This window comes from Pseudomonas sp. BN417, from assembly GCF_029871205.1.
Lineage (GTDB): Bacteria > Pseudomonadota > Gammaproteobacteria > Pseudomonadales > Pseudomonadaceae > Metapseudomonas.
Map to the genome: position 1 here is coordinate 177,138 of NZ_SSOJ01000139.1, position 44,144 is coordinate 221,281.

Genomic DNA, 44,144 nt, shown 5'->3' on the forward strand with positions numbered 1-44,144 from the left:
TTGCGCAGGGGGACGAGCGGCATGGATGCCGCGAGAGGCGTGTGGGGCCATGGATGGCCCCTCGCGCCGGGCCCCCGGAGCAATGTTGGAGCGAGGGAACCCGACGCAGTCGGGCCGGATGCAGGGGCAAGCCCTCTTGGTTACTTCTGGGGCGACTGCCAGAAGTGACTCGCCGGGAGGCGAAACAGGGACTCGCAGCCTACTCGATAAGCAGCTCGGCTCAGGACGTTCTAGCAACACTTAATGCAGACATAGCCAATGAATTCGCTTTTTCCAAAGCATGAAAAAAGGCGCCTTAAGGCGCCTTTTTTTGCGGTAATTGGATTCAAGGGCGGATCTCGATCAACGTGCCGTCCCTCACCAGGCTCCAGATTTCGCGCATGTCCGAGTTCTTCATGGCGATGCAGCCCTCGGTCCAGTCCAGGCTATGGAAGTACCACTCCGGGTATTCCTCATCCAGCGGGGTGCCGTGGATCATGATCATGCCGCCGGGCGGCACGCCCTTTTCCCGGGCCTTGGCGGCGTCGCGGGCATTGGGGTAGGAAATGTGCAGGGCCAGGTTGAATTTGTCGCTGGTCTTGCGCCAGTCGATCCAGTAGAAGCCTTCCGGGGTGCGCTGGTCGCCCTCGCGAATCTTGGGCCCGCTGGGCTGCTTGCCGAGGGAGATGCGATAGGACTTGAGTACGTCGCCACGGTTCATCAGCAGCAGCGTGCGCTCCGATTTCACCACCAGGACCTTGTCGATGGATTTGCCACCCAGCGACGGCGTAGTGCTGGCCTGCGCGAGAGCGGCGAGGCTCATGGAAAGTACGACTAGCAACCAGCGCATCGGCACAACATCCCCACAGTGTTCTAGTAAGCAGATTAGCGGTCAGGCTTTTTTGTAATAGGCCAGCAACGGCGCGATCGGCTCGTTGCGCACCGGGAAGACCTGGCCGGCGCGGTCGGCGAAATAACATTCTAAGGTACGGCCCACTGTCGGAAAAGCCAGCTCGGACCAGGGAATCTCCCGTTCGTGAAAAAGTCGCACTTCCAAGCTCTCGTCGCCGGCGGCGAAGTCCAGGTCCACCAGTTCGGCGCGGAAGAAGGTGTACACCTGACTGATGTGCGGCAGGTCGAACAGGGTATAGAGGCTGAGGTTGCGCACGCGCGCGCAGGCTTCCTCGAGGGTTTCCCGGCTGGCGGCCTGCTCCATGGTCTCGCCGTTTTCCATGAAACCGGCGGGTAGGGTCCAGTAACCCTTGCGCGGGTCGATGGCGCGGCGGCAGAGCAACACCTGCTCGCCCCATATCGGCAGGCAGCCGGCGACGATGCGCGGGTTCTGGTAATGGATGGTGTGGCAGCTTTCGCACACATGGCGCAGCCGGTTGTCGCCATCGGGGATGCGCTGGACGACCGGGCCGCCGCACTGGCTGCAGAATTTCATCAAAGTTCCTCGAGGTCGGGCATCCATCTTGGCGCGGCATGGTGTCGCGCGGCAAGCCACGGGCGGGCCAACCAAGGGTGGTGAATGGTGCGACCTGTCGGTACGGGGGTTGGGTGGCCCAATGGTTCATGCCATGATGCCGGGCAGTCGAGAACAATGAGAAAGTCCATGCTGGATGACCTGCTCCGTCGTGTGCAGAGCTACTCCCCGAAAACCCTGGAGACCGATCGCGACTTCCCCGAAGCTGCGGTGCTGGTGCCGATTACCCGCAGCGACGAGCCTGAGCTGGTCCTGACCCTGCGCGCCAGCGGCCTGTCCACCCACGGCGGCGAAGTGGCTTTCCCCGGCGGCCGTCGCGATCCCGAGGACGCGGACCTGATCCGCACCGCCCTGCGTGAGGCGGAAGAAGAAGTCGGCCTGCCGCCCGGCCTGGTGGAAGTCATAGGCCCGCTCAGCACCCTGGTCTCCCGCCATGGCATCAAGGTCACGCCCTACGTGGGGCTGGTTCCGGATTTCGTCCAGTACAAGGCCAACGACGGCGAGATCGACTCGGTGTTCAGCGTGCCGCTGGAGTTCTTCCGCGACGATCCGCGGCAGATGACCCACCGCATCGACTACCTCGGCCGCAGCTGGTACGTGCCCAGCTACCAGTACGGCGAATTCAAGATCTGGGGCCTGACCGCGATCATGGTCGTCGAGCTGGTCAACCTGGTCTACGACGCCGGGATCGAGATGACCCGCGCGCCCGCCAGCTTCATAAAACTCAAATAAGCCCCGTTCGAGGAGCGCCTGATGAAATACCGCCTTGGAACCGCCCAGGTCGAAGCCCATCCCGACAGCTGGGCCGCCCCCACCGCCACCCTGGTGGGCAAGGTGCGGCTCGATGCCGGTGCCAGCGTCTGGTTCGGCGCCGTCCTGCGCGGCGACAACGAGCTGATCCACATCGGCGAGAACAGCAATGTCCAGGACGGCACCGTGATGCACACCGACATGGGCTACCCGCTGAACATCGGCCGCTCGGTCACCATCGGCCACAACGCCATGCTCCACGGCTGCTCGGTGGGCGACTACAGCCTGATCGGCATCAACGCCGTGGTGCTCAACGGTGCCAAGATTGGCAAGTACTGCATCATCGGGGCCAATGCGCTGATCCCGGAAGGCAAGGAGATCCCCGATGGCTCGTTGGTCATGGGCTCCCCCGGCAAGGTGGTGCGCGAGCTGACCGAGCAGCAGAAGAAGATGCTCGAGGCCAGCGCCGCCCACTATGTGCACAACGCCCAGCGTTACGCCCGCGACCTGGCGGAGCAGGACGACTGATGGATGCCGAACGCCCCGTCCGTTCGCCTTGCGTGCAGGTCTGCGTGCTGGACGACCATGACATCTGCAGCGGCTGCCAGCGCAGCGCTGACGAAATCACCCGCTGGGGTCGCATGGACAACGCCGAGCGCCGCGAGGTGCTGGCCCGCTGCTTCGAGCGCGCCAAGGCCAGCGGCCTGTTCATCGCGTCCCCGACCCAGGTTTCTTGAATCACCGAGGAAACGACATGCCCCGTATTGGAACCCCCTTGTCGCCCAGCGCGACCCGTGTACTGCTGTGCGGCTCCGGTGAGCTCGGCAAGGAGGTGGTGATCGAACTGCAGCGCCTCGGCTGCGAAGTCATTGCCGTCGACCGCTACGCCGATGCCCCGGCCATGCAGGTGGCCCATCGCAGCCATGTGATCAGCATGCTCGACGGCGCCGCCCTGCGCGCCGTGATCGAACAGGAGAAGCCGCATTACATAGTGCCGGAGATCGAGGCCATCGCCACCGCCACCCTGGTGGAACTGGAGGCCGAAGGCTTCACCGTGGTGCCCACCGCCCGCGCCGCGCAGCTGACCATGAACCGCGAAGGCATCCGCCGTCTCGCTGCCGAAGAACTGGGGGTTCCCACCTCGCCCTACCACTTCGCCGACAGCTACGAGGACTACAGCGCCGCCGTGGCCAGCGTCGGCTATCCCTGCGTGGTCAAGCCGATCATGAGTTCCTCCGGCAAGGGGCAGTCGGTGCTGAAGTCCGACGCCGACCTCAAGGCTGCCTGGGACTACGCCCAGGAAGGCGGCCGCGCCGGCAAGGGGCGGGTGATTGTCGAAGGCTTCATCGATTTCGACTACGAGATCACCTTGCTCACGGTGCGCCACATCGGCGGCACCAGCTTCTGCGCCCCCATCGGCCACCGCCAGGTGAAGGGCGACTACCACGAGTCCTGGCAGCCCCAGGCCATGAGCCCGAAAGCCCTGGCCGAATCCGAACGCATTGCCCAGGCGGTGACCGAGGCCCTGGGCGGTCGTGGCCTGTTCGGCGTCGAGCTGTTCATCAAGGGCGACCAGGTGTGGTTCAGCGAAGTCTCGCCGCGTCCCCACGATACCGGCCTGGTCACCCTGATCTCCCAGGACCTGTCCGAGTTCGCCCTGCATGCCCGCGCCATCCTCGGCCTGCCAATCCCGGCGATTCGCCAGCAGGGGCCGTCCGCCTCGGCGGTGATACTGGTGGAAGGCACGTCCAGCCAGGTCAGCTTTGGCAATCTCGGCGCCGCCCTCAGCGAACCGGACACCGCCCTGCGTCTGTTCGGCAAACCGGAAGTGGACGGCCAGCGCCGCATGGGCGTGGCCCTGGCGCGGGACGAGTCCACCGACCTGGCGCGAGCCAAGGCGACCCGTTCAGCCCAGGCGGTCGACGTCCAGCTGTGAGCCGCCTGGCCGGGTTGTGCTGGTGGGTGGCGGCACTGCCGCTGCTGCCGCTGGCGCTGCCCATGGCCGTGCATACCCGCCGTACCGCCCTGCGCCTGGCGCCCGCTGCCGGGCCGGGGCAGGGCCTTGCCGGCGCAGGGTTCGATGGCGAGCCGCTGCGCCTTCTATTGATAGGTGAATCCACTGTCGCCGGGGTCGGCACCTCCTGCCTGGAGTTCGCCTTGGCCGGGCAGCTGGCCAGCGCCCTGGCGGCCCGCCTGGGCCGGCCCGTGGCCTGGCGTGCTTGCGGCGAGAACGGGATTACCGCCGGCGGTGCCCTGGAACGCCTGCTGCCCCTGGTGGCGGAAGAACCTGCCGACCTGGTGCTGCTGGTCTTCGGCGTCAACGACACCACTCACTTCAGTTCCAGCCGCCGCTGGCGGGAGTCCCTCGAAGGCCTGGCCCGGCACTTCGCCGGTCGCGGCGCGCGGGTCGCCCTGGCCGGGGTCCCGCCCTTGCAGCACTTCAGTGCCTTGCCCTGGCTGCTGCGCCAGTTGCTCGGCTGGCGCGCACAGTTGCTGGACCGGCAGCTGCATGACCTGGCCGATCGGGAAGGGTTGGGCTGTTGCGCCACGCGCCTGGAGATGCGCCCGGAGTACCTGGCGCTGGATGGCTATCATCCGTCGTCCCAGGGCTACCGGGTCTGGGGCGAGTCGCTGGCGGACTGGTTCGTCGCCGTGGCCCCGCCGCCCCGGGAGGCGGAGGGCCTGGCGCTCGATCTCAGCGCGTGAGGCTGAGGTCGCTGTCGCGGGTTTCCTTCAGGCAGAGCACCGCCAGCAGGCTGATTGAGCCGGAATGCTGGCAAGTGGCCGGGCAGGCGTTTCTCAGTGGCCACGAGTGCGGCGGGCGCGGTGTCGCGGGTGGCGACCGCGGCCGGGGAGGGCGGGTAAGCCGCTGCCGATTATAGAAAACGGCTGCGGGGCGGGGCCACTAGGCCTTTGGTGTAAGGCCGGCGCGCCAGGCGAGCACGCGCTGCACACGGTTCTCGCCGGACTGGAGGATTTCCAGGCGGTAGGGGCCGACCTTGAGGCACACGCTGCAGTCGGGGATCTGTTCCAGGGCCTCTGTGATCAGGCCGTTGAGGGTCTTCGGCCCGTCGCAGGGCAGGTGCCAGCCGAGTACCCGGTTCAGCTCGCGCAGGTGCAGGGCGCCGTCCAGCTCGTAGCGACCATCGTCGCGGGACTGGATACCGGGGTTGGGCGCGAAGTCTTCCAGGCTGCCGAATTCGCCCACCAACTCCTGGAAGATGTCCTCCAGGCTGACCAATCCCACCACGTCGCCATACTCGTCGACCACTATGCCGAGGCGGCGCTTCTGCTTCTGGAAGTTCACCAGTTGGGTCAGCAGCGGCGTGCTCTCCGGCACGAAGTAGGTGTCCCGGCTCACCGTCATCAAGGTCTCGGCGCTCGGCGGGCCCTCGGTCAGCAGGCGCGGCAACTGGCGCAGGTGGAGGATGCCTTCGATCTGGTTGATGTCTTCGCGGTAGAGCGGCAGGCGGGTGTGGGTGGCGTTCTGCAACTGGGCGAGGAGTTCCTCCGGCGAGGCGTCCAGGTCGATGCCCTGGATCTCGCTGCGGGGAATCATGATGGAGCTGATGGTGACCCGCTGCAGCGCATCGGTCACCGCCACCGGCAGGCGCGATTGCGGCTGGATCTCCACCCCGTGGCGGCGCCGGGTCGCGAGCCAGGCGACCATCGCGCCGGCTACCAGGGAGATCGTGATTCCAAGGAGGAGGCCGGCGAGCAATCCGTGCATGGGCAGCTCAGACGTGAAGGATGAATTCGCGGACCAGCTTGCTGCCGAAATAGGCCAGCATCAGCAGGCAGAAGCCTGCCAGGGTCCAGCGGATGGCCTTGTGCCCGCGCCAGCCGAGCTGGTGGCGGCCCCAGAGCAGCACGCCGAACACGATCCAGGCGATGCAGGAGAGGATGGTCTTGTGCGCCAGGTGCTGGGCGAACAGGTTGTCGACGAACAGCCAGCCCGACAGCAGCGACAACGAGAGCAGGCCCCAGCCAGCCCAGAGGAAGCCGAACAGCAGACTTTCCATGGTCTGCAGGGCGGGGAAATTCTTGATCAGTCCGGACGGGTGCTTGTGCTTGAGCTGGTGGTCCTGCAGGAGCAGCAGCAGGGACTGGAACACCGCCATGGTCAGCAGGCCGTAGGCCAGGATCGACAGCAGTATGTGCGCCAGGATGCCCGGCCCTTCATTGATGGCCTGGACGGTGCCACCCGGTACCAGCGCCGCGGCCAGCACCGTCAGTGCGCCGAGGGGCAGCAGCAGGAGCAGCAGGTTCTCCACCGGTATGCGCGCGCAGGCCAGGATGGTCAGCAGGATCACCGCCGCGGCGATCAGGCTGGCGGCATTGAAGAAGTCCAGAACCAGGCCGGCAGGGGTCAGCAACTGCTGGGACAGACTGAACGCCTGGGCCGCCAGCGCCAGGGCACCGAGCAGCAGCAGCAGGGGTTTGCTCGGCGAGGTGCGCCTGGCCAGGTTGAAGCCCTGGTAGGAGGTGGCGCCGAGGTAGAGAACAGCAGCGATGAGGCTGGGCAGCAGGGGATGCATAAGTCCTTGTAATCGCGGGCCCGAAAGTCGGTGAGTGTGGCACAGACCGCGCCCAGCTTAAAGACGTCGCGCCCGTCTGGGCCGCGCGAGCGCGCCGGTGCCGATCGGCGTAGGGCGGACCGGCAGGGCGAGTCGCAAGTCGAGCAGGGCGAGCAGGATGGCCGCGAAGATGTACCCGGCCGGTGCGTTGGGGCTGCCGGTGAGGCTGACCAGGCCGGCGGCGAAGAACTGCGCGAAGGCGGGCGACATGTCGGAGATCTGGCTGCGCGACCAGGCGCTGGACCAGGCATCGCTGTGTTTCATCGATTGCTTGCGGCGCATGCTGAAGGCCTGCGTGCGTTCGCCGCAGGCCGAGAATCGACACCTGGCGGCCAGGCTCAGCCTGCAGTTCTGATCCGGTCCGACGGGCGGCGGGATTTCCCCCGCACCAGAAAATACCTAGAATGACGCGCTATTCAGCCGCTGCCTCGCGGCCTCCGCAAATCCTCCGATGTCCGCATCGAGCCGAATAGGTCCGCGCATGTTCGAAAACCTAACAGATCGCCTCTCACAGACGCTGCGCCATGTCACCGGCAAGGCCAAGCTGACCGAGGACAATATCAAGGACACCCTGCGCGAGGTGCGCATGGCCCTGCTCGAGGCCGACGTCGCCCTGCCGGTGGTGAAGGACTTCGTCAACAAGATCAAGGAACGCGCGGTCGGTACCGAGGTTTCCAAGAGCCTGACCCCCGGCCAGGCCTTCGTGAAGATCGTCCAGGCCGAGTTGGTGGAGCTGATGGGCGCCGCCAACGAAGACCTGGCGCTGAACGCCGCGCCGCCGGCGGTGATCCTGATGGCCGGCCTGCAGGGCGCGGGCAAGACCACCACTGTCGCCAAGCTGGCTCGCTTCCTCAAGGAGCGCAAGAAGAAGTCGGTGCTGGTGGTCTCGGCGGACGTCTACCGCCCGGCGGCGATCAAGCAGCTGGAAACCCTGGCCACTGACATCGGCGTCACCTTCTTCCCCTCCGACAACAGCCAGAAGCCGGTGGATATCGCCCAGTCGGCGATCCGCGAGGCCAAGCTGAAGTTCATCGACGTCGTCATCGTCGACACCGCCGGTCGCTTGCACATCGATGCCGAGATGATGGGCGAGATCCAGCAGGTTCACGCCGCCATCAAGCCGGTCGAGACCCTGTTCGTGGTCGACGCCATGACCGGCCAGGACGCTGCCAACACCGCCAAGGCCTTCAACGACGCCCTGCCGCTGACCGGCGTGGTGCTGACCAAGGTCGACGGTGATGCCCGTGGCGGCGCCGCGCTCTCGGTGCGTGCCATCACCGGCAAGCCGATCAAGTTCCTCGGCATGGGCGAGAAGACCGAAGCCCTCGACCCCTTCCACCCGGACCGTGTGGCCTCGCGAATCCTCGGCATGGGCGACGTGCTCAGCCTGATCGAGCAGGCCGAGCAGACCATGGACCGCGAGAAGGCCGAGAAGCTCGCGAAGAAGATCAAGAAGGGCAAGGGCTTCGACCTCGAAGACTTCCGTGACCAGCTGCAACAGATGAAGAACATGGGCGGCCTCGGCGGCCTGATGGACAAGCTGCCGATGCTCGGCGGCGTCAACCTCGCGCAGATGGGCAATGCCCAGGGCGCGGCGGAGAAGCAGTTCAAGCAGATGGAGGCGATCATCAACTCCATGACCCCCGGCGAGCGTCGCGACCCGGAAATGATCAGCGGCTCGCGCAAGCGCCGCATCGCGCTGGGCTCCGGCACCCAGGTGCAGGATGTCGGCCGCCTCATCAAGCAGCACAAGCAGATGCAGAAGATGATGAAGAAGGTCACCGCCAAGGGCGGCATGGCCAAGATGATGCGCGGCATGGGCAGCATGTTCCCCGGCGGCATGCCGAAGATGTAAGCAGGCTCCAGGCGGCAATCTGCAAGAGCGCTTGAGGCTTGCAGCTTGCGGCTTGCAGCTGCCACCGACAGGTGGCCCATAAAAGAGATTTGCAATCGGCCGGATAATCCTTAGAATATGCGGCCTTTCGGGCCCATGGCCCATGTGTGTGCACAGCTTGAAAAGCACCGACTATAGGAACGAAGTTCAATGGTAACCATCCGTCTTGCCCGTGGCGGCTCCAAGAAGCGCCCCTTCTACCACCTGACCGTGACCAACAGCCGCAACGCGCGCGACGGTCGCTTCGTAGAGCGCATCGGCTTCTTCAACCCGGTCGCCACCGGTGCGGAAGTCAAGCTCTCCGTGAACCAGGAACGCGTCAGCTACTGGCTGAGCCAAGGCGCCCAGCCGTCTGAGCGCGTTGCTCAGCTGCTGAAGGAAGCTGCCAAGGCTGCTGCCTAAGCATCCTTATGAGCACGACGCCGGCTCCCGCCGATGAACTCATCGTTCTCGGCAAGATTTTCTCGGTGCATGGCGTACGTGGCGAGGTGAAGGTCTACTCCTTCACCGATCCGCTGGATAACGTGCTCGATTACCGCCGTTGGACGCTCAAGCGTGACAACGAGGTAAAGCAGGTCGAAGTCGTCAGCGGACGCGTGCACGGCAAGGTCCTGGTAGTAAGGCTGAAGGGGTTGGACGACCGCGAAGTCGCCCGTACCTACGCAGGTTTTGAAATCTGCGTTCCTGTCAGCGAACTGCCGGAGCTCGACGATGACGAGTTCTACTGGCACCAGTTGGAAGGTCTCAACGTGATCAACCAGGATGGGCAACTGCTCGGCCGCATCGATCATCTGCTGGAGACCGGTGCCAACGACGTGATGGTGGTCAAGCCCTGCGCTGGCAGCCTCGACGATCGTGAACGCCTGCTGCCCTACACGGAGCAGTGCGTGCTGTCGATCGATCTGGACGCCGGCGAGATGCGGGTGGAATGGGACGTTGATTTCTGAGGGCCTGACATGAAGAGCATGCAGGTCGAAGTCATCAGCATCTTTCCCGAGATGTTCGCCGCCATCAGCGAATATGGCATCACCAGCCGTGCGGTGAAGCAGGGGCTGCTCAAGCTCAACTGCTGGAATCCGCGGAGCTTCACCGAGGACCGCCACCAGACGGTGGACGATCGGCCCTTCGGCGGTGGCCCCGGCATGGTGATGAAGATCCAGCCCCTGGAACGGGCCCTGGCGGCAGCCAAGGCAGCGGCAGGGGAACGGGCGAAGGTGATCTACCTCTCGCCGCAAGGGCGCCAGCTGAAGCAGGCGGCCGTGCGCGAGCTGGCGAACGAGGAAGCATTGATCCTCATTGCCGGGCGCTACGAAGGCATCGACGAACGCTTCATCGAGGAGCACGTCGATGAGGAATGGTCGATTGGCGATTACGTCCTGTCCGGCGGTGAGCTGCCGGCCATGGTGCTGATCGATGCGGTGACGCGATTGCTGCCCGGCGCGCTGGGGCACGCGGACTCCGCCGAGGAGGACTCCTTCACGGATGGCCTGCTCGATTGCCCGCACTACACCCGACCGGAGTTGTATGCAGGCAAGCGTGTTCCCGAGGTGCTGCTCAGCGGCAACCACGAACACATCCGGCGATGGCGTTTGCAGCAGGCGCTTGGGCGCACCTGGGAACGTCGGGTCGATCTTCTGGATTGCCGCTCGCTTTCTGGAGAAGAGAAAAAGCTGCTGGAGGAATACATCCGCCAGCGGAACGATAGTTAACGTATCGATGGCACGCCCAGAAGGCCTGTCTTAGGAGCATAGCGATGACCAACAAGATCATTCAGCAGATCGAAGCTGAACAAATGAACAAAGAGATTCCGGCTTTCGCCCCGGGCGACACCGTAATCGTTCAAGTGAAAGTGAAGGAAGGCGACCGTGCTCGTCTGCAGGCCTTCGAAGGTGTGGTCATCGCCAAGCGTAACCGCGGCCTGAACAGCGCTTTCACCGTGCGCAAGATCTCCAACGGCGTAGGCGTTGAGCGTACCTTCCAGACCTACTCCCCGCTGGTCGACAGCCTGAGCGTCAAGCGCCGCGGCGACGTGCGCAAGGCCAAGCTGTACTACCTCCGCGACCTGTCCGGCAAGGCAGCTCGTATCAAGGAGAAGCTGGCCTAATCGGCTCAGCTTTCCGGAAAAACCCGCCCAGGTTCGCCTCGGCGGGTTTTTTCTTGCCAGCGCGGAGGATGATCCGCGCCCGCACGCCCCCGCTGGCGTGCCGAGTTCCTGCCCGATCCGGCAGCGCACAACAACGACAAGAGTCGCCGCAAGAAAGGCAGCCACATAGAGTCGATTCAGGTAGTAGTGGCATGACCCCGAGAGAGCAAGAAATCGCCCGCCGGACCGCGCTGTCCGAAAGCCGGGTGACCAAGGCGGTATTCCCGCCCAGCACCAACCATCACAACACCCTGTTCGGCGGCACCGCCCTGGCCTGGATGGACGAAGTGTCCTTCATCACCGCCACGCGCTTCTGCCGCCTGCCGCTGGTGACGGTGTCCAGCGACCGCATCGACTTCAAGCACCCGATTCCGGCCGGCTCCATAGTCGAGTTGGTGGGGCGCGTGGTGAAGGTTGGCAACACCAGCCTCAAGGTAGAGGTCGAGGTGTTCGTCGAGGAGATGTACAACGCCACCCGCGAGAAGGCCATCAGCGGCCTGTTCAGCTTCGTCGCCATCGATGACGACAAGCGCCCTGTGCAGGTCCTGCCGGAGTTTCCCCAGGCCGCCAGCGCCGCATGACTGGAAAGTGGCGCCCATTGGGCGCCTTTTTCGTTTCCGTCCGTAATTCATCCGTGCGGTCCAGGCGTTTCCCAGCCGCGGGATGCCGGTTCAATCCCTATCCGGCGCTCCCAGCGGGAATAGCGGCCGATAGGGCCGCGCTTCTTCCACCGCGCGGGCGAAGGAAGGGCGCTGCAGCAGGCGTTGCCGATAGGCCCGCAGGTGGCTGAAGGGGGCGCCGATGGGCTGCACCCAGTCGGCATAGAACAGCGCCGGCGCGGCGGCGCAGTCCGCCAGGCTGAAGCTGTCCCCCGCGGCCCAGGTACGGCCGGCGAGCCGTTGGTTCAGCCAGGCATAGCTGCGCTCCAGCAGGGCACGCGCCTCCTCGACACCGAAGGCATCGCGCCGTTCCTCCGGGCGTAGCCTGTCGCCCACTGCCTTCTGCATCGGCGTCATCACGTACAGGTCGAAGCAGCGATCCAGCATCCGCACTTCCAGCGCCGCTTCCGCTGCCTCGGGGATCAGCTTCACCGGCCCTGCATAGTGCTGCTGCAGGTACTCGATAATGATGCTCGACTCCATCACAGGCCGCTCGCCATCCAGCAGCAGCGGCATCTTCTGCAGGGGCCAGAGGCGCTGGAATTCCGCAGCGGTCGCCGGGTTTTCAGGCGACAACAGGCGCAGTTCGAAGGGCAGGTCGTTCTCGTACAGCGCGATCAGGACTTTCTGGCAGTAGGAAGAGAAGGGATGGGCGAAGAGTTGCAGGGACATGGTCGACTCCTGGTGCGGCATGCTGGCTGGCGTGTCCCCCCCATGACAGGCGGAACTGCCAACTGGTCGATTGCGGCGAGGCGATATCGACAGTGTTCAGGGGGCATCGCACTGTGGTGGCGATAGGGACCGGACAAACTGGCTGAATTCCGTGGGTGGCCGCGAAGTGCCATGCACTGCCGTCAGGGAAGCGGTTCGCCTGACAGGATCGCCCTTGCGTCGGCACGGGACGCGAATCAATAGCGCAGGGCGATCTTCAGCGACGCCTGGGACAGGTCGATATTGTTCAGCGTCAGGCTGCCGAAGCTCTGGTCCCGGGGGGCGCCGGCGACGCGGATGTTCTCGAAGCGCAATTCGCCGATGGAGCTGGGCAGGCGCAGATTCACCGAGCCGTCCGGGTTGACCACCGAGGTCATCCGGTCGGTGGCGTAGACCACGTCCTGCATGGCCGTCTCGACGTCAAGGCTGTCCAGCACCGGCATCACCAGCTTCGCCAATTGCTTGAGCGCCCCCGGGCCATCGCCATTTTCCGCCCGAAGGAACAGGCCCTGCAGCACATCATCCAGCCCCTGGGCGCTGACATTGCTCATTTCCAGGTCGGTCAGCGGATGCAGGTTGTGCGGTGTTTCCTGGCGGCTGGTGCTGGCGGGCGGTTGCAGGCGCTGGATGTCGGCGCTGGCCATCTGGAAGGGGCTCATCAGCGCGGCGACGAGAGTAGCCGCCAGACGCAGGTTGCTCTGTTTCTTCAGGGCCTTGGTCAGTTGCTTCTGGGTCAGCAGGCCTTGCGCTACCAGTACTTCACCCAGCCGCATCTTGTTGGTGAGCTGCATCTCGATCGCGGCATCCAGCTGCCGGGGGGTAATCAGGCCCTTGCTGACAAGGATCTGCCCCAGGCGGGAGTTCATTTGGTGGGCCATGGTCGGGTACCGGCGGTGGGTGATGGCAGGATGAAATCATCCGCCGCCAGCCCGATCCTGTCACCCAACCAAGGATAGGTTGGCATCGCCGCCTGTCAGCGTGATGGGGTCAGGAAGCGATCGGTGGTAACACCAGGTTGCGCGTCGGTTTCGATCGGGCGAGCCAGGGGCCGGTCCGTTGCCGATAGGGGGTGAGTCGCTTGCGGGGCGGAGACTTGGCCGCATCCGGGATGAAATGGAGTGGGCGCTGTGGAAGACTAGCGCCTTGTCACTGAAAAGCATTCCCTCATGCCCGCGCTAGACCATCCCCTGATCGACCGTTTCCTCGACGCCCTGTGGCTGGAGAAAGGCCTGTCTGCCCACACCCGCTCGGCTTACCGCAGCGACCTCGCGCATTTCAACGGCTGGCTCCATGAGCGTGGTCTGGAACTGGACAAGGCCGGTCGCGATCTCATTCTCGACCACTTGGCCTGGCGCCTGGGCGAGGGCTACCAGGCCCGCTCCACGGCACGTTTCCTCTCCGGGCTGCGCGGCTTCTACCGCTTCCTGCTGCGCGAGAACCTGATAACCGAAGACCCCACCCTGCAGGTGGACCTGCCACAGCTGGGGCGGCCGCTGCCCAAGTCACTGTCCGAAGCGGATGTCGAAGCCCTGCTGGAAGCCCCCGACCTGGAAGACCCCATCGGCCTGCGCGACCGCGCCATGCTCGAAGTGCTCTACGCCTGCGGCTTGCGAGTCAGCGAACTGGTTGGCCTGACCCTGGAGCAGGTCAACCTGCGCCAGGGCGTGCTCAAGGTGTTCGGCAAGGGCAGCAAGGAGCGCCTGGTACCCCTGGGTGAGGAAGCCATCGCCTGGATCGAGCGTTACCAGCGCGAAGCGCGGCCCTTCCTCCTCGATGGCAAGCCCAGCGATGTGCTCTTCCCCAGCCTGCGCGGCGAGCAGATGACCCGCCAGACCTTCTGGTACCGGATCAAGCACCAGGCCCAGGTGGCTGGCATCGCCAGATCCCTGTCGCCGCACACCCTGCGCCACGCCTTCGCCACCCACCTGCTCAACCATGGCGCCGACCTGCGCGTGGTGCAGATGCTGCTCGGCCACAGCGACCTTTCCACGACCCAGATCTATACCCACATCGCCCAGGCGCGCCTGCAGGAGCTGCACGCACGCCATCATCCCAGAGGGTGAGCCGGAAAAGGCGACGCATGCGTCGCCCCGGCGAACGACCGGCCATGGAGAGCCGGGCCGGGGGCGATTCCTGCGATAAAGCGGCGGCAGGGATGCCGATAAGAAAGCTGACCTTTACACAGCGTCGCCCCGGCGAACGCCCAGCCAGTCACCGACGGCTCCCGTCGGGCATCCGGCCGCTGCGCCCGGAGCCTTCTGTGGTAGGCTTGGCCGATTCCCGTACGTCCGCCGCTCGACAGGAGTACCCATGCGCGTGACCCGTCTTATCGCCGGTCTGGCCCTCGGCCTGGCCAGCACCATCAGCCTCGCCGACGACCCGGACCAGGCCATCCGCAAGACTCTTGCCGCCCTGGAGCTTGGCTTGCCCATCGAATCCATCGGCGAAAGCCCGATGACCGGCGTCTATCAGGTCCAGCTCAAGGGCGGCCGCATGCTGTACACCAGCGCCGACGGCCAGTACCTGATGCAGGGCTATCTCTACCAGGTCAAGGACGGCAAGCCGGTGAACCTCACCGAGCAGGCCGAAAGCCGCTCCATCGCCAAGGAGATCAACGCGATACCCGCCAGCGAGATGGTGGTGTTCTCGCCCAAGGAGCCGGCCAAGGCCCATATCACGGTGTTCACCGACACCGACTGCGGCTACTGCCAGAAGCTGCACAGCGAAGTGCCCGAGCTGAACCGCCGCGGCATCGAAGTGCGCTATGTCGCCTTCCCGCGCCAGGGTATCGGCAGCCACGGCTATAACAGCCTGGTCAGCGTCTGGTGCAGCAAGGACCGCCAGGCCGCCATGAACAAGGCCAAGTCCCGCGAGGAACTGCCGGCCGCCACCTGTGAAAACCCGGTGGCCAAGCAGTTCGAGCTGGGCCAGCTGATCGGCGTCAACGGCACCCCGGCCATCGTGCTCGGCAATGGCCAGATGATCCCGGGTTACCAGCCTGCGCCGCAGCTGGCCAAGCTTGCCCTCGAAGCCAAGTAGTCCGGGCATCCAGCTTGATTGACCAATAAACAGCCGCTTCGTAAAGTGCGGCTCTTTTCCTCGGCCGGGACACTCCCGGCCGTATTCGCAGTGATGATGGGGAGTTCAGCGTGAAGCCGGTAAAAGTAGGCATCTGTGGCCTGGGGACCGTCGGTGGCGGCACCTTCAACGTACTCAAACGCAACGCCGAGGAGATTGCCCGCCGTGCCGGGCGTGGAATCGAAGTTGCCCAGATTGCTGCTCGTCGTCCCAACCCGAAGTGTGAAACCGGCGCCACCCCCATCACCGCCGACATCTTCGACGTGGCCAACAACCCGGAAATCGACATCGTCATCGAACTGATCGGTGGCTACACCCAGGCCCGCGAGCTGGTGCTCAAAGCCATCGAGAACGGCAAGCACGTGGTCACCGCCAACAAGGCGCTGATCGCCGTGCACGGCAACGAGATCTTCGCCAAGGCCCGCGAGAAGGGCGTCATGGTCGCCTTCGAGGCCGCTGTGGCCGGCGGTATCCCGGTGATCAAGGCGATCCGCGAAGGCCTCTCGGCCAACCACATCAACTGGCTGGCCGGCATCATCAACGGCACCGGCAACTTCATCCTCACCGAAATGCGCGAGAAGGGCCGTGCCTTCGAGGACGTGCTGAAGGAAGCCCAGGCCCTGGGCTACGCCGAAGCCGACCCGACCTTCGACGTCGAAGGCATCGACGCCGCCCACAAGCTGACCATCCTCGCGTCCATCGCCTTCGGCATCCCGCTGCAGTTCGACAAGGCCTACACCGAGGGCATCTCGAAACTGACCAGCGCCGACGTCAACTACGCCGAGGCCCTGGGCTACCGCATCAAGCATCTGGGCGTGGCGCGCCGCACCGACCACGGCTTCGAACTGCGTGTGCACCCCACACTGATCCCGGCCGACCGCCTGATCGCCAACGTCAACGGCGTGATGAACGCGGTGATGGTCAACGGCGATGCCGCCGGCAGCACCCTCTACTACGGCGCCGGTGCCGGCATGGAAGCCACCGCTTCCGCCGTGGTTGCCGACGTGGTGGACGTGGTCCGTGCCCTGACCACCGACCCGGAAAACCATGTGCCGCACCTGGCCTTCCAGCCGGATTCCCTGTCCGACCACCCGATCCTGCCGATCGAGGCCTGCGAGAGCGCCTATTACCTGCGCATCCAGGCCAAGGACCATCCGGGCGTGCTGGCCCAGGTCGCGACCATCCTGTCGGAACGCGGCATCAACATCGAATCGATCATGCAGAAAGAAGTCGAAGAGCACGACGGCCTGGTGCCGATGATCCTGGTAACCCACCGGGTCGTCGAAGCGCGCGTCAACGACGCCATCGCCGCGCTGGAAGCTCTGGACGACGTGGTAGGCAGCGTAGTGCGCATCCGCGTCGAGCAACTCAACTAATCGCAGCTGCAAGCTGCAAGCCACAAGCTGCAAGTCCCCGTCGCTTGCAGCTTGAAGCTTGAAGCTTGGAGCTCAAACCGAAGGTTTGTACCTATGCGTTATATCAGTACCCGCGGCCAGGCACCTGCCCTGAATTTCGAAGACGTGCTGCTGGCTGGCCTGGCCAGCGACGGCGGCCTCTACGTACCGGAAAACCTGCCGCGCTTCACCCAGGAAGAAATCGCCTCCTGGGCCGGTCTGCCCTACTTTGAGCTGGCCTTCCGCGTGATGCGCCCCTTCGTCGCCGGCAGCATCGATGACGCCGCCTTCAAGAAGATCCTCGAAGAAACCTACGGCGCCTTCGACCACAACGCCGTGGCGCCGCTGCGTCAGCTGAACGGCAACGAGTGGGTGCTGGAACTGTTCCACGGCCCGACCCTGGCCTTCAAGGACTTCGCCCTGCAGCTGCTCGGCCGCCTGCTCGACCACGTGCTGGTCAAGCGCGGCGAGCGCGTGGTGATCCTGGGCGCCACCTCCGGCGACACCGGTTCGGCTGCCATCGAAGGCTGCCGCCGCTGCGAGAACGTCGACATCTTCATCCTGCACCCGCACAACCGCGTGTCCGAAGTGCAGCGCCGGCAGATGACCACCATCCTCGGCGACAACATCCACAACATCGCGGTCGAGGGCAACTTCGACGACTGCCAGGAGATGGTCAAGGCCAGCTTCGCCGACCAGGGCTTCCTCAAGGGCACCCGGCTGGTGGCGGTCAACTCGATCAACTGGGCGCGGATCATGGCCCAGATCGTCTACTACTTCCATGCAGCCATCCAGCTCGGCGGCCCGGCCCGTTCCGTGGCCTTCTCGGTGCCCACCGGCAACTTCGGCGACATCTTCGCCGGCTACCTGGCGCGCAACATGGGCCTGCCGATCAGCCAGCTGATCGTCGCTACCAACCGCAACGACATCCTGCACCGCTTCATGAGCGGCAACCAGTACGTCAAGGACACCCTGCACCCGACCCTGTCGCCGTCCATGGACATCATGGTGTCGTCCAACTTCGAGCGCCTGCTGTTCGACCTGCATGGCCGCAACGGTGCCGCCATCGCCAGCCTGATGGATACCTTCAAGCAGGGCGGCGGCTTCAGCGTCGAGGCAGACCGCTGGACCGAAGCGCGCAAGCTGTTCGACTCCCTGGCCGTGGATGACGAAGCCACCTGCGAGACCATCGCCGAGGTGTTCAACGAGTGTGGTGAGCTGCTCGACCCGCACACCGCCATCGGCGTCCGCGCCGCCCGCGAATGCCGCCGCAGTCTGGCCACCCCGATGGTCACCCTGGGCACCGCCCACCCGGTGAAATTCCCGGAAGCCGTGGAGAAGGCCGGCGTCGGCCAGGCCCCGGCGCTGCCGCCGCACCTCGCCGACCTGTTCCAACGCGAGGAACGCTGCACCGTGCTGCCGAACGACCTGAAGCAGATCCAGGCCTTCGTCAGCCAGCATGGCAACCGCGGCAAGCCGCTCTAAGCCATAGCGCCAGAAACGAAAAGGCCGGCTCCCGAAAGGTGCCGGCCTTTTTCATTGCTGCATGGGTGGGGCGGAAACCTTGTGGGGGCGAATTCATTCGCTGAGCAGGCCGAAGGCCTGCCATTCGGGTCCTCAGGGGGCAGCTGCGCTGCCCTTAGCGAATGAATTCGCCCCCACAGTTGACTGGCCTACCTCCACGCTCGCTCAGATCGCCCCGTCCGCCTTCAACGCCGCCACCTGCTCGGCGCTGTAGCCCAGGGCCCCGAGCACCTCGGCATTGTGTTCGCCCAACTCCGGGCCTATCCACTCGGTGGAGCCGGGCGTCTCGGAAAGCTTGGGCACTATGCCCGGCATCTTGAAGGGCTTGCCATCCGGCAGCTTGGCCTGGAGGAACATCTCGCGGGCGAGGAATTGCGGGTCGTTGAACATGTCCTCGGCGGAGAAGATGCGGCTGGCCGGCACTTCGGCGCGGTTCAGCACCGCCAGCACGTCTTCCAGGGGCAGCGACGCCACCCAGCGGTCGATCACGCCGTAGAGCTCGTCGCGGCGTGCGTCGCGGCCGTCGTTGCTGGCAAGCGTCGGGTCATTGGCCAGCTCATCTCGGCCAATGGCCTGCATGAAGCGCTTGAAGATGGCATCGCCATTGGCGCCGATCTGCACATGCCGGCCGTCGGCGGCGGTGTGGATGGAAGAGGGCGTGATACCCGGCATGATGTTGCCGCTGCGCTCGCGGATGAAACCGAACACGTCGAACTCCGGGACCATGCTTTCCATCATGGCGAACACCGCCTCGTAGAGCGCCACGTCCACCACCTGGCCCTGGCCGCCGTTGACTTCCCGGTGGCGCAGCGCCATCAACGCGCCGATCACGCCCCAGAGGGCGGCGATGGAGTCGCCGATGGAGATGCCGGTGCGCACCGGCGGGCGATCCTCGAAGCCGGTGATGTAGCGCAGGCCACCCATGGATTCGCCCACGGCGCCGAAGCCCGGCTGGTCCTTGTAGGGGCCGCTCTGGCCGAAGCCGGAAAGCCGCACCATCACCAGTTTCGGGTTCAGGGCGTGGATCACCTCCCAGCCCAGGCCCAGCTTTTCCAACACGCCGGGGCGGAAGTTCTCGATCAGGATGTCCGCCTCGCTCAGCAGCTTCTTGAGGATGTCCCGGCCCTCGGGATGCTTGAGGTTCAGCGTCAGGGACTTCTTGTTGCGCGCCTGCACGAACCACCAGAGCGAGGTGCCTTCGTAAAGCTTGCGCCACTTGCGCAGCGGGTCGCCGCCGTCGGGCGACTCGATCTTGATCACCTCGGCGCCGAATTCGGCGCACAGGCGCGAGGCGAAGGGGCCGGCGATCAGGGTGCCGAGTTCGATCACTTTGAGGCCGGCGAGGGGTTTGGCTGAGGCGTTCATCGGAATTTCCATGGGCCAGGCGATGGCGGCGACTCTACCCCGTGGGGCCGGCAGCGAACAGCCCGGATTGCCGCTGGCGCCCCCCTCCGGGCCGACTTAAAGTTCTTGCAGGACTCTCATTCGCGTGCGCCGACCGCCATGCCAACCCGACCTGCAATGCCCTGCCACTTGTCGCCCGGTCCGCACCGGGAGGAGGGCACATGCAACTGAATATCCCCACCCTGGTGCTTGTGGATATCTACATCCTCGCCCTGGTGGGCATCCTCATGCTCCACGCCTGGCGACGTGGCCGCCGCGAGCCGACCCTCGGCTACCTGTCCGCCATGCTGCTGCTCGGCGCGCTGGCCACCGTGCTCGGCAGCCTGCGTGGCATCGGCATGGACTTCGTGCCCCTGGTCATCGGCAACGTGGCACTGCAGCTCTGCGGGGCGATGAACTGGACCGCCATGCGCGTGTTCGCCGGGCGCCAGCCGCATCTGCCGGGCATCTGCGCCGGCGCGGCGATCTGGGTGCTGCTCTGCCTCAATCCGGCGTTCTATGAGTCACTGACGGTGCGGGTGGTGCTCAGCTCGATGATGACCGTCACCTACGCCGGGCTCAGTGCCTTCGAACTCTGGCGCAGCCGCAAGTGCCTGGAAGTGGCCTATATGCCGGCCCTGGTGCTGACGCTCTTCCACACGGCCTTCTACTGCGTGCGCATAGTGGTCGACCGTGGCATGCCCTTCGACCAGGCGGTCGCTGGCGCCGGGCAGGGCACCAGCTTCTTCTCCCTGTTGGTGTTCGAGACCCTGCTCTACGCCATCGGCATTGCCTTCGTCACCCTGGCCATGGTCAAGGAGCGTGCCGAGCTGAAGTTCCGCGCCGCCGCCTACTGCGACCCGCTCACCGGTGTGGGCAACCGCCGCGCCTTCATGACGACAGGCGAATACCTGCTGGAAAGCTGCGAGCACCGGGGCGAACCCGTGGCCCTGCTGCTCTGCGACCTCGACCACTTCAAGCGCCTCAACGACAACTACGGCCACGCCACTGGCGACGAGGCGCTGGTGGCCTTCAGCCGCATCGCGGTCGGCAGCATGCGCAAGCAGGACGTGTTCGGCCGCATTGGCGGCGAGGAGTTCGCCTGCCTGCTGGCCGATGCCGACGACGAGGCCGGCGCCCAGGTGGCCGAACGTATCCGCCGCGAGTTCGCCGAGTTGCCTTTCCAGGAGCCGGGCGAACTCAGCGTCAGCATCGGCATTGTCAGCTCGAAGGAAGCCGGTTACGACCTGTTCCGCCTGCTTTCCATGGCCGACGACGCGCTCTATGCCGCCAAGGACAAGGGCCGCAACCGCATCCAGCGATATCCCGCCGAATAGCCGGATGGCCAGCCAAGGCGGTGGATTCAAGGTAGACTTGCCGCCCTCCGCTGATCATCAAGAAGCCCGCCATGGCCCTCCAAGCGACCCCCTACAAAGTCGAACTCAACCTCACCGACCTCGATCGCAGCGTCTACGAGAACCTGCGCTTCACCGTTGCCAAGCACCCGTCGGAAACCGAGGAGCGCCTGGCCGTGCGCCTGATCGCCTACATCCTCTGGTACCACGAGCAACTGGCCTTCGGCCGTGGTCTGTCGGACGTGGACGAGCCGGCGCTGTGGGAAAAGAGCCTGGACGACCGCGTTCTGCACTGGATCGAAGTGGGCCAGCCGGATGCCGATCGCATCACCTGGTGCTCGCGCCGTACCGAACGCTTCAGCCTGGTGACCTACGGCAACCTGCGGGTCTGGCAGACCAAGGTGCTGGACGGCGTGCGCAGCCTGAAGAACATCAACGTCGTTGCGGTGCAGCAGGAAGCCCTGGAAGAGCTGGCCCGCGACCTGCCGCGTTCGGTCAGCTGGAGCGTGATGATCAGCGACGGTTCGCTGTTCATCACCGATGAGCGCGGCCAGCACGAAATTCCCCTGGAGTGGCTGGCCGGGGAACGCTGAGCGGAAATCCGGAGGATTTCCGGGCAAGGGCCCAGATCCTTGCCCAAGGCCCTTTCCCGGGAGGGAGAGGGGAAGTCGAGTCAACGATTGGATCGTCCATGCGTATCGAACACCGCGTCCTGCCCGATGTCCTGCCTGACCTGGGCGACCTGCCGCCGCTGCTGACCCGCCTCTACGCCTCCCGTGGCGTGCAGTCCGCGGCCGAACTGGACAAGAGCCTGGCGCGGCTGATCCCCTACCAGATGCTCAAGGGCATCGATGCCGCCGTGGCCCTGCTGGTGGAGGCCCTGGAGCAGCGCCAGCGCATTCTCTATGTCGGCGACTTCGACGCCGATGGCGCCACCGCCAGCACGGTGGGCGTGCTCGGCCTGCGAATGCTTGGCGCCGCCCACGTGGATTACCTGGTCCCTAACCGTTTCGAGTACGGCTACGGCCTGACCCCGGAAATCGTCGCAGTCGCCCTGACGCGCCAACCCGACCTGCTGGTGACCGTGGACAACGGCATCTCCAGTGTCGAAGGCGTGGCCGCCGCCAAGGCCGCCGGGCTCAAGGTACTGGTCACCGACCATCACTTGCCGGGCCACGAACTCCCGGCGGCTGACGCCATCGTCAACCCCAACCAGCCGGGCTGCGAGTTTCCCAGCAAGGCCATGGCCGGCGTCGGCGTCATTTTCTACGTGCTGCTGGCCCTGCGGGCGCGCCTGCGCGAGCTGGACTGGTTCGCCCGCGCCGGTCTCAAGGAGCCCAACCTGGGCGAGCTGCTCGACCTGGTTGCCCTGGGCAGCGTCGCCGACGTGGTGCCGCTGGACGCCAACAACCGCATCCTGGTCCACCAGGGCCTGGCGCGCATCCGCGCCGGCCGTGCCCGGCCTGGCCTCAAGGCGATCCTCGAAGTTGCCGGACGGCCGGCGGGGCGCATCACCTCCACCGACCTCGGCTTCATCCTCGGCCCGCGCCTGAACGCCGCCGGCCGCCTGGACGACATGAGCCTGGGCATCGAATGCCTGCTCTGCGAGGACGAAGCCCTGGCCCGCGACATGGCGGTGCAGCTGGACCAGCTCAACCAGGACCGCAAGGCCATCGAGCAGGGCATGCAGCGCGAGGCCTTGGCCCAGCTGAAGAACTTGCCCATCGAGGACATGCCCTTCGGCCTCTGCGTGTTCGAGCCGGATTGGCACCAGGGTGTGATCGGCATCCTCGCCTCGCGCCTGAAGGAGCGTTATCACCGCCCGACGATTGCCTTCGCCGATGCCGGCGACGGCCTGCTCAAGGGCTCGGCGCGCTCGGTGCCGGGCTTCCATATCCGCGACGCGCTGGACGCGGTGGCCGCGCGCCATCCGGGGCTGATCAGCAAGTTCGGTGGTCATGCCATGGCCGCCGGCCTGTCCCTGCCTGTGGAAAACTTCGGCGCCTTCGCCGCCGCCTTCGACGCCGAGACCCGCCGCCAGCTCTGCGAGGACGACCTCACCGGCCGCCTGCTTTCCGATGGCCAGCTGAGCATCCAGGAATTTCACCTGGAGCTGGCTCGCGCCCTGCGCCTGGCCGGTCCCTGGGGCCAGCACTTCCCCGAGCCGCTGTTCCACGGCGTGTTCCAGATCGTCCAGCAGCGGCTTGTCGGCGAACGCCACCTCAAGCTGGTGCTGAAAAGCGAATGCGGCTCCCTGCAGCTGGATGGCATTGCTTTCAACATCGACCGCGAACAGTGGCCCAATCCCACCGTGCGCTGGGCCGAGCTGGCCTACAAGCTGGACGTCAACGAGTACCGTGGCCAGGAAAGCGTGCAGCTGATGGTGGCGCACATAGCCCCTCGCTGAGCCGCTTTTCGCCTGTGGGGGCGAATTCATTCGCTAAGGGCAGCGGAGCTGCCCCCTGCGAGGCCCCGAGGCAGACCTGCGGTCTGCTTTGCGATTGAAATCGCCCCCACAGCAGAACCTCCCTTCAGCTCACCCGTCACCCCGCCCTCGCATCTTTCCCATCCGGGTCTACGCTGTTCCAGTCCCTTAACATCCGCAAAAAAATCGACCTGCCTGTCGATTCCGTCTTCTTCCTTTCGACCAATAAGCACAGCCGGCACGCAAGGGACCGCAGCCTGGCGTTCATGCCACCCGACAGGAGAACAACAATGCGCTTCATGGTGATAGTCAAAGCCACAAAGGAATCCGAAGCCGGCGAGATGCCCAGCACCGAACTGCTCGCGGCCATGGGCCAGTACAACGAAGAGCTGGTGAACGCCGGCGTGCTGCTTGCCGGCGAAGGCCTGCACCCCAGCTCCAAAGGCGCGCGGGTGGTGTTCAAGGGCAAGGAGCGCAGTGTTATCGACGGTCCTTTCGCCGAAACCAAGGAGCTGATCGCCGGCTACTGGCTGTTCAAGGTCAACTCCCTGGAAGAGTGCATCGAATGGGTCAAGCGCTGCCCCAACCCCATGCCGACCGAGTCGGAAATAGAAATCCGCCAGGTGTTCGAAGCCGAGGACTTCGGCGAAGAGTTCACCCCCGAGCTGCGCGAGCAGGAAAAGCGCGTCTTCGAGAAAGCCAAGCAGCAGTGATCGCTGAAACCCGACGACAGGAGACAGTCATGAAAATCGATCCCTACCTCACCTTCGATGGCCAATGCGGCCCGGCCTTCCAGTTCTACGCCAAGGTGCTGAACGGCACCCTGGAAGCCTTCCTGACCTTCGCCGAAAGCCCGGCCTGTAACGAGGTGCCCGAGGAGTTCCGCGACAAGATCATGCATGCCCGCCTGGCGGTGGGCGACCAGGTGATCATGGGTTCGGACTGCCCGCCCCAGGCGCCGTTCGAGGGCATCAGTGGCATCAGCATCTCGATCAACGTCGACCGCATTGCCGAGGCCGAGCGGGTGTTCAACGCCCTGGCTGAGGGTGGCCAGGTGCAGATGCCCCTGGAGAAGACCTTCTGGGCCGCGCGCTTCGGCATGCTGATGGATCAGTTCGGCGTGCCCTGGATGATCAACTGCGAGAAGGATCAATAATTCTCAAAAATGACCGCGGCGCCGGGTAAATCCCGGCGCCGTTGATAAGCTTCTCAGGATCGAACCTCTCAAGGACCGATCCGATGCGACCGCTTCAACGGCTCCGCAAGCGCGCCAGCAATTTCCAGTATCGTCGCGACTGGCTGCGCGCCGACCTCACTGCCGGCCTGTCGGTGGCCGCGGTGCAGATTCCCACCGCCATCGCCTATGCGCAGATCATCGGTTTTCCGGCCCAGGTCGGGCTCTACGCCTGCATCCTGCCCATGCTCATATACGCCCTGGTCGGCGGCTCCCGGCAGCTCATGGTCGGACCCGATGCCGCCACCGCCGCCATGGTAGCCGCCGCCATCACCCCACTGGCTGCAGGCGATCCGCAGCGGCTGATCCACCTGTCGATGATCGTCGCGGTGATGGTCGGCCTGCTGTCGATCCTCGCCGGCTTCATCCGCGCCGGCTTCATCGCCAGCTTCCTGTCGCGGCCGATCCTGGTCGGTTACCTCAACGGCATCGGCCTCAGCCTGCTGGCCGGCCAGCTGGGCAAGCTGCTGGGTTACCAGAGCGAAACCAGCGGCTTCATCGCCGGCCTGTTGGCGATGATCCGCAATCTGGCCAGCACCCACCTGCCGACGCTGGCCCTGGGTGCCGCTACCCTGTTGCTGATGATCCTGCTGCCGCGGCGCTGGCCGAGGCTGCCGACGGCCCTGGTGGCGATAGTGCTGGCTTCCGTGGCCGCCGCCTGGCTGCAACTGGACCGCCACGGCGTAGCATTGCTGGGCGCGGTCCCGGCCGGCCTGCCGGAACTGAGCTGGCCGCGCACCAGCTACCAGGAACTGCTCGGCCTGCTGCGCGATGCCACCGGCATCACCATCGTCAGTTTCTGCAGCGCCATGCTCACCGCGCGCAGCTTTGCCGCCCGCCACGGCTATGCGATCGACGCCAACCACGAGTTCATTGCCCTGGGCCTGGCCAACGTCGGCGCCGGGGTGTCCCAGGCCTTCGTCATCAGCGGCGCGGATTCGCGCACGGCGGTGAACGACCTGGTGGGCGGCAAGACCCAGCTGGTCAGCGTGGTGGTGGCCCTGGTGATAGTCGCGGTGCTGGTATTCCTCCACGGCCCGTTGGCCTGGGTGCCCATCGCCGCCCTGGGGGCGGTGCTGATGCTGGCGGGCTGGGGGCTGATCGACTTGCGCGCGCTCAAGGCCTTCTGGCGTCTCAGCCGCTTCGAATGCGGCCTCTGCCTGCTGACCACGGTGGGCGTGCTCGGCGTCGGCGTGCTGCCCGGCATCTTCGTCGCCATCACCCTGGCCCTGCTGCGCCTCCTGTACTTCACCTACCGGCCCAGCGATGCGGTGCTGGGCTGGGTGGAGGGCGTGGACGGGCAGGTGGAGCTGGGCCGTTATCCACAGGCCAGCACCTTGCCGGGCCTGCTGATCTACCGCTTCGACGCGCCCTTGCTGTTCTTCAATGCCGATTACTTCAAGCAGCGCCTGCTGCACCTGGTGGAACAGGTGGACCATCCCCGCGCCGTGTTGCTCAACGCCGAAACCATGATCAATCTCGATCTCACTGGCCTCGCCACCCTGCGTGAAGTGCAGCAGACCCTGGCGGCCCAGGGCGTCCACTTCGGTTTCGCCCGCCTGTTGGGCCCCTCCTACGACTTGCTACAACGTTCCGGCCAGCTGGGCGAGCTGAAACCGCCGCTGGTGTTCAGCTCGGTCAGGGCGGGGATCAATGCCTACAAGATCTGGCTGGCGAAGCAGGGTGATCAAGCCTTGCCGAAGTCCGATCCAGTCACGTAAACAGGACCACAGGCCACTCACACAAGGAACGACCATGGACCCCTTCATGCAAGCCGCGATCGAGGAAGCCCGCCAGGGCCTGGCCGAGGGTGGAATTCCCATCGGCTCGGTGATCGTCCACAAGGGCCGCATCATCGGCCGCGGCCACAACCGCCGCATCCAGGAGGGCAGCGCGATCAAGCACGGTGAGATGGACGCCTTCGAGAACGCCGGGCGCCAGCCGGCCAGCGTCTACCGCGAGGCGGTGCTCTACACCACGCTCTCGCCCTGCTCCATGTGCAGTGGCGCCATCCTGCTCTACGGCATCCCCAGGGTGGTCATCGGCGAGAACCGTACCTTCCTGGGCGAGGAAGAACTGCTGCGCTCCCGTGGCGTGCAACTGGAGGTACTGCAGGACGCCGAGTGCGTGAAGCTGATGGAGGATTTCATCGCGGCCCGGCCGGAGTTGTGGAACGAAGACATCGGCGAGTGAGAGGTGGGTGGGGTCTAGACTGAAACTGTTCGTCCCCATGCGACTTCCCGGAGGTGCGGCATGGCGATCCGCGACGGTTTTATCGGCAGCGTCGGCAACACGCCGCTACTGCGTCTCGGCCGGCTCTGTGACGAGACCGGCTGCGAGATCCTGGCCAAGGCCGAATTCCTCAACCCCGGCGGCTCGGTCAAGGACCGCGCCGCCCGCTTCATCCTCGAAGACGCCGAGCGCCAGGGCCGCCTGGCGCCGGGCGGCACAGTGGTCGAAGGCACCGCCGGCAATACCGGCATCGGCCTGGCGCATATCTGCGCGGCGCGAGGCTACCGCTGCATCATCGTGATCCCGGACAACCAGTCCCCGGAAAAGCTGGACCTGCTGCGCACCCTGGGTGCCGAGGTGCGGCCGGTACCGCCCAAGCCCTACAAGGACCCGGACAACTACCAGAAGATCGCCGGCCGGCTGGCCAACGAACTGCCGGGCGCCATCTGGGCCAACCAGTTCGACAACACCGCCAACCGCCAGGCCCACTATGCGACCACCGGCCCGGAAATCTGGGCCGAGACCGGCGGCCGCGTGGATGCCTTCGTCTGCGCCACCGGCACCGGCGGCACCCTGGCCGGCGTCGCGCGCTACCTCAAGGAGCGTGATCCCAAGGTGCGCATCGTCCTCGCCGATCCCATGGGCAGCGCGCTGTACAGCTGGGTGAAGACGGGCGAACTGCTGGCCGAGGGCAGTTCCATCACCGAAGGCATCGGCACCACGCGGATCACCGCCAACCTCGAAGGAACGCCGATAGACGACGCGGTGCAGGTGGACGACCCGGCCTGCGTGGCCATGGTCTACCGCCTGCTGCGGGAGGAGGGGCTGTTCGTCGGCGGCTCCTCCGGCATCAACCTGGCGGCCGCCGTGCAGGTGGCCCGCGAGTTGGGGCCGGGGCACCGGATCGTGACCCTGCTTTGTGATCGGGGTGGGCTTTATGCCGGGCGGTTGTTCAATCCGGAGTGGTTGAAGGAGAAGGGATTGGCGGAGGCGGCTGGGGTCTAGTCCGTCGCCCTGCTGCCGGCGGGGAGCCGATCGTAGGGTGCGCCATGCGCACCGGAACACCGTGCGGAGATGGCGGTGCGCGCAGCGCACCCTACGGGGAGTAGCCGGCGCGAGTCACCCCTCTCCGCTTCAGGGAGAGGGGCCGGGGGAGAGGGCGTTACCAGCCGAGCTGCTTGTTGAAGCCCAGGGCGTCGTAGTAGTCGCCCTGGTAGGTGATCTTGCCGTTCTTCACGCGGACGAAACTGACTCCCTCGAACTTCAACGGCTTGTTGGTGGCCGGGGTCTCGGCACTCCAGGCGCCGCTGTTGGTGCCGGCGAACTCCCACTGGAAGGCGATGCCGTCGGCACTGACGATGGGCTCGCTGGTCATCTTCCAGGTGAGGTTCGGCACGGCGGTGACGAACACCTTGATCACATTGTCGCGGGCGGCCGCCCGACCCTGCTGCGGGGTGCCGACGGTGGCGTCGAAGTACACCGCGTCCTCGGCCAGGAAGCTGGCGGCCTTGTCGACGTCGTGGGCGTTCCAGGCGGCCATGTAGCCGTCGACTATGGCCTTGGCATCGTCGGCTGCCTGGACCAGGCCGGCCGTGGCGCAAAGCAGGATGAAGCTGAAAGTACGCAAGGTGTTACGCATTGCTTTTTCTCCTGGTGGTGGGGCGTGCTGCTGGTGGGCGGACTTGCCGCCCTTGTGGGGGCGAATTCATTCGCTATGGGCAGCGTAGCTGCCCCCTGGGACTCCCAAGGGCAGGCCGGCGGCCTGCTCAGCGACTGAAGTCGCCCCCACAAGGAGCGAGGTCAGCCTGGGTCAGTGCTTGAACATCACATGGCGCACTGCGGTGTAGTCCTCCAGGCCGTACATGGACATGTCCTTGCCATAGCCGGAGTGCTTGACCCCGCCGTGGGGCATTTCGCTGACCAGCATGAAATGAGTGTTGACCCAGGTGCAGCCGTATTGAAGGCGCGCGGACAGGCGGTGGGCGCGGCCCACATCAGCGGTCCAGAGGGAGGAAGCCAGGCCGTAGTCGGAGTCGTTGGCCCAGGCCAGCACCTGCTCCTCGTCGTCGAAGGCGGTGACCGAGACCACCGGGCCGAACACTTCGCGGCAGACGATCTCATCAATCTGGCGGGCGCCGGCCAGCACCGTGGGCTGGAAGAAGAAACCCGGGCCGTCGACGCGCGCACCACCGGTGATCACCTGGATGTGCGGCAGGGCGCTGGCGCGCTGGACGAAACCTTCGACACGCTCAAGATGCTGCTCGGTGATCAGCGGGCCGAGCTCGGTGGCCGGGTCGTCCTGCAGGCCGGTGCGGATGCTGCCGACGGCTTCGCCGAGCTTGGCCACGAACTTCTCGTAGATGCCCTGCTGCGCGTAGATGCGGCAGGCAGCGGTGCAGTCCTGCCCGGCGTTGTAGAAGCCGAAGGTGCGGATGCCCTCGACGGCGGCGTCGATGTCGGCGTCGTCGAAGATGATCACCGGGGCCTTGCCGCCCAGCTCCATGTGCATGCGTTTCACGCTGTCGGCGGTGCCTTTGATGATCCGCGAGCCGGTGGCCACCGATCCGGTCAGCGAGACCATGCGCACTTTCGGGTGGGTGGTCAGCGGTTCGCCGACGCTCGGGCCGCGGCCGAAGACCAGGTTGACCACGCCGGCGGGGAAGAGCTCGTTGATGAATTCGGCCAGCTTGAGGGCGGTCAGCGGGGTCTGCTCGGAGGGTTTCAGCACCACGGTGTTGCCGGCGGCCAGGGCCGGGCCGAGTTTCCAGGCGGCCATCATCAGCGGGTAGTTCCACGGTGCGATGGAGGCGACCACGCCGACCGGGTCGCGGCGGATCATCGAGGTGTGCCCGGGCAGGTACTCGCCGGCGGCGGAACCGCTCATGCAGCGGCTGGCACCGGCGAAGAAGCGGAACACGTCGGCGATGGCCGGCAGCTCGTCGTTCAGCGCGGCGGCGTAGGGCTTGCCACAGTTCTGCGATTCCAGGCGGGCGAGTTCCTCGGCGTGGGCGTCTATCTTGTCGGCGAGCTTGAGCAGCAGGGTGGCGCGCTCTTTCGGCGGGGTTTGCGACCAGGCCGGGAAGGCGGCGTCGGCGGCCTGCACGGCGGCATCCACCTGGGCCGGGCTGGCCTCGGCGATTTCCACCAGGGCGGTGCCCAGGGACGGGTTGAGCACGGCAAGGCTCGGGCCTTCGCCGGCGATGAGCTGGCCGTTGATCAGGAGTTTGGTTTGCATGGGGTGGGTCCTCGTTCGGTCTAGCCCCTCTCCCCCTGGGAGAGGGGTTGGGGTGAGGGTTGTTGTGTGCGGCTCGGACTACCCTCTTCCGATCGCGGCCCGCCCCGGCCCCTCTCCCGGAGGGAGAAGGGAGGGGAGAAAAGCGAGGGAGAGGGAGGCGGCCTGAAACTGTCTTTACTTCCCGCTCCCCGCCACGCCCTCGCCACCCTTGGTCAGGTAGTAGGCGCCGAGGATGGGCAGCATGGTCACCAGCATCACCAGCATGGCGACCACGTTGGTCACCGGGACGTCGCGCGGGCGGCTGAGCTGGTTGAGCAGCCAGATCGGCAGCGTGCGCTCATGGCCGGCGGTGAAGGTGGTGACGATGATCTCGTCGAAGGACAGCGCGAAGGCCAGCATGCCGCCCGCCAGCAGGGCCGAGCCGAGGTTCGGCAGGATGATGTGGCGGAAGGTCTGCCAGCCGTCGGCGCCCAGGTCCATCGAGGCTTCGATGAGGCTGTGGGAGGTGCGGCGGAAACGCGCGATCACATTGTTGTGGACGATCACCACGCAGAAGGTGGCGTGGCCGATGACGATGGTCAGCATCCCCGGCTCTATCCCTAAGCCCTTGAACGCCGAGAGCAGGGCGATGCCGGTGATGATGCCGGGCAGGGCGATGGGCAGGATCAGCATCAGCGAGATGCCTTCCTTGCCGAAGAAGTCGCGGCGGTAGAGCGCGGCCGCGGCCAGGGTGCCGAGCACCAGGGCGATCAGGGTGGCGAGTGCGGCCACCTGTGCCGACAGCTTGATCGCTTCCACCACGTCGGCGCGGCCGAAGGCGACGCTGAACCAGTGCAGGGTGAAGCCCTGCGGCGGGAAGCTGAAGGCCGCGTCTTCGGTGTTGAAGGCGTACATGAAGATGATCAGGATCGGGATGTGCAGGAAGGCCAGCCCGCCCCAGGCGGCGGCTTTCAGGCCCCAGGTCGCTTGCTCAGAGTGCATCGAAGGCCCCCAGACGTTTGACGATGGACAGGTAGATGGCGATCAGCACGATCGGCACCAGGGTGAAGGCGGCGGCCATGGGCATGTTGCCGATGGCGCCCTGCTGGGCGTAGACCATGCTGCCGATGAAGTAGCCGGGCGGGCCCACCAGCTGCGGCACGATGAAGTCGCCGAGGGTGAGGCTGAAGGTGAAGATGGAGCCGGCGGCGATGCCTGGGATGGACAGCGGCAGGATCACCTGCATGAAGGTCTGACGCGGGTGTGCGCCAAGGTCCGCCGAAGCCTGCAGCAGTGACGGCGGCAGGCGTTCGAGGGAAGCCTGGATCGGCAGGATCATGAACGGCAGCCAGATGTAGACGAACACCAGGAAGCGCCCAAGGTGCGAAGTCGACAGGGTGTTGCCACCCACTCCAGGCACGCCCAGCAAGAGTTCCAGCAATGGCTGCAGATGCAGCATCTGGACGAACCACATCACTACGCCGCCCTTGGCCAGCAGCAGGGTCCAGGCGTAGGCCTTGACGATGTAGCTGGCCCACATGGGCATCATCACCGCGATGTAGAAGAACGCCTTGGTCTTGCCCGTGGTGTAGCGCGCCATGTAGTAGGCGATGGGGAAGGCCAGGGCGGCGCTGGCGATGGACACGGCGACCGCCATGCCCAGGGTGCGCAGGATGATGTCGAAGTTGGCCGCCTGGAACAGCGCGGCGAAGTTGGCCAGGGTCAGGTCCGGCGTCACCGCCATGGTGAAGTCGTCGAAGGTGTAGAAGCCCTGCCAGAGCAGGGTCAGCAACGACCCCAGATAGATGGCGCCGAACCACAGCAGCGGTGGTACCAGCAGCAGCGAGAGATACAGGGTCGGCTTGCGGTAGAGCAGGTTCGACAGCCGCCGCAGCAGGCCGTTGGCGGCCTGGGGCCGCTCGGCGTTGAGGGTCAGTTCCATGTCACAGGCCCTCGCTGAGCTGGACCATGGCATCGCGGGCCCAGCGGGCGGTGACCACCTGGCCTTGCTGGTGCAGCGGCGCGGCGTCCTGCCACTGGTTGTTGGCCAGGCTGACGCAAAGGTTCTGGCCGTTGTCCAGGCGGATCTCGTAGCGAGTGGCGGCTCCCTGGTACTGGATATCGTGGAGCAGGCCGCTGATTTCCACCTCGTGGCTGGCCGCCTCGCCCTGGGCGAAGCGGATGTGCTCTGGACGGATGGAGAAGGGCTGCGCCGCGCCGGTGAGCTGGCGTGCGAGGTCACCGCGCAGCACGTTGGAGGTGCCGACGAACTCGGCCACGAAGGGCGTGGCCGGCTTCATGTAGAGGTTGCGCGGGGTGTCCACCTGCTCGATGCGGCCCTTGTTGAACACCGCCACGCGGTCGGACATGGACAGCGCCTCGCCCTGGTCGTGGGTGACGAAGATGAAGGTGATGCCGAGCTGGCGCTGCAGCTTCTTCAGTTCGCTCTGCATCTGCTCGCGCAGCTTGAGGTCGAGCGCGCCCAGGGGCTCGTCCAGCAGCAGCACGCGCGGGCGGTTGACCAGCGCACGGGCCAGGGCCACGCGCTGGCGCTGGCCGCCGGAGAGTTGTGCGGGTTTTCTGTCGCCGTAGCCGGCCAGGGCGACCATGCCCAAGGCTTCTTCGGCACGGTTGTGGCGCTCTGCCTTGCCCACGCCCTTGACCTTGAGGCCGTAGGCGACGTTGTCGCGCACGTTCATGTGCGGGAACAGCGCGTAGTCCTGGAACACGGTGTTCACATCGCGCTCGTAGGGCGGCAGGCCGGCGGCCTCCTCGCCATGGATGCGGATTGAGCCCGAGCTGGGTTGCTCGAAGCCGGCGATCAGGCGCAGGCAGGTGGTCTTGCCTGAGCCGGAAGGGCCGAGCATCGAGAAGAACTCGCCGTCCTTGATATCGATGGATACCCGGTCAACGGCCTTGACCTCGCCGAACTGGCGGGAAACCTGGGTGAATTGGACGGCAAGTGTCATGGTGAGGTGCTCCGGTGACGCGAAAAAAGACGTGACCTGGGTGGGGCCTCGCAACTGGAGGCCCTGCGGGAATCTCATGTGGCAGGAGGTAGCCCCCTCTCCCTCCGGGAGAGGGTTGGGGAGAGGGAAACACCGCGCGGAGCAGCACTACCCTCTCCCCCGGCCCCTCTCCCTGAAGGGCGAGGGGTGACTTTCGGGGAGAGATCGGTGCGGATTACCTTCCGCCCATGATCGCGATGTAATCCTGGGTCCAGCGGCTGTAGGGCACGTACTTGCCGCCCTCGGCCTGCGGGGTTTTCCAGAAGGCGATCTTGTCGAACTGGTCATAGCCGTTGGTGGCGCAGCCCTCGGCGCCGAGCAGGGCGCTGGCCTTGCAGCCGGCGGGGACGGCGGGCAGGGAGCCGAACCAGGCGGCCAGGTCGCCCTGGACCTTGGGTTCCAGGGACCAGCTCATCCACTTGTAGGCGCAGCTCGGGTGCTTGGCGTCCACGTGCAGCATGGTGGTGTCGGCCCAGCCGGTGACCCCCTCCTTCGGGAACACCGTGGCCACCGGCTGGCCCTCGGCCTTAAGGGTGTTGGCCATGTAGCCCCAGGTGCTGGAAGCGGCCACGCCTTCGTTCTTGAAGTCGCTCATCTGCACGGTCGCGTCGTGCCAGTAGCGATGCACCAGGCTGTGCTGCTTGCGCAGTACGTCGAGTACGGCGGCGTACTGCTCCTCGGTCAGCTGGTAGGGGTCCTGGATGCCCAGTTCCGGCTTGGCGGACTTCAGGTAGAGGGCGGCGTCGGCGATGTAGATGGGGCCGTCGTAGGCCTGCACACGGCCCTTGTTGGCCTTGCCGTCGGCCAGCTGCTGGGGCTCGAACACCGCGCTCCAGCTGTCCGGCGCCTGCTTGAAGGCCTTGGTGTTGTACATCAGCAGGTTCGGGCCCCACTGGTAGGGGGTGCCGTACGGCTTGCCCTGCACGGTGAACCAGGGGGCGTCCTTCAGGCGCGGGTCGAGGTTCTTCAGGTTGGGGATCAGGTCCGGGTTGATCGGCTGCACGCGCTTGCCATAGATCAGGCGCAGTGAGGCATCGCCGGAGGCGGTGACCAGGTCGTAGCCGCCCTTGGTCATCAGGCTGACCATCTCGTCGGAGGTGGCGGCGGTCTTCACGTTGACCTTGCAGCCGGTGTCCTGCTCGAACTGGGTGACCCAGTCGTAGTTCTTGTCCGATTCGCCGCGCTCGATGTAGCCGGGCCAGGCGATGATGTCGAGCTGGCCTTCGCCCTTGCCGACTTCCTTGAGGGCCTCGGCAGCCTGCAGGCTGGTGCCGGCCAGGACGGCGGTGGCGATGGCGCTGAGCAGAGCGGTTTTGCGCACGGACATGATGTTCCCTCTCGAGTTGTTATTGGTCGGGGCAGTTGGAGCAGGTCGAACCGTTGTTGTTTTGCTAAAGCGTCTGTCCGTGGCGCGCCATGATGTGGCGCACCACGCTGTAGTCCTGCAGCGAGTCGCTGGACAGGTCCTTGCCGTAGCCGGAGCGCTTGAGGCCGCCATGGGGCATCTCGCTGGCCAGCATGAAATGGGTGTTGATCCAGGTGCAGCCGTACTGCAGGCGCGCGGCCACCTGCATGGCCTTGTCCAGGTTCTGGGTCCAGACCGAAGAGGCCAGGCCGTACTCGGAGTCGTTGGCCCAGTCCACGGCCTGGGCCAGGTCGTCGAAGCGGGTGACGGTGACCACCGGGCCGAACACCTCGCGCTGGACGATCTCATCCTGCTGCTTGCAGCCGGCCAGCAGGGTGGGTTGGTAGTAGTAACCGGCGCCGGAGTGCACGGCGGCGCCGGTGACCCGCTCGATATGCGGCTGGCCGAGGGCGCGTTCGACGAAGCTGGCCACGCGGTCGCGCTGGCGCGAGCTGATCAGCGGCGGCATCTCGTTGTCCTGGTCGCGCTTGCGGGCGAAGCGCAGGCTGGCCACGGCATCCCCCAGTTCGCTCACCAGGCGGTCGTGGATGCCGGCCTGGGCGTAGATGCGGCAGGCGGCGGTGCAGTCCTGCCCGGCGTTGTAGTAGCCGTGGGTACGCACGCCCTGGACCACCGCTTCGAGGTCGGCGTCGTTGCAGACGATCACCGGCGCCTTGCCGCCCAGTTCCAGGTGGGTGCGTTTCAGGGTGCGGGCGGCGCTTTGCAGGATCTTCTGCCCGGTGACTATGTCGCCGGTGAGCGAGACCATGCGCACTTTCGGGTGACCCACCAGCTGGCTGCCGACGCTGTCGCCGCCGCCGCAGAGGATGTTGATCACCCCAGGCGGGAGGATCTCCGCCAGGGCCGGCGCCAGGGCCAGGATCGATAGCGGAGTATGTTCCGAGGGCTTGAAGATCAGGGTGTTGCCGGCGGCCAGGGCCGGGGCGATCTTCCACGCCGCCATCATCAGCGGGTAGTTCCAGGGCGCGATTGAAGCCACTACGCCCACCGGGTCGCGGCGCACCAGGCTGGTGTGGCCGGGGATGTACTCGCCGGCCAGTTGGCCTTGCTGGCAGCGCACGGCACCGGCGAAGAAGCGGAACACATCGGCGGTAGCGGGAATGTCGTCCTGGCGCGCCAGGTGCAGGGGCTTGCCGCAGTTCAGGGCTTCCAGGCGGGAGAGCTGATCGGCGCGTTTCTCGATGGCGTCGGCGATGGCCAGCAGGGCGGCGGAGCGTTGCGCGGGCGTGGTGCGTGACCAGCCGGCGAAGGCGCGGTGGGCAGCGGCGACTGCGGCTTCCATCTGTTCGATGGAGGCTTCGGCGATGGTCACCAGGGTTTCGCCGCTGGCGGGGTTGATGATCGGTTCGGCCAACCCTTCGCCGATGACGAGCTGGCCGTCGATCAGCAGTTCGGTATGCAGGGTGGGGGTGCTGGCGGCGCCGGTCATCTTGCTGGCTCTTTTCTTCTCGGTTTTTTGTTCTTCGGTCATACCGGTGCTCCTGGGTGGGGCCGGCATGCCTCTGCTTATGGGGACGAGAGACTAGAGGCCGGACCTGAGGTCGACAAATTCTAAATACTGAAAGTAGCGTTCGATTAAATCGAAGGCCTGCGGCTATTCGGCTGTTCCCGCGCCACGGTGAGGAAGGGGTCCACCAGCGCCGGCCGCGCGGTGCCGCGACGCCAGGCCAGGCCCACGTCCAGCGGCTCGCCAAGGTCCACCAGGGGCCGGGCTTCGATGATGTCGCCCTCCAGGGACCAGGGGCGGTAAGTCATGTCCGGCTGGATCGACAGGCCGAGTCCGGCCGCCACCAGGCTGCGCACCGCTTCCACCGAGGCGGTGCGCAGGGTCACCTGCGGCGTCATCCCCGCGCGCGACCAGATGCGCTGGGTGTGCAGGCCCATCTCGTCGGCGTTGAGCTGGATCAGCGGTTCGCCGGCCACGTCCGCCAGGCCGATGCTGTCGCGTTCCAGCAAAGGGTGCTGGGCCGGCAGCCAGAGGCGGTGGGGCGAGTGCGTCAGCACTTCGGTCTGCAGGGCGTGGCGGTCTTCCAGGTTGGAGAGGATGAGCACGCCGACGTCGATCTCGCCGCTGACCAGCAGGTGCTCGATATAGGGGCGTTCGTCCTCCACCACGCGGGTCTTCACATTGGGGTAGGCGCGCTGGAAGCGGGTGATCAGGTCGGCCAGGTAGTAACCGGCCACCAGGCTGGTCACGCCGATGGTGAGGCTGCCGGCCACCTGGTCGGTGCTCTGCTGCAGGCTGCGCTTGGCGTTGTCCACCGTGGCCAGGATCAGGTGCGCCTGGCGCAGGAACTGGTGGCCCTGGTGGGTGAGTGACATGCCCTTGGCATGGCGGTTGAACAGGCTGACGCCGATTTCCTCTTCCAGCTGCTGGATGGCCAGGGTCAGGGTCGACTGGGAGATGAACACCGCCTGGGCGGCGGCGGAGATAGAGCCGGTTTCGGCCACGGCGATGAAATGGCGGATCTGGCGGAGGGTCATCATGGGCGGATGGCGTCCCTGGATTATCGAAATCTGAACTTGGGTTTCGCTTTTTTAGAAGGTTTCTTCTCGTTCCGCCACCTTGCGTGCGCGCAGCGAGGTTAATCGCTAATTCACCTGGCCCCTACCGGCGAGAGACACGGCACCTGCCGGTCGGCCGAGAGGCCATTCCAGTAGGTGAAGTCGAAGTCCTTGGCTATTCCGGGGGGCTGAGGGTTTGCAGCAGGTGTCGTCGTAGGTGCTGGCCAGCATCAGGCGCGTGGCCCAGGCGCGGTCAACCGCGCCGAAGCCGGCGGGCGACGGCTGGTGCCACGAGCTCGCCGGCCGGGTGCCTCAGTCGATGAGGCTTCTCTCTTGCAGAATCTTCAGGAAAGACGCTCCATCGTCTTCCACCATGAAGATTTCCTCACCATCGAGCATGTACGCCTTCAGTAAGGACTCTACCGCGAGAGCCTCATTGCCCAACTTCCACTGACACTGCCCCAGGCGGTAATGCACGAATGGATTCTCGATCCCGCCTGGCTCATTCAGCGCGTCCAGAAAGCTATTGCGCGCAAGCTCGTAGTCGTTCTTCTGATACTGTGCATCACCAGCGGAGGCGGACAGCCACATGCAGGCCTCCTGATCCACTTTGGGTTCCATGAGAATGAAGCCCTGCTCCCGCCAGTATTGCATCGCAAACTCGTCGTCCGTAGCCAGTTGGGGAGGAGTACCTTCCAGTAAGGCGTCGTTGGCAGCCTTAAGTTGCGCCGCGCCCCTGCGGAACAGGCGGATGGCATCGTTGAGACGTTGGCTCCCAATCAAGTCCAACGGGACTGAGCCGACGTCGCTGTCCTGGTCATCCAGGTAACGAATTCGAACTCGCTCCTGGCCGTCCATGCAGCACTCGACGTCGTAGTAGAAGTTCTCGTACTTCGTTTCACCATCGCTATCCACATACGCCCGGGTAAGCCGGAAAGTCGGGAGCATCTCGCGGTCGTCGTTGTTTTCGTGTCGGAACGATGCATGCAGGCTTCCTAGCCAGAATCCGTTCCGGTCGTCACTGTTGTAGTCGTCATAAGGTGTCGCCACGGGAAGCGCGAGCAGCGTCCGGACTTCGGCAGGTGTGATTTGCTCCGCGGCCCAATGGCGACTCGATGCTCCCTCCAGCAGCAACGACCAACCTTTCAGAATGAGTTGGGTGAAGGTGGGAGTGAAAGTGTCGCCGACGACGCCGCACCACTCGGGCTCATCGGCCTTGAAATCATCGCAAGTGGCCTTGAGCAGGGCCCAGCCGTACTGCCGCGGACGAAAGAACAGCACTTCCTTCCATGTCCGGGGAAGCGGCTCCCGAACCATGGAGAAGCACACTGCAGATCCGTTGGCCAGATCCTCCATCATGATGTTGCGGGCCTGCGTCCCGTCTTTTTCTGCCGGTGACACCAACACCGTCAATTGCAGGCCATCGCGGTCGAACTGGTACATCCAGGTTTCAACTTTCTCCAGTGGCATCAGGTCGGGAGCGCCCAGCCGCAGAAAGTTCTCGGGACTTATGGTGGCGTCGGAGAAAATCGAGGGTACGCTGAACGGCGCCGCTACCTCCGATAGCCCCTGCATCGAGACTATGCATTGGCCTGCTTCCAACAGATCCAGCATGGCGCTGGCGTCCAGCTCCCAGGCGGCCGCCGGCTCGGGCTCAACCTGAATCACGCACTCGGGCGCAATGATTCTCTTGAGTTCTTCGCCGTCGAACGCGTCCAGGTCGTCAATGCGCTTGAGGCAAGTTACCTTCCCCTGCAGGGTCATGTCGTAGTCGGTTTGAATCAGCAGCGCAACCTTGGTGTCACCCCGAACATGCATGCAGCCGTGGTTGTAGTCGCCCCAATACAGCTCTGCGATTTCCAGGTTGCCACCGACGAAGACCTGCTGCCCCCCGACCATGGCGTTGCGCGCCGTCAGGTTGCCCAGGACGATGAGGCCGCAGGCTCCATCGGTTTCCAGGCTCCAGATATGCTGTTCAATGACGACGTTTCCAGTGACCAGGATGAACCACGGATGGGCTCCGCCATCGTCGCCTTCCCGCCAAGGCGAAAGCGGGTCGTCCAGATTCAGGCGATCGAGGTGAAGATCACCTTCGACATAGAGAACAAGGTTCTCTTCCGTCTCGACCTCGTCCGGCTCCAGCCAGTAAACATCCGAATCTTCCGGGACTTGGTCACTGATCTCCGTATAGCGCATCACCCGGAACGGACACTGAGGTGACAAGACCGCTGTCACCTGCTGTGGAGTCGGCCCGGACGCCTCCAGCGTCGCGGAGTCTTCGGCCACAACTAACGCGCTGAACACCTCCCGCCAGTTGCCTGGAGCCATGCGTGCCAGCCTACTCAGATAGCGCTGGAGGGCTCGGGCTATCTGCGCGCAGGTCAACCCCATCCCCCACGGGAATGGTTGCCTGTCGTAAACCACATCCATTGCCCAACGAACTGCGTCCCCCTCGTAGCAGCCGGTCAGTTCCTCGGTGACTACCGTGGCCAGCATGAACATCGCATCCAACCGGCCGTCCGGAGGACCATCGCACGCGGCTCGGAGTAGCGTGATGGCGTGCTCGTTGATCGAGAACGATGCGCACTGGTCTGCGGTGATAGCCAGGCGTAGCGATGCGGCAATCTTGATCAGGTCGGTGCTTTTGAGCACAAGAGGCGATGTACAGAGGCTGGAGCGAGTCTCGGAGTCCTCCGCCAGTTCGCGCCAGGCGGTAATGTCGCCCTCGCCGTCCTTCTGAAGCATGTAGCGGCTGGCATAGGTGGCCATGTCGTTAGGGTCCTTGAAGAGAGACGACAGGATTACCTTGTTGTCATGGTCGTAGCCAAAGTACTGGCGCACGCCGTCCAGCATCAGCGACTCGATGCCACCAGAGTGTCCGCAGCGGTCAGCGATTGGGGAGAATTTATGTTCGGTTTCCATATGTGAGTCCTTGGCGGAAGCCATGCCCATTCCTTGATCCGATTCCAGGTGGCGAGCGCAGATGCCGTTGGACCTACCGCTCGCAACCTTGGCAGGCAAGTGCTCCTACCGAATTGATGCCTCAGAGTCGCGGTGATGGCACTTGAGACAGAACGTGTTGCCGGCGGTCCGCCATATCGAGGAGAACCGAAGTCTGCCAGCATTGGGGTAGCCAGCCTGCCAGCAGCAGGGGGCGCGCATTGTCCGGGCGCATGTCCTGGCCGGCCAGCAGGTAAGCGTTTCTCGGCATGCCGGCCATGTAGCGCGTCACCCAGTCGGTCAGCCGCTCGACATCAGGCATCAAAAGACCATCGTCTTCGCTGAAATGCGGGGTGTCCCCCGCCTGCTGATCCTCCGGGTTCCATAGTCCCTGCTCGTCCATGTCCAGCCCCGTGATGTGCGCGATGGCGTAGCCCGATAGCTGGGCGTACTGGGGCACGTGCACGTAATCGAGCAGCTTCGTCAGTGCAACGGCGCTGCCTCGAAATGCCAAAGACCAGATGAGTGCCCGGCTTTGCGCGGGGTCGGCCTGTGCCTGTTGAATCCAGGCTTCGAATGCGTCGGGCTGTGCGGTCAAGGCAAACAGCAGCAGTGCGCGTCGCTGCCGGCTGCCCTGCATCAGCGGCAGCGTTTCCAGCAAGGCGGCGTCGGCTTCGGGCATGCCCAGCCAGGCCATGGCATAGGCGCTCTCGAACCGACACTGGGGCTCGTCGCCCTTGAGTGCTGCCCGCAGGGACGGTGCCTGGGCCGGCAGGCGCCACTCGCCGATGCAACGCAGGGCCCGGGCGCGGACGGCTGCGGAGGGATCCGTCAGGGTCTTCGTCAACCAGGTGGAATGCACACTCGGTCCATCACCGGCATGGGTCACGGCGAAGGCCGATGCGGATGTTGCGCGTAGGGCCGCAGCGGTCGAATCGCTCCAGCGTTTCAGGCAGTCCGCGGCGGTGGGTGTCGCGCTCCAGATCAAGGCCGCCGCTGCCCCCTTGGCGGCAGCCGGATGAGCCTGAAGCACCTGCTCCAAGGCAGACCAATCCACCCCGTTGCCTTGCTGCAACAGGGTGTAGGTGCAGGCGAACACCTCGTCGGGCGTCTTCCAGCGCTGCAGGTTGCCGATGGCGATGGGGAGTGCCGCAGGGCCGGCGACCCGCAGCCCTTCCAGGTGCGCATCCAGCAGCTGGTCCAGGCGTTGCAGGTGCGAGCAGCGATAGCTGGGACGCCACAGAGCGTCTTGGCGGCGCAGCCAGCAAAATGCCGCCTCATCCAGATGCTGGTTCAGGATGTGGTGATTGACAGGACGTTGCAGCAGGGTAGTAGCGGTCGTAGGCATGGCTCAATCGTCCCAATAGGCAGTGAGGGAGGGCGGCATGGCCATCCACAGGCGAGGTTTCAAAGCTCGTCGCCTTCATCATCCGCATCGTCCTGCCCGTCTTCGTCATCGTCGGGCAGCGGATAGGGGACAGAGAACGCTTTGGTGTGCAGCTGTTGTAGCTCTTGCAGTGCTTCCTCGCGGTCCTGGCGATAGGCCATGGTGATGCCCGCCTCCAGGGTGCGGCGCAATTCGTCCTCGTTGTATTCGGTCCGGTCTTGGGCGAACAGGTGCTTGCCCAGGATGCGCGCCGCGCTTATCAGGCTGTCTTGGATGATGCGGTGGTGCGCCTCGGAGAAGTCGCTGGGTTCGGGATCGACGTGCTCCAGCATCTGCCGCGCCGTTTGCGCAGCCTCTTCGACTGCGCCCTGCGCCATCAGGACCTCCATCTTCAGGTCGTACCAGCCCGACCAGTCGTAATCGTCCTGGATGTTCAGCGACACCAGCCGATTGCGCGCCGCCTCCAGGTGCTCCAGCGCCTGCCCATGCCGGCCGTCCTGCCAGGCCTCGGCGGCTTGGCCGATGAGGGTATCGAACTCGTTTTGCTGCTGTGCGGTGAACTTCATGTTGGGTCACTCGTCGTGAAATGACGCTCGCCACTGCTGGCGAGCGTTACAGGTACTCGGGCATCAGTCCTTGAACTCATGCCAGCGGGCCTGCAGGACGCCGTCGTACAGGCCTTCGGCCTTGCAGCGGTCGACCATTTCGCCGTAGCTGAAAATCTGGTGCCATTGGCCGTTTTCCAGATACGCGGCGCCATAGAAGCCGGCCAGCAGCAGGACGCCATCGCGAGTGGAGAGATGGCCCGCGCTGATTTGGGAAAAGGCAGGGATGTTGGCCTTCACCAACTGGTCGCCGACAATCCACCATACGCCGTAGTCGTTGGTGCACCAGACGCGATCCTCGTACCAGACCATATCTTTAAACGCGAGACTGATGAGTTCCTTGCTCTTTACCTTTTTCCAGGTGTCGCCTCGGCCCACAAAGGTATGGCCTTCATAGCCGCTGATATAAACACGGCCATCAGCACCACAGCAGACTGTCTCTAAGAAGAGATTGCTTGGAAAGTCGACTCGGCGCCACGCGTTTCCATTAAAGCTCCATACATCACCGTACCCACCAACGGCATATATGTCATCTTTAGAAAATCCATCCAGATCCCTGAAACCCGGCCTCCCGGATTTATCCACCTCGGTCAATGGAATATTTTTGTTATGCCAATGCCATCTATTTTTCTGTTCGCGGAAGCCAAAAGTTCGCATTCCTCCTGCTGCGTATAATGTGTCTGATATGGTTTTTAGCCGAAAAACACCGCCTCGGGTCTGACTCAGGATATTATCTTCCATACCTGCTTCACCGCTTCCAACGGCATAAACCTGACCACTGATTGAGCTCACAACTAGTTGCTCTTTTTGATTTAATGACACCGCGGCATCTGAAATATCAAATCCAGTCAGAGTTGCATGCCCCCACTGGGAGTCTTTTGGTTTGAAGCTGAAGTCCGATATGACTCGAAGTATTAAGGCAGTATCATCTGGATAACGCCCGACATCCTCCCAGTCCGTCCACTGCGTATAGTCTTCGCGGGCAAGAAAGTAGAATTTATCCCTGCTCCTGACTACGCAATCAACGATGTTGTACCCCAAGAGTTCTTTGCTGAAATCTTCCGGTGCCATCATGATTTATTCCATCCCTGTGCTGCCATTTGGATATTCCGGTGTCAGTCCTTGAACTCATGCCAGCGGGCTTGTAGCACGCCGTCGTACAGGCCTTCGGCCTTGCAGCGGTCGACCATCTCGCTGTAGCTGAAAATCTGGTTCCATTGCCCATTTTCCAGATACGCGGCGCCATAGAAGCCGGCCAGCAGCAGGACGCCGTCGCGGGCTGACAGGTTTCCGGAACTAACTTTGGCAAGCGCGGGAAGATCGGCGGGGACTATCTCATCATTGATAATCCACCACACGCCGTTGTCGTTGGTGCACCAGACGCGGTCTTCGTACCAGACCATGTCCTTGAAGCCCAATGGAATGACTTCCCTTTTCTTTATCGGCTTCCAGGTGTCCCCGCGGCCCACGAAGGTCAGGCCTTCGTATCCGCTGATGTAGACCCGGCCGTCCGCACCGCAGCACATGGCTTCACTGGTGACGTTGCTGGGAAAATCCACGCGCCTACATGATTTCCCATCGTAATGCCAAACATCCCCATCGCCACCAGCGGAATAGATATCATCGTGAAAAAATCCATCAATGGCGCCAAATCCTGCTGAATATAGTTCGCTCTCTTTATCATAAGGCGTATCGCGACTAAGCCATTGCCAGTCGTTCTTTCCTCTTCGAACTCCGACTATTCTCCCGCTGCCAGCGAGATAGACACTGCCATCAATTGTTCTGAGACATCTTAGCGAGCCTCGCAGATCCGGCTTGACTTCATCTTGGATTTCGTTATCTCCCGCGCCGAGGACGAATATCTGTCCGCTCAGAGAACCGACAATAAGCTGCTCTTTCGGCAAGAACGCCACGCTTGAGTTCAGTCTCGAGAATCCTTTCAGGACACAATGCCCCCACTGTTGGGTGGGTTCTTTTGAGCGTACGAAAGACATTACTCTTTTGTGTAGGGAACGCTCGCTTGGATGGTCCCCTTTGTCCTTCCAGTCGGTCCATTGCGTGTAGTCTTCACGCGCAACAAAGTAGAAGAAGTCTCTTCTTCTCACTTCGCAATCCACGATGTTGTAACCGAGCAGTCGTTTGGAGAAATCTGCGGTTGAAATCATGTCGGCAGCCTAGTCCTTGAACTCATGCCAGCGGGCCTGCAGGACGCCGTCGTACAGGCCTTCGGCCTTG

At 64.6% G+C, this 44,144-nt stretch carries 43 protein-coding genes and 1 pseudogene; 23 read left to right on the forward strand and 21 right to left on the reverse strand.

What is annotated here, in order from left to right:
* Positions 1 to 325 precede the first annotated feature (325 nt).
* Positions 326 to 829, reverse strand: a complete 504-nt coding sequence (locus E8F11_RS19035) for a L,D-transpeptidase family protein (protein ID WP_280290406.1) — start codon at positions 827 to 829, stop codon at positions 326 to 328.
* A gap of 42 nt (positions 830 to 871) precedes the next feature.
* Entirely contained in the window at positions 872 to 1,426 is a 555-nt protein-coding gene (locus E8F11_RS19040) for an NUDIX hydrolase (protein ID WP_280290407.1), read from the reverse strand.
* A 168-nt stretch (positions 1,427 to 1,594) separates the two neighbouring features.
* Here E8F11_RS19040 and E8F11_RS19045 point away from each other — a divergent pair, with 168 nt between their 5' ends.
* The 5 genes from E8F11_RS19045 to E8F11_RS19065 are packed head-to-tail and all read left to right on the forward strand — an operon-like array spanning position 1,595 to position 4,921.
* Complete coding sequence (locus E8F11_RS19045) at positions 1,595 to 2,197, forward strand: CoA pyrophosphatase (protein ID WP_280290408.1); 603 nt, start codon at positions 1,595 to 1,597, stop codon at positions 2,195 to 2,197.
* 21 nt (positions 2,198 to 2,218) lie between these two features.
* Entirely contained in the window at positions 2,219 to 2,743 is a 525-nt protein-coding gene (locus E8F11_RS19050; protein ID WP_280290409.1) for a gamma carbonic anhydrase family protein, read from the forward strand.
* Positions 2,740 to 2,952: a DUF1289 domain-containing protein gene (locus tag E8F11_RS19055; protein WP_280290453.1), complete on the forward strand. Its 213-nt coding sequence runs from the start codon at positions 2,740 to 2,742 to the stop codon at positions 2,950 to 2,952. Before E8F11_RS19050 ends, E8F11_RS19055 begins: the two co-directional genes overlap by 4 nt.
* Positions 2,953 to 2,969: 17 nt before the next feature.
* Positions 2,970 to 4,151, forward strand: coding sequence for a formate-dependent phosphoribosylglycinamide formyltransferase (gene purT / locus E8F11_RS19060; RefSeq protein WP_280290410.1), 1,182 nt, complete (start codon positions 2,970 to 2,972; stop codon positions 4,149 to 4,151).
* Positions 4,148 to 4,921: an SGNH/GDSL hydrolase family protein gene (locus E8F11_RS19065; RefSeq protein ID WP_280290411.1), complete on the forward strand. Its 774-nt coding sequence runs from the start codon at positions 4,148 to 4,150 to the stop codon at positions 4,919 to 4,921. Before purT ends, E8F11_RS19065 begins: the two co-directional genes overlap by 4 nt.
* 199 nt (positions 4,922 to 5,120) lie before the next feature.
* Here E8F11_RS19065 and E8F11_RS19070 read toward each other — a convergent pair.
* The 3 genes and pseudogenes from E8F11_RS19070 to E8F11_RS19080 form a co-directional block, all read right to left on the reverse strand.
* Positions 5,121 to 5,801: pseudogene (locus tag E8F11_RS19070) on the reverse strand (transporter associated domain-containing protein); the annotation flags it as partial.
* A gap of 151 nt (positions 5,802 to 5,952) precedes the next feature.
* Complete coding sequence (gene ccsA / locus E8F11_RS19075) at positions 5,953 to 6,753, reverse strand: cytochrome c biogenesis protein CcsA (RefSeq protein WP_280290412.1); 801 nt, start codon at positions 6,751 to 6,753, stop codon at positions 5,953 to 5,955.
* Between the two features lie 57 nt (positions 6,754 to 6,810).
* A complete protein-coding gene (locus tag E8F11_RS19080; RefSeq protein ID WP_280290413.1) occupies positions 6,811 to 7,074 on the reverse strand; it encodes a hypothetical protein in 264 nt (87 codons plus the stop codon).
* Positions 7,075 to 7,273: 199 nt separating this feature from the next.
* Between E8F11_RS19080 and ffh the strand changes: the two genes are divergently transcribed.
* The 6 genes from ffh (at position 7,274) to E8F11_RS19110 (ending at position 11,410) form a co-directional block, all read left to right on the forward strand.
* Positions 7,274 to 8,647 (forward strand): signal recognition particle protein, encoded by a 1,374-nt coding sequence (ffh, locus tag E8F11_RS19085; protein ID WP_280290414.1) that lies wholly within the window; start codon positions 7,274 to 7,276, stop codon positions 8,645 to 8,647.
* A 189-nt stretch (positions 8,648 to 8,836) separates the two neighbouring features.
* The gene (rpsP, locus tag E8F11_RS19090) at positions 8,837 to 9,088 is read left to right on the forward strand and encodes a 30S ribosomal protein S16 (protein WP_028630295.1); all 252 of its coding nucleotides are present in this window, start codon (positions 8,837 to 8,839) and stop codon (positions 9,086 to 9,088) included.
* 8 nt (positions 9,089 to 9,096) lie between these two features.
* Positions 9,097 to 9,633, forward strand: coding sequence for a ribosome maturation factor RimM (rimM, locus tag E8F11_RS19095; RefSeq protein ID WP_280290415.1), 537 nt, complete (start codon positions 9,097 to 9,099; stop codon positions 9,631 to 9,633).
* Between the two features lie 9 nt (positions 9,634 to 9,642).
* Entirely contained in the window at positions 9,643 to 10,395 is a 753-nt protein-coding gene (gene trmD, locus E8F11_RS19100) for a tRNA (guanosine(37)-N1)-methyltransferase TrmD (RefSeq protein WP_280290416.1), read from the forward strand.
* A 44-nt stretch (positions 10,396 to 10,439) separates the two neighbouring features.
* On the forward strand, positions 10,440 to 10,790 hold the full coding sequence (gene rplS, locus E8F11_RS19105; protein WP_077526761.1) for a 50S ribosomal protein L19: 351 nt from the start codon (positions 10,440 to 10,442) through the stop codon (positions 10,788 to 10,790).
* 191 nt (positions 10,791 to 10,981) lie between these two features.
* Entirely contained in the window at positions 10,982 to 11,410 is a 429-nt protein-coding gene (locus E8F11_RS19110; protein WP_280290417.1) for an acyl-CoA thioesterase, read from the forward strand.
* Positions 11,411 to 11,500: 90 nt separating this feature from the next.
* Here the strand turns inward: E8F11_RS19110 and E8F11_RS19115 are convergent, their stop codons facing one another.
* Entirely contained in the window at positions 11,501 to 12,160 is a 660-nt protein-coding gene (locus tag E8F11_RS19115) for a glutathione S-transferase family protein (protein ID WP_280290418.1), read from the reverse strand.
* Between the two features lie 236 nt (positions 12,161 to 12,396).
* Entirely contained in the window at positions 12,397 to 13,077 is a 681-nt protein-coding gene (locus E8F11_RS19120; protein ID WP_280290419.1) for a hypothetical protein, read from the reverse strand.
* Positions 13,078 to 13,365: 288 nt separating this feature from the next.
* Between E8F11_RS19120 and xerD the strand changes: the two genes are divergently transcribed.
* From xerD to thrC, 4 genes are all read left to right on the forward strand, one after another.
* Positions 13,366 to 14,262, forward strand: coding sequence for a site-specific tyrosine recombinase XerD (xerD, locus tag E8F11_RS19125; protein ID WP_280290420.1), 897 nt, complete (start codon positions 13,366 to 13,368; stop codon positions 14,260 to 14,262).
* A 247-nt stretch (positions 14,263 to 14,509) separates the two neighbouring features.
* Complete coding sequence (locus E8F11_RS19130) at positions 14,510 to 15,238, forward strand: thioredoxin fold domain-containing protein (RefSeq protein WP_280290421.1); 729 nt, start codon at positions 14,510 to 14,512, stop codon at positions 15,236 to 15,238.
* A gap of 110 nt (positions 15,239 to 15,348) precedes the next feature.
* The gene (locus E8F11_RS19135; RefSeq protein ID WP_280290422.1) at positions 15,349 to 16,653 is read left to right on the forward strand and encodes a homoserine dehydrogenase; all 1,305 of its coding nucleotides are present in this window, start codon (positions 15,349 to 15,351) and stop codon (positions 16,651 to 16,653) included.
* A 93-nt stretch (positions 16,654 to 16,746) separates the two neighbouring features.
* Positions 16,747 to 18,156: a threonine synthase gene (thrC, locus tag E8F11_RS19140; RefSeq protein WP_280290423.1), complete on the forward strand. Its 1,410-nt coding sequence runs from the start codon at positions 16,747 to 16,749 to the stop codon at positions 18,154 to 18,156.
* A 204-nt stretch (positions 18,157 to 18,360) separates the two neighbouring features.
* Here thrC and E8F11_RS19145 read toward each other — a convergent pair whose 3' ends face one another.
* Complete coding sequence (locus E8F11_RS19145; RefSeq protein WP_280290424.1) at positions 18,361 to 19,560, reverse strand: CaiB/BaiF CoA-transferase family protein; 1,200 nt, start codon at positions 19,558 to 19,560, stop codon at positions 18,361 to 18,363.
* A 200-nt stretch (positions 19,561 to 19,760) separates the two neighbouring features.
* Here E8F11_RS19145 and E8F11_RS19150 point away from each other — a divergent pair, with 200 nt between their 5' ends.
* The 8 genes from E8F11_RS19150 to E8F11_RS19185 all read left to right on the forward strand — a co-directional run bounded on the left by E8F11_RS19150 (position 19,761) and on the right by E8F11_RS19185 (position 27,829).
* The gene (locus E8F11_RS19150; protein WP_280290425.1) at positions 19,761 to 20,915 is read left to right on the forward strand and encodes a GGDEF domain-containing protein; all 1,155 of its coding nucleotides are present in this window, start codon (positions 19,761 to 19,763) and stop codon (positions 20,913 to 20,915) included.
* Between the two features lie 71 nt (positions 20,916 to 20,986).
* Positions 20,987 to 21,526, forward strand: coding sequence for a YaeQ family protein (locus tag E8F11_RS19155; RefSeq protein WP_280290426.1), 540 nt, complete (start codon positions 20,987 to 20,989; stop codon positions 21,524 to 21,526).
* Between the two features lie 98 nt (positions 21,527 to 21,624).
* Positions 21,625 to 23,340 (forward strand): single-stranded-DNA-specific exonuclease RecJ, encoded by a 1,716-nt coding sequence (recJ, locus tag E8F11_RS19160; protein WP_280290427.1) that lies wholly within the window; start codon positions 21,625 to 21,627, stop codon positions 23,338 to 23,340.
* A gap of 308 nt (positions 23,341 to 23,648) precedes the next feature.
* The gene (locus E8F11_RS19165; RefSeq protein WP_280290428.1) at positions 23,649 to 24,071 is read left to right on the forward strand and encodes a YciI family protein; all 423 of its coding nucleotides are present in this window, start codon (positions 23,649 to 23,651) and stop codon (positions 24,069 to 24,071) included.
* A 29-nt stretch (positions 24,072 to 24,100) separates the two neighbouring features.
* Positions 24,101 to 24,514, forward strand: coding sequence for a VOC family protein (locus E8F11_RS19170; protein WP_280290429.1), 414 nt, complete (start codon positions 24,101 to 24,103; stop codon positions 24,512 to 24,514).
* Between the two features lie 83 nt (positions 24,515 to 24,597).
* Positions 24,598 to 26,313: a SulP family inorganic anion transporter gene (locus tag E8F11_RS19175; RefSeq protein WP_280290430.1), complete on the forward strand. Its 1,716-nt coding sequence runs from the start codon at positions 24,598 to 24,600 to the stop codon at positions 26,311 to 26,313.
* Between the two features lie 34 nt (positions 26,314 to 26,347).
* On the forward strand, positions 26,348 to 26,785 hold the full coding sequence (locus E8F11_RS19180) for a nucleoside deaminase (protein ID WP_280290431.1): 438 nt from the start codon (positions 26,348 to 26,350) through the stop codon (positions 26,783 to 26,785).
* 60 nt (positions 26,786 to 26,845) lie between these two features.
* Positions 26,846 to 27,829, forward strand: a complete 984-nt coding sequence (locus E8F11_RS19185) for a cysteine synthase A (protein ID WP_280290432.1) — start codon at positions 26,846 to 26,848, stop codon at positions 27,827 to 27,829.
* 157 nt (positions 27,830 to 27,986) lie between these two features.
* On the opposite strand, the gene E8F11_RS19190 is transcribed toward E8F11_RS19185, so the two are convergent.
* From E8F11_RS19190 to E8F11_RS19250, 13 genes are all read right to left on the reverse strand, one after another.
* Positions 27,987 to 28,463, reverse strand: a complete 477-nt coding sequence (locus E8F11_RS19190) for an ester cyclase (protein ID WP_280290433.1) — start codon at positions 28,461 to 28,463, stop codon at positions 27,987 to 27,989.
* A 171-nt stretch (positions 28,464 to 28,634) separates the two neighbouring features.
* A complete protein-coding gene (locus E8F11_RS19195) occupies positions 28,635 to 30,059 on the reverse strand; it encodes a gamma-aminobutyraldehyde dehydrogenase (RefSeq protein WP_280290434.1) in 1,425 nt (474 codons plus the stop codon).
* A 174-nt stretch (positions 30,060 to 30,233) separates the two neighbouring features.
* A complete protein-coding gene (locus E8F11_RS19200; RefSeq protein ID WP_280290435.1) occupies positions 30,234 to 31,040 on the reverse strand; it encodes an ABC transporter permease in 807 nt (268 codons plus the stop codon).
* Entirely contained in the window at positions 31,030 to 31,980 is a 951-nt protein-coding gene (locus tag E8F11_RS19205) for an ABC transporter permease (protein ID WP_280290436.1), read from the reverse strand. The genes E8F11_RS19200 and E8F11_RS19205 overlap by 11 nt, the downstream gene beginning before the upstream one ends.
* A 1-nt stretch (position 31,981) precedes the next feature.
* Positions 31,982 to 33,007, reverse strand: a complete 1,026-nt coding sequence (locus E8F11_RS19210) for an ABC transporter ATP-binding protein (protein WP_280290437.1) — start codon at positions 33,005 to 33,007, stop codon at positions 31,982 to 31,984.
* A gap of 214 nt (positions 33,008 to 33,221) precedes the next feature.
* A complete protein-coding gene (gene ydcS / locus E8F11_RS19215; RefSeq protein WP_280290438.1) occupies positions 33,222 to 34,373 on the reverse strand; it encodes a putative ABC transporter substrate-binding protein YdcS in 1,152 nt (383 codons plus the stop codon).
* A 64-nt stretch (positions 34,374 to 34,437) separates the two neighbouring features.
* Positions 34,438 to 35,943 (reverse strand): gamma-aminobutyraldehyde dehydrogenase, encoded by a 1,506-nt coding sequence (locus E8F11_RS19220; RefSeq protein ID WP_280290439.1) that lies wholly within the window; start codon positions 35,941 to 35,943, stop codon positions 34,438 to 34,440.
* Between the two features lie 104 nt (positions 35,944 to 36,047).
* Positions 36,048 to 36,959, reverse strand: a complete 912-nt coding sequence (locus E8F11_RS19225) for a LysR family transcriptional regulator (RefSeq protein ID WP_280290440.1) — start codon at positions 36,957 to 36,959, stop codon at positions 36,048 to 36,050.
* Between the two features lie 330 nt (positions 36,960 to 37,289).
* Positions 37,290 to 39,923 carry a hypothetical protein gene (locus E8F11_RS19230; RefSeq protein ID WP_280290441.1) on the reverse strand — a complete coding sequence of 878 codons (2,634 nt, stop codon included), beginning with the start codon at positions 39,921 to 39,923 and terminating at the stop codon, positions 37,290 to 37,292.
* A 97-nt stretch (positions 39,924 to 40,020) separates the two neighbouring features.
* Positions 40,021 to 41,265, reverse strand: coding sequence for a HEAT repeat domain-containing protein (locus E8F11_RS19235; protein WP_280290442.1), 1,245 nt, complete (start codon positions 41,263 to 41,265; stop codon positions 40,021 to 40,023).
* 59 nt (positions 41,266 to 41,324) lie between these two features.
* On the reverse strand, positions 41,325 to 41,870 hold the full coding sequence (locus E8F11_RS19240; RefSeq protein WP_280290443.1) for a hypothetical protein: 546 nt from the start codon (positions 41,868 to 41,870) through the stop codon (positions 41,325 to 41,327).
* Between the two features lie 63 nt (positions 41,871 to 41,933).
* Entirely contained in the window at positions 41,934 to 42,983 is a 1,050-nt protein-coding gene (locus E8F11_RS19245) for a hypothetical protein (RefSeq protein WP_280290444.1), read from the reverse strand.
* Between the two features lie 41 nt (positions 42,984 to 43,024).
* Entirely contained in the window at positions 43,025 to 44,074 is a 1,050-nt protein-coding gene (locus tag E8F11_RS19250) for a hypothetical protein (protein ID WP_280290446.1), read from the reverse strand.
* Between the last annotated feature and the right edge of the window lie 70 nt (positions 44,075 to 44,144).

Bases quoted from the DNA above. Each gene is read 5' to 3' on its own strand.
- E8F11_RS19035 (WP_280290406.1), bottom strand. From the start codon at position 829: ATGCGCTGGTTGCTAGTCGTACTTTCCATGAGCCTCGCCGCTCTCGCG.
- E8F11_RS19040 (WP_280290407.1), bottom strand. From the start codon at position 1,426: ATGAAATTCTGCAGCCAGTGCGGCGGCCCGGTCGTCCAGCGCATCCCC.
- E8F11_RS19045 (WP_280290408.1), top strand. From the start codon at position 1,595: ATGCTGGATGACCTGCTCCGTCGTGTGCAGAGCTACTCCCCGAAAACC.
- E8F11_RS19050 (WP_280290409.1), top strand. From the start codon at position 2,219: ATGAAATACCGCCTTGGAACCGCCCAGGTCGAAGCCCATCCCGACAGC.
- purT (WP_280290410.1), top strand. From the start codon at position 2,970: ATGCCCCGTATTGGAACCCCCTTGTCGCCCAGCGCGACCCGTGTACTG.
- ccsA (WP_280290412.1), bottom strand. From the start codon at position 6,753: ATGCATCCCCTGCTGCCCAGCCTCATCGCTGCTGTTCTCTACCTCGGC.
- E8F11_RS19080 (WP_280290413.1), bottom strand. From the start codon at position 7,074: ATGCGCCGCAAGCAATCGATGAAACACAGCGATGCCTGGTCCAGCGCC.
- ffh (WP_280290414.1), top strand. From the start codon at position 7,274: ATGTTCGAAAACCTAACAGATCGCCTCTCACAGACGCTGCGCCATGTC.
- rpsP (WP_028630295.1), top strand. From the start codon at position 8,837: ATGGTAACCATCCGTCTTGCCCGTGGCGGCTCCAAGAAGCGCCCCTTC.
- rimM (WP_280290415.1), top strand. From the start codon at position 9,097: ATGAGCACGACGCCGGCTCCCGCCGATGAACTCATCGTTCTCGGCAAG.
- trmD (WP_280290416.1), top strand. From the start codon at position 9,643: ATGAAGAGCATGCAGGTCGAAGTCATCAGCATCTTTCCCGAGATGTTC.
- rplS (WP_077526761.1), top strand. From the start codon at position 10,440: ATGACCAACAAGATCATTCAGCAGATCGAAGCTGAACAAATGAACAAA.
- E8F11_RS19110 (WP_280290417.1), top strand. From the start codon at position 10,982: ATGACCCCGAGAGAGCAAGAAATCGCCCGCCGGACCGCGCTGTCCGAA.
- E8F11_RS19115 (WP_280290418.1), bottom strand. From the start codon at position 12,160: ATGTCCCTGCAACTCTTCGCCCATCCCTTCTCTTCCTACTGCCAGAAA.
- E8F11_RS19120 (WP_280290419.1), bottom strand. From the start codon at position 13,077: ATGGCCCACCAAATGAACTCCCGCCTGGGGCAGATCCTTGTCAGCAAG.
- xerD (WP_280290420.1), top strand. From the start codon at position 13,366: ATGCCCGCGCTAGACCATCCCCTGATCGACCGTTTCCTCGACGCCCTG.
- E8F11_RS19130 (WP_280290421.1), top strand. From the start codon at position 14,510: ATGCGCGTGACCCGTCTTATCGCCGGTCTGGCCCTCGGCCTGGCCAGC.
- thrC (WP_280290423.1), top strand. From the start codon at position 16,747: ATGCGTTATATCAGTACCCGCGGCCAGGCACCTGCCCTGAATTTCGAA.
- E8F11_RS19145 (WP_280290424.1), bottom strand. From the start codon at position 19,560: ATGAACGCCTCAGCCAAACCCCTCGCCGGCCTCAAAGTGATCGAACTC.
- E8F11_RS19150 (WP_280290425.1), top strand. From the start codon at position 19,761: ATGCAACTGAATATCCCCACCCTGGTGCTTGTGGATATCTACATCCTC.
- E8F11_RS19155 (WP_280290426.1), top strand. From the start codon at position 20,987: ATGGCCCTCCAAGCGACCCCCTACAAAGTCGAACTCAACCTCACCGAC.
- recJ (WP_280290427.1), top strand. From the start codon at position 21,625: ATGCGTATCGAACACCGCGTCCTGCCCGATGTCCTGCCTGACCTGGGC.
- E8F11_RS19165 (WP_280290428.1), top strand. From the start codon at position 23,649: ATGCGCTTCATGGTGATAGTCAAAGCCACAAAGGAATCCGAAGCCGGC.
- E8F11_RS19170 (WP_280290429.1), top strand. From the start codon at position 24,101: ATGAAAATCGATCCCTACCTCACCTTCGATGGCCAATGCGGCCCGGCC.
- E8F11_RS19175 (WP_280290430.1), top strand. From the start codon at position 24,598: ATGCGACCGCTTCAACGGCTCCGCAAGCGCGCCAGCAATTTCCAGTAT.
- E8F11_RS19180 (WP_280290431.1), top strand. From the start codon at position 26,348: ATGGACCCCTTCATGCAAGCCGCGATCGAGGAAGCCCGCCAGGGCCTG.
- E8F11_RS19185 (WP_280290432.1), top strand. From the start codon at position 26,846: ATGGCGATCCGCGACGGTTTTATCGGCAGCGTCGGCAACACGCCGCTA.
- E8F11_RS19190 (WP_280290433.1), bottom strand. From the start codon at position 28,463: ATGCGTAACACCTTGCGTACTTTCAGCTTCATCCTGCTTTGCGCCACG.
- E8F11_RS19195 (WP_280290434.1), bottom strand. From the start codon at position 30,059: ATGCAAACCAAACTCCTGATCAACGGCCAGCTCATCGCCGGCGAAGGC.
- E8F11_RS19200 (WP_280290435.1), bottom strand. From the start codon at position 31,040: ATGCACTCTGAGCAAGCGACCTGGGGCCTGAAAGCCGCCGCCTGGGGC.
- E8F11_RS19205 (WP_280290436.1), bottom strand. From the start codon at position 31,980: ATGGAACTGACCCTCAACGCCGAGCGGCCCCAGGCCGCCAACGGCCTG.
- E8F11_RS19210 (WP_280290437.1), bottom strand. From the start codon at position 33,007: ATGACACTTGCCGTCCAATTCACCCAGGTTTCCCGCCAGTTCGGCGAG.
- ydcS (WP_280290438.1), bottom strand. From the start codon at position 34,373: ATGTCCGTGCGCAAAACCGCTCTGCTCAGCGCCATCGCCACCGCCGTC.
- E8F11_RS19220 (WP_280290439.1), bottom strand. From the start codon at position 35,943: ATGACCGAAGAACAAAAAACCGAGAAGAAAAGAGCCAGCAAGATGACC.
- E8F11_RS19225 (WP_280290440.1), bottom strand. From the start codon at position 36,959: ATGATGACCCTCCGCCAGATCCGCCATTTCATCGCCGTGGCCGAAACC.
- E8F11_RS19230 (WP_280290441.1), bottom strand. From the start codon at position 39,923: ATGGCTTCCGCCAAGGACTCACATATGGAAACCGAACATAAATTCTCC.
- E8F11_RS19235 (WP_280290442.1), bottom strand. From the start codon at position 41,265: ATGCCTACGACCGCTACTACCCTGCTGCAACGTCCTGTCAATCACCAC.
- E8F11_RS19240 (WP_280290443.1), bottom strand. From the start codon at position 41,870: ATGAAGTTCACCGCACAGCAGCAAAACGAGTTCGATACCCTCATCGGC.
- E8F11_RS19245 (WP_280290444.1), bottom strand. From the start codon at position 42,983: ATGATGGCACCGGAAGATTTCAGCAAAGAACTCTTGGGGTACAACATC.
- E8F11_RS19250 (WP_280290446.1), bottom strand. From the start codon at position 44,074: ATGATTTCAACCGCAGATTTCTCCAAACGACTGCTCGGTTACAACATC.